Here is a 50,152-nt window from a genome sequence, read left to right as displayed (position 1 = left end):
TGTCAAGGATTCTGGGTCGCCCTTGACCTGCTTTTGTTTGTAGCCCTTGTATGCCTTCGGCGTCATAACGGTTGAGCCAATTGTATACGCTTTGAATGTTGGTGTCGGTTATTTGTGCGATGTCTTTGGCTATTCTGCCATCACTTTTTAGCAGTATAATGTGACAACGTTTTCGATAACTGGCTGTTTTTCCGTGTTTATACCCGTGGTCTAGTGCTTTACGCTCGGCATCGGTTAGTTCTATTTGTCTTATCTTCATGATGGCTTTTTATGTCTGTTATGAAAAACTGTTATCATAACATAATTTTGTTCGATTACTTATTGTTAAATATATATTAATTTCGCTATTGAAATGTTGAAATAACAGTTTCAAAGAAAGAATATTCCATCATCTGAATACTTTTTGAATAGCACTTAGTTTGGCTGTATTTGTACAGAATATTAAAAGTAGGGTAGTTGCCCTGTGTCATGCAAATACAGCCACTTTAATGGTTATTCATAATTTAGTCAGACTATTATAATGAGTATATTTTTGACTTTTTACTATATACTTAAAAAATGCCACAAGATAAATCGCTCAAAATACGATAAACTGCCTCGCTAAGATGACATAATATTTATTTATTGATACTAAGCACATTAAAGCAAAAGGCAGCTTGTTATGGAACTAACACCAACCCCAAAAGAACAAAAACCAGTATTTATGCCAAGAGTCGGCAGTGACAGTCTTGTAAAAACCGACATGGTTGAAATTGAGCATCATGTGGGGTTTGCCACTCGACAGAAGAAAAAGACCATCAACGATCTGCACCGAGTCATAAAAAAGAAATATGGCTTTAAGAATGTATTGGAGCTGTCTAGTAAGTCAGGCAATAAGTTGAGCTTTCCGCTTAGTTCAGATCGCCTAAAGATAACCAATGAAGAAGATGGCAAGAAGTACAGCGTTGAAAATGCCTATCAAGCCAGTAAAGTGTTTGAAAAGGGTGGTCCTTATATCGATCTATTAACTGTACCACCAAGACAAGCTAAAAAAGATTCAAGATTGCTTAATTCAGGTGATATCACAGGTTATGATTACTTTGGTATGATTTGGGGCTTAGAGCCGTTAACTGCTTTTTATGACTGGCTGTATGTCAATGCACTAAAACAAAATCCACAACTACATGAAGAAGTGCTTCAGTATCAAGCTTTTACAGACATCTCATTTAACCCAAAAAAGAACATTCATTGTCCTGCGTATTCGCTGGCTATGTTTGTCGCACTTCACAAGCGTGAGCTGCTTGATAAAGTCGAAGACCCTGGCACGTTTTATGATTTGGTCACAGGGTTTGATTTAAGTAATACAGAGCATCTTTTGGAGGAGGGATGGTTTTGATAGCTGATTATTCATAATAAAGTTAGAGTCTTTGAAAATGTCTGTACATGAATATAGCATACGATTATAAGTTTATACATCTTATTTAACATAATATACATTATACGAAAACAAACCAACCGCTTTTAGAATATTTAGATTCCTTGTTAAGGACCCTATGTTAACGACTCTATTAGTCATTTGCCAAATGTTTCTATAAACATTAATGTTACGGCCATCTCGATTATGATTAATGCTAACATGTGTCGGCTGTTTTAATTTCTTATTCTTTGTTTCTTATATTTATCACAATTGATTTGACACACCCGACACCATACAAAACATTATGCAAAATAATTATTCTAATCCGCAAAACCAAAACTCTGACAACAATGCTAACTCTGACAACTTTGATCACAATCATTTGTGGCATCCATACGCAAGTCTGCCGCCATCATATCCTAACTTAGTCATCGACAAAGCTGATGGCGTCTACTTATATACTGCCTCTGGCGATGCTCTCATAGATGGCATGTCATCTTGGTGGGCAGCCACTCATGGCTACAATCATCCCAAACTAAATGCTGCTATCACCAATCAGCTATCTAGTATGGCACATGTCATGTTTGGCGGTCTTACACATCAGCCTGCCATTGATCTGGGTCAAAAACTCCTCTCTATCGTGCCTAAAGGTTTAGATGCCATCTTCTATGCAGATAGCGGTAGTATTGCGGTTGAAGTTGCTTTAAAGATGGCCTTACAGTACCAATTATCCCAAAATAAGCCTGAACGTAAACAAATAGCGACCACTCGTTCTGGCTATTATGGTGATACCTGGCATGCAATGAGCATCTGTGATCCGGTCACTGGTATGCACAGTATCTATGGCAAGCAGTTACCAGTACAATTGTTCACTGATAAACCTGAAAATGGCTTTGATACGCCATTAAGTACGGATATTAAGCAGCGATTAATCGAGTTTTTTAAACAAAATCAGTATCTTATATCGGCTTTTATCATAGAACCTGTGGTTCAAGGTGCTGGTGGAATGCGGTTTTATAGTCCTGAGTATTTAACACTGCTACGTGAGCTTTGTGACAAATATGATGTCTTATTAATCGCTGATGAAATCGCTACTGGCTTTGGACGCACTGGAAAAATGTTTGCTTGTGAACATGCCAATATTTCGCCTGATATTATGACCGTGGGTAAAGCGCTGACAGGTGGTTATATGACATTTGCTGCGACAATATGTCAGCGTCATGTTGCTGAGCACATTGCTAATAGTGAGTATTCTGCTCTAATGCACGGCCCTACGTTTATGGGCAATCCCCTCGCCTGCTCTGTGGCTTTGTCATCTATTGAACTGATTATTGACGGTGATTATCCTAAACGTGCTCGCCATATCGAGTCACAATTAAAGCGTTATTTACAGCCGTTAGCAGAGTATGAACAAGTCACTGATGTGCGTGTATTGGGTGCAATTGGTGTTGTTGAATTGAGTGATGCGGTTGATATGCCAAGGTTTCAGCGTTTGTTAATTGAAAATAAGGTATGGATTAGACCCTTTGGCAAATTGGTCTATATTATGCCGCCAATTATAATGACGGATGATGAAATTCTAATTTTATGTGATAGGTTAAAGCAGGTTTTGGCGGATTATTTTAATCCATAGTTTTAATAATGGTTAATTTATTAACTAAAATGAATTTTGGATAAGAGTTTTTTAAGCCATTGTTTTTATTGGTTTTAAAAATCCATCCCCAACCCTTCCTTTGGAAAAGGAAGGGAGCTAACCTTTACAGATTTAAAATGAGATAAATGACCGTTTTTTAAAAGATAAAATGCATTGGTTTGCAATAGAGGGATGCCTGTAACCTTAAATTAGATGAGTTGATTATCACGAATTTAGGTTATGCGATTAAATATAATATTGGATCAATAAAATTATGAGTGTGTATTTTATAACTGGGATTGATACAGATATAGGTAAAACTATTGCTACTGGAAGCTTAGCGAGAGCTTTACATCAAAAAGGCTGTAAAGTCATCACTCAAAAGTTGGTGCAAACAGGATGTAATGGTATCGCTGAGGATATTATGACGCATAGAGAGATAATGGGCATAGGCTTACAGTCGTGCGATATCGATATGACGACTTGTCCCTATGTATTCCAAAAGCCCGCCTCGCCCCATTTAGCATCGAAACTTGAAAATACTATTATTGAACCAAGCCGTATTTCCGATGCAACCAATACGCTGAAACAAGATTATGACATTGTGCTCTTAGAAGGTGCTGGTGGGCTTATGGTGCCACTTTCCGATAAATTACTGACTATTGATTATATTGAAGCTCAAGGCTACCCCGTAGTATTGGTTACATCTGGTCGACTCGGCAGTATTAATCATACCTTATTAAGTATAGAGGCGTTAGCAAAGCGCAACCTGCCTTTGCATGCAATTATCTATAATGACTGGCAACCTGATAAGCGTTTAGCGTCAGAATATTCACCTGACGATGAGATTGTGGATAGCACCAAAGACTATTTACAGACTTATTTAGCTAACAATCATCCTGATTCTCACTGGATTGATTTGCCTAACAATTCAGCAATCAATACAGATGATTTATCAGATTCAGATTGCAGGTCATCTCTTAATAATTACGCTGAGCATTTGATTTAGGACTTACGAAGTAAATAAATACAGTTTAGCGTTAGATAAAAAGTATTAAGCATATTCGATAGGCTCAATACTATCTAAAACTTTCAATCAGCCTTAGTTCATAGGTCGATTGTAAACTTAACCAAAGCTGGGCACTACCGCCAAAATATTTAGCAAGTCGCAATGCTGTATCCGCTGTTATGCCCCGCTTTTCACGAACAATTTCATTGATACGAGCTGGCGTGACACCGAGATGATTAGCCAAAGCATTGGCACTCATCTTAACTGTTGATTATGATAATTTTACAAGTGATTTTGATAAAATATATAAATTTTTAGGAGAAAATCATGTTAAAGGCCATTGATTTTATTTTTGATAATAATATTGAATATAAAAAACCATCAATACTTCTTGTTTTAGGAACTGCACATAGTGTCGATTATTTTTCTGAAAAAATAGTTAAATATAATCAGATTTATAATTATAAAAAAATTATTATAAGTGGTTATAATGGTGAGGCAGAAAATATAGCTTTAAATCTTCGTAAAAGAGGGGTTTCTCCGAGCAAATTAATACTAGAGTCAGAAGCAAAGAATACTTTAGAAAATATAATATTTTCTACGCCACTTCTAGAAAACTATAAAGATGAAGAATGGCATGTGATGGGTAAGTTATATGCCTTGCCTAGAATAAAATTAACCGTATTAAAGCATTGCAATAATGATAAGGTAAGCTTTATACCAGTGGATCTGCACAACGTAAATAAAGACAATTGGATTGAAAATAAAAAATTTGTAGAAAAAATTGCTAATGAATTTAATAAAATAAGAATATATCAAAAGAAAGGTGATATTTCAGATTTTGAGAAATTTTTTGACTTAACTTCTTATAACACATTTATGAACTATGTTAAGAATATAGAACAACGTTCGTCCGCTTATAGTAATTAATCAAAATTCCTCAAACCAAATACCCCCTTGCTTAATGGCAGAGGGTATTTGGTTGTCATAATTAATGTCAATAGCCTTCAAATTAAATTGAATGCCCTTAATATTAGGAATATGATAGTTGTTATTGGCACAGTTCAATGACAACTATCTCTATTTATATAGAATATGAGATTAAATAGTATTGGTGAGGACATTATGCGAACAGCTAAGTTATTCGTCTCAGGACGCTGGCAAGAGGTGCGCTTGCCTAAAGCGTTTCGTTTTGAGGGTGAAGAAGTGACGGTCAAACGCATGGGCGTTGGGGTTTTATTATTACCTGTCGAGTCTCCGTGGCAAATCATGCGATCAGCATTAGATGATTTTGAACCCAATTTTAAAATGGAACGTGCGCCACAAGGTGACCAAGTACGGGGTGAGTTGTTTTAAAATAAGTAACTATAGATATAGGAGCAAATAACACCAAAGAGTTTGAGCGAGTGCCTGATTTGAAGCTAGAGAATTGGATTTGAGTTTGAGTCTGTATCTCTTTTTTCAGATTAAATGATTCGTAGATGCAATTTAAGGTTAACTCGAAGGAGCGGTTTAGCCCTGACAGTAGCGGATATACTTGCTTGACCACTGGTTGCGGTGACTTAGCTAGAAGTGGTATCGAGATAACAGGAACATTTCTAGCTATTAGACACCGCTCCAGTGGGCAAGCAAGATAGAAGCGGATGGCAGGATTAGCTTCAAATTATGTGTTCACTATTTTTTTGCATCAGAGATATAACCCTTCGTATCAGAGATATATCCCTCTAACCATGCCAAAAAACCATCACTGGTAGTCGCAACGTTTAAGCGCAAGTGTGTCGAATATTCTCCATTTGGGTTAAACAACTGCCCCGGTGCTATGAGCCAGCCGTCATTGTGCGCTTTAAGAGCAAGCTTGGCGGTATCACATCCGACATCAATCCAAACAAACATCCCCGCCTGCGTGTGTTCAGGATACTCAAGTTCCATAGCGATCAGTTTTTGACGTAGTTGTTGATGGGCGATATATAGATGTTGTTGCAGTTTTTTGAGTTGACGACGACTTTCGCCATGCGTCCAGAGCTTATGTATCACTCGTTCGCCAAATTCAGGGGTGGTCATATTGCTTAACGTTTTTATTCCGATGACATCATCTATGAACTTATCAGGGCATACCAGCATCCCGACCCGCCAACCTGATGCCATATATTTCGAAAAACCCGTGGCATAAAACACCCTTTCAAACTGATCTAGACTAGAATACCTTAGCGCATTGTCCTCTGGTAATAAGGAGGCATACAAGTCATCTTCAAAGATATAAGCATCGTATTTGTGAATAAGGTTGAGCACTTGGTGCACTCGTGCAGGATGCAGATTATAAGACGTTGGATTGTGAAGCACGCTGTTGGTTAAATACATCTTAGGACGATGACGTTCAAATACTTGCGACATTTGTTCAATATCAGGCCCTTGATGATCACGCCTTACGCTCACTACCTTTAAACCTTGTCGCTGTAAGCTACTCGATAGCCAAAACCACCCCGGTTCATCAACAAGGACGGTATCCCCTTCGTTCAACAACACTTGAGAAACCATTAAAACGGCTTGAGAAATACCTGCCGTGGTAATGACATGATCAGGAGTGGTTTGCATGCCTAGCTGCCCCAAATACTGAACAAGTTGTTGTCTTAAGGGCAGGAAACCCTGTATATCTCCATAGTCATAAATAAAGCCATCCGCTTGATTGGCAATTTGTCGTATTGCCCACTGCATTTTATCATTGCGCACCCACTCCACTGGCAAAACGCCTGAACCAGGGGCTCTCTCAAGTGGCGTTTTGCTGAACATTTGTCGCACTAACCACTTGGTATCAATCTCAGGATTTTTATCTACTTCTTTTATGCTTTCTTCGGTGAGGGTTTCCTCAATAATTGGGGTATTCACATAATAGCCCGAGCCTTGCTTGGCCGTTAATACATTAGTAGCAACTAATTGCTCATAAGCTTGCGACACGGTAAAGCTTGAAACCTCTAGTAACTTTGCTAATTTCCTGACCGAAGGCACACGCTGATTTGGCTTGTAAACTTGCCATTCAATGCGCTTATTGATCCATTCGATGATGGCTTCTGTTTTGGTCAAGCGTGGATTAAGGGTATAAGTTTCTGACATAACTTTGTCCATATTTATGGCTTTGGTTTTTTTATCTAATGTTGTTAAGACTACGGTTATTAAGCCTATGGTTTTTATGGTTGTGGTTCTTAAAAATATGGATATTTCAAACTCATTATTAGCTTTAAATAGTGTGAATTAAATAGATAGTTAAATTGAACTGTGTTGAACGTTAATCTTAACACTTTATAAGCACTTATAAAAACTGTATTGCTGCTGTATAGGTAATTTTATTTAATAAAAATTTCTAAATTTAATTCTTTTAAAAAATTGTCATGATTTATTTATCAGTACACTTTGTTAGCTGTTATTTATTCTGTATAGGTATTGTGTTGGTAATAGGCTATATAGTTAGTACAACTGCATTTGCAAATTAAATAATAGATGGACTTGTGTTTGGACTTGATATAACTCTTAAAGAAAAGATATTACTATTAATGGTCGTCCTCGTGTGGGGTGCTAACTTTATGGTGATCCGTTGGGGTCTTTTTGCAAGTTTGTTATTAGTGCTGTTAGCCTCAGTATTTATGACCTTAAGCAACGTGATTATTAAAATTGTGAAACCGCAAGATGTGGTGAGCTTTACGGTGTGGTCAAGTTTATTTATTCCCCTACCCGTTTTAGCATTAGCTATTGTGACTGCAAACTTAACCGAAGTTGATTTTTCGCTTTTTATACAATTTCCAAGCTTTAAAAGTTGGATGGTTGTATTTTTTGAATCCTTTATTATCACCATAATAGGGTACTCTATTATGGCAAGATTGATTACCAAACATGGACTTGCCGTTGTCACGCCCTATACCTTACTCATACCCATATTTGGTTTGTTTTTTGGCTGGCTGGTTTATAACGAGACTTTATCGAGAATTGAGATTATTGGATCGGTGTTTATTATGGTGGGATTGGCGTTGTTAACGATTCGGTTTTCAAGGAAGATTTAAAAGTTAAGTTTGTAACCCTAAAATTTAGATTAATTTTGTTAAAATATTTCTATAACTATTAACTGATAATACATAATATTTATTAATTTCCCAGCATACTTGGAGCGTTAATCACCGATGTTAACCAATATGATGACAGGATTAGAAGGCAGTATTTTTGCTTTAGCCGTATTTATACTTATCAACTCCATAACGCCTGGGCCAAATAATTTAATGCTATTACATGGCGGTATTAAAAAAGGGCTGTGGGGATGTCGAGGTCACCTATTAGGCATAACGTTTGGTGCTGGCGTGATGACGTGGTTAAGCTATTGGGGGATGGCCGCTATCGTCGTTGACCACCCTACCCTTATGTTGGGTATAAAAATACTGGGTACGTTATATCTATTATGGCTAACCTATCAAATGGCGATGAGTGACTTTAGCGCGATGGTCACTGAGGCTTTAAAACTTGAGTCTTCTGAGGATGCGGATGCAAAGATTAAAAAGAAATTTGGAGAACTGCCCCTTACCTTTTGGCAAGCCGCGTTGTTTCAATGGTTAAATCCAAAGACTTGGACAATGACGGTCATGCTACCCAGTATTGCACTAATTCATACTGCGGATATTGGCGCTAAATACGCAGGGCTAGCAAATTGGCCCTTAATTATTTTATGCATGCTCGTAAGTCTTTTATCCATAGCCGTATGGGCAGCTGGCGGGCAATGGTTACGTCGTTTAGTACACAATCCTAAGTTAATGAAACTGATTCATATCATCATAGTGGCAATGACTTTATATTGCGCGGTGGCTTTATGGGTTTAGGATAATAGATATCGTGTTAGGTTAATTGATTACTTTGAATGTTCAACAGACCCTAATGATAACGCCTTTAACTCTGAGAATAATTTAAAACAGGATGAAAATATGAGAACTCAAAAAACGTTAGGTATCATTGGGGGTATGAGTTGGGAGAGTACGCAAACGTATTATCAGCTGATTAATAAAGGGGTTAAAGATGAGCTTGGGGGTCTGCATTCCGCTGATATAATCATACACAGTTTAGATTTTGCCCCTATCGCTGCCCTGCAAGCTAAAGACGACTGGAACAAACTAGCCAAGCTGCTCATTGATAGCGGACTAGGCTTAAAGCGTGCTGGGGTGGAAGGATTACTCATTGCTAGCAATACAATGCACAAAGTTGCTGAGCAAGTGCAACTAGCAGTCGATTTACCGTTGATCCATATCGCTGATGCCACCGCAAATATTATTTTAAATCAAAAGCTAAAAACGGTGGCGCTATTGGGGACTAAATTTACGATGAATAATGAGTCGGCTGAGCCACACTTTTATCAACAACGCCTTATAGATGCAGGACTAACAGTGCTCGTTCCTGAATCAAAGGCACAAGATAAAATTCATGACATAATTTATAACGAGCTATGTCAAGGTCAATTATTAAGCGAATCTCGTGATTATTATATTGAGGTAATAAAAGAATTGGCGCAGCAAGGTGCACAAGGCGTCATTTTAGGCTGTACTGAAATTGGACTATTAATTAAGCCTGAGGATAGTCCAATTCCTGTTTTTGATACGACTCAGATTCATGCAGAGGCTGGGGTTAGATTTTTATTGCATACTTAGGTTAAGCATCTTGCGTATTTAACAACTTCTCAAAACTATCACAGTTAAAGTGGTCTTGCTCGGGGTACTGTACAATATGGTTTAAGGTGTTATAAACCACTGTTAACTCTTGAATCCTGCTACTTATCTCCTCTGCTTTTACTGATATAAACTGACGGTCAACTTGGTTTCTATCCGCCATCTCTTTTATTTCATGTAAGGTAAAGCAATTGTTTTTAAGCAAAATAATAAGTTTCAGTTTCTTGACGACACTCTCAGCAAATACCCTTCGTAATCCATTACGCCCAATGGAGTGAATGAGACCAAACTTTTCATAATATCTTAACGTCGCTGGCGTTAGCCCCGTTTCTTTAGCGACCTCTCCGATGTCCATATCTTAAACCTTCTATATAATAAAAAAAGAGCTTGACTTGAAGTTGACTTTAGGTTGTAGACTGCTAGAAGTCAAGTTTTTTATAGCGCCTGAACGCATATTGGGTCATTTTAAGGTGTTAAAATGGATATGGATTTAATTTTTTATTTAATGATGTATGTGTCATTAGGCGCAGTAGTGGGTTTTTTATCAGGCCTTTTAGGCGTCGGGGGCGGGGGTATTTTAGTGCCCCTACTTGTCTCAATTTTTACTTATCAAGGTATAGATAAAGATAATATTATGCAAATGGCTCTGGGTACTTCACTGGCTTGCTCATTGCCGATTACAGCCACGAGTGCTTATTCGCACCATAGAAAAGGCGCTGTGCTTTGGCAAATTGTTAAGTTGGTTAGCCCTGGTATCGCTTTAGGTTCTTTAATGGGCATAATAATCTCCGTTAATATAGACGGAAAATATCTTGCGTTATTTTTTGCTTTTTTTATGATGATGGTTGCGCTGAAAATGTTTTCAAACTGGCAACCTAAGTCAAAAGAGAAGCCTATGCTGGGATTTTCTTCAATAATTAGCGGGGTCTGTATTGGCATAATTTCAGCGCTTATTTCTGTTGGGGGCGCTTTTTTCACGATACTTTATCTTACTTATAACAATATAGATTTAAAAAAAGCCATCGGAACCTCTTCTGCAATAGGTTTTGTAGCCATTACTTTAGCAACTTTTGGTTATCTCTTTTCAAGTCCACAAAGTATCAACATAACTTACAGTTTAGGATATATATATTTACCTGCATTAGTTTTGGTCACCTTATCTAGCGTAATCATGGTACCCGTAGGTGCGAGCGTTTCGCACGACTTACCAAATAAAAGACTCAAACAAATTTTAGGGGTGATATGTGTGTTATTAAGTATTAAGTTACTGTATTCAATGTTTTGATTGGATCGTTAACCCCACTCGGTTTAAGATAAAGACTAAATGAATTTACAACGGATTCTGTTTAAAAAACTCAACCATCAACTGGTAAATATCAGGATAAGCATCTTGTAATACCTCAGGTCTTTCAAAAAACACTTCACTTAACACCGCAATAAGTTCGGCAGGATTAGTCGCCCCATAACTATTAATACCTGCTTTAGGATTGTGCTGAAAATCAGCAAACCCCTTCTCCATAATTTGTGTCCATTGCGCTGGATTCATCCCTTTTTGCATAGGAGGAAATCCGTTTGCCCGACCATTTAGCATATCTAGCTTATGCACAAATTCATGAATAACCACATTGTTACCATCACGGGCACCCGCATGCTTGACATCCCTCCATGACAGAATAACAGGACCACGTAGCCATGCCTCTCCACTGCGGTGCTGATGACCTTCATGCACTATCCCGAATTCATCTGTTCTTGAAGTTTTAGTAAAATACGAACCAGGATAAACAATAATAGAACTCCAACCTTTATACCACTCCAACCCTAAATTCAAGATAGGCAAGCAGGCTTGCAGGGCAATGGACTGTTTCATTCGTTGTGTTATCTCAAGACCTTGAGCACCTTGTATTTTCTTCTCATGTAGCAATAAAATTGCCAGCTCAATCAATTGCTCTAACTCTGATTGAGTTAATCGATTTAAAATGTCTATATCTTGAGCGACTTTATGCCAGCTTTCTAAGCTATACGGACTATTATCAATAATACGCTGCTGGTGCCAGTCTTTAATTTTGTCAAGCATGTAGATTATCCTAGTGTTAACCTAATGATAATATCGAGTAAATATATAACTTATATACCCCACTCTCAACTTATTACAATCTCATGTAGGCTGGTGCTTTTAGCCCAGCAAAACCTAATTTTTAGCCAAATATGCTGGGCTAAAGCCTCAGCCTACGCAAAGAGTTGAGATTGGGGTCTTATATATAAGCCTTAATCTTGTTATTTAATGACCAACCACAATACGCATGAGCTGAGTGCTAACATAACCACCAACTGTACCGACAGCATACCCTAAAATGCCTAAAAACACGCCAACAGGCGCTAATGACGGATGAAAAGCGGTTGCTACAATAGGCGCTGACGATGCGCCGCCAGTATTGGCATTAGAGCCGACTGCCAAGAAGAAAAATGGCGCTCGAATCAGTCTGGCAACCATAAAGATAATCATCACATGGATACTCATCCATAATAAGCCAATGAGCAGCAGTCGCCACTGCGATACTAAGCCATTCAGGTTAATTTGCATACCAATTGCGGCGATCAATACAAAGATAAACACAGTCCCTATCTTTGAGGCACCGACATGATCTAGGCGGCGAATTTTGGTAAATGAAAAACCAACCCCTATCAAGGTAATTATTACCACCATCCAAAAAAAGGAACTGGCAAAGCTATACTGTACCGCCCAAGTATAGGGAGAAAAATAATTGGCTATTTGTCCACCAAAAAAATGAGCCAGTCCCACCATCGCAAAGCACAGCCCAAACATTACCATTAAATCATTGAGCGATCCTGGGCGTGCATTGTCTTTTTCATAGCTTTCAACGGCAGCAACTACCCTATCAATACTGTTTGTATCTGCTCTCAAAAGTTTGTCTATTTTGTTACTATGTTTGGCCATAATAAGAATAGCTAGCAGCCATAATGAAGCATTAGTAGTATCAACCAATATCATCATGCCAAACAAATCATCACTTACTCCAAATAGCTCTTTCATTGCTGCTTGGTTGGCAGCGCCCCCTATCCAGCTACCTGCAACCGCTGAAAATCCACGCCATAATGTATCGTCCAAAAACATCTCTGGTGACAACCACTTTGCTATACCCAAACTGATTGGGCCACTTATAATAATGGCAATACTGGCCGTAAAAAACATCGCCACTGCTTTCCAGCCTAGACCCAAAATCTTTGGCACATCCATTGAAAGTGTCATCAATAATAAGCTGGCTGGTAATAGATAAGTGGCGGTAAAGCCGTAAATTTGGCTACCAACCCCCTCTGCAAACACGCCCAAACTATTCAAAATCGCTGGTATAAAACAACAGAGTACAATACCGGGTAGCACGGCATAAAAGCGACGCCAAAACTTACCAGGCAACCCTTGGGTATAAAAAACTAAGCCAATAATGGCCATAATAATACCAAAAGCTAAAGGCAAACTTTCGATAGCCAAAGAGTTCTTAGCAAAATTGGATATATCAGACATGAGCTGACTCCAGAAGGGATAAAAATATATATTATTAGTTAAAAACATCTGAGTATAATAGAGGCAAATTTTAACCACAACAGAGTTAGAATTTTAGCAGTCGATAAAATAGCATAAACTATTCAGCAGTATGCACAATTTAAGTTGTTTGAACTTGGCTATGCTGGTATTTTGGCTATGCTGGTATTAAACACATGGCTTAAAATGCATATTAAAAGTGCAAAGCTCTTTGTTTTTTAGGATAGCACTCATTAAAGGAAAGTAACATGAAAATAGCGGTCAGCGATGGCATCGAATATGCTCTTAACTGTAATTATCGGTTAACGGAAGTTGAAGCTACCGACTTTACCAATATAGCTGCCATAGTGGTAACTATGCAGGATTTACCTACTGCACATGCCGAAATTGAAGACTTAGGGTTTTCGATTCCTATCTTTGTGGCTATTAAATACGGGGACAGCGTTCCTGATGAGTGGCTACCTAAAGTGTATGGTGTTTTAGAACTTGCTGATGATCAAAAATATTATAATGGACAATTAGTAAACGCCGCTGCAGCTCATTACATTGATACTCTAGACCCTCCTTTCTTCCAAGCTCTTCGCGAATATACGGACTATGGAAATGCTGCTTTTGATTGCCCTGGGCATCAAGGGGGTCAGTTTTTTCGCCGTCATCCCTCAGGCAAACGTTTCTTCTTATATTTTGGAGAAACTTTATTTCGTTCCGATTCATGCAATGCCGATGTAGGCTTGGGTGATTTATTAATTCATGAAGGCCCTGCCTACCAAGCGCAGGCTCATGCAGCTAAAGTATTTAACGCTGATAAGACTTATTTTGTGCTTAACGGCACGTCCTCTTCGAACAAAATTGCTATTGGTGCCTTAGTGGCTCATGGTGATTTAGTGCTTTTTGATCGCAATAATCACAAATCAGTGTATCAGGGTGCATTGTCCATGAGTGGTGGTACAGCCGTTTATCTAGAAACCGAACGCAATGCTTATGGGTTAATTGGCGGTATCGCTGCTCATTGCTTTGATGAAGCTGAAATTCGAGATCGCATTCGAGAAGTAGCCCCTGATAAAGCCGATGCAAAACGTCCCTTTAGACTGGCAGTTATTCAATTAGGCACCTATGATGGAACTATTTATAATGCTCGTCAAGTGGTCGATAAAATAGGTCATTTATGTGATTACATCTTATTTGACAGTGCTTGGGTAGGTTATGAGCAATTCATACCTATGATGCGAGATTGCTCTCCGCTATTACTTGATCTCACCCCTGATGATCCTGGTATTTTGGTTACCCAATCCGTTCACAAGCAGCAAGCTGGTTTCTCACAAGCGTCTCAAATACACAAAAAAGATAATCACATCAGTGGGCAGTCTCGCTATGTAAATCACAAGCGTTTTAACAATGCATTTATGATGCACGTTTCAACCAGCCCTTTTTATCCGCTATTTGCTTCACTGGATGTCAATGCTAAGATGCATGAAGGCAAAGCTGGTCAGCGTATGTGGCATGAGTGCATTATCGGAGGGATTGAAGCGCGCAAGATGCTACTTGATACTTGTGATCTGATAAAGCCATTTGTACCACCGAAAATTGATGGTAAACCGTGGCAAGATTACGACACTGAACAAATTGCCAATGACATTCGTTTTTTTGAATTTAAAGCTGGCGAGCGCTGGCATGACTTTGAACAATATGCCGATAAGCAGTATTTTATCGATCCTTGTAAGCTACTATTGACCACGCCTGGGATTGATATGAATACAGGTGAATATGAAGCCACCGGCATCCCTGCACCTCTGCTTGCGCATTATCTACGAGAAAGCTCGGTAATTCCTGAGAAAGCGGATTTAAACTCTATCTTATTCTTGCTAACCCCTGCCGAGACTTTAGCCAAGTTTCAACATTTGGTTGCTCGTATTGTCAGATTTGAAGCCCATATCAAAGCCAATAGCCCTGTCAGTGAAGTACTGCCTTCGCTCGCAAAGTCTTACCCACAATATCGGGCACTGGGTATCAATGAGCTGTGCCAGAGATTGCATGATTTTTATGCCAAACATAAATTAAATCATCTTCAGCAGCAAATGTTCAAGCGTGAGCACCGTCCTAAGTTTGCGATGCGTGCGTTTGATGCGCATAATGCGTTTGTCCGTAATGACATTGAGCTGGTGCCTTTATCACATATTAAAGGTCGCATCGCTATGGAAGGGGCACTTCCTTATCCTCCTGGTGTTTACTGTATTGTCCCTGGGGAAGTTTGGGGTGGTGCTGTGCTCGATTACTTCTTAGCTTTAGAAGAAGGCGTCAACTCTTTACCAGGTTTTGAACCAGAAGTACAAGGCGTATACTGGGAGTATGCTGCCAATGGTCGCAAACAAGCTTGGGCGTATGTGTTGAAAGATGACAGCGGCAGCCAAAAGATTCCATCACCTGTCGATATAGATAATCCAGAGGAGCCAGAACCAGAGCACGATGCATTTTTAAACAAGCAAGACGCTTTGACTCCTTTTGGACATATTTAAGTTACTACTGACGCTTAGTTTAATCAAACAATCTGCAAACAAGGCGCTTAATATCAAGTTAAGCGCCTTGTTTTGTAGGTATAAATAGTTTTATAGGGCTAAGTCATGGCGTATATTGTTATTAATAGTTAGTTATTAGCCAACCAATCCTCGAATAAAAATGATTAAAAAATAAATAAAATGATGAAAAAAGGTAATCATTTAATGCCTACTATGACTCTTTCGTACTTAAAAACCTTCTTTTGAATCCTATATTTGAGGTTAAGTTACTGGTTTGTTTCAAAAAAGATAAAAAACATATTGCATTTGTATCCTATTGCAAGATATTCTAAATAAAAGGGAATATTGTTTTTGATCCAGTACGGATGGTCCAGATACGTTAATCGATGATTCGATACAGTGATCTTGAATGTAGCATAACCCAAAAGCACGACTCATAACGAGTCTTTAACCGCAAAAGGTACTATTTATTATGCAAACCGATCATCAGTTAACCGTCAAAGATACCAGCTCAAGGCTATGCAATGAAGATCTTATCCCCACCTTATCCGCTAAGCGCAACTGGGGCTGGTTTGAGATATTTAATGTCTGGTCCAACGATGTCCAGAGCTTATTTGGCTATACCCTAGCCGCTTCCTTATTTTTAAGTTACGGTCTAAGTGGCTGGTGGGTGATGGCTGCCATCATGCTGGCAGGTGCCATAGTCATGTGGATGGTCAACTTAACAGGTCGCCCAGGTGTCAAATACGGCATCCCCTTCCCAGTCGTCATTCGTGCCAGTATGGGCATCAATGGGGCGAACCTTCCTGCTATTTTACGTGCCATTATCGGCATCTTCTGGTATGGGGTGCAGACTTATTTTGCCTCAACCGCAGTTGTCATCTTATTGACCCTGTATATGGGCGAATCTAGCACCACCTTCCTAGAATTATCTGCGACCGCTTGGTTGGCTTTCGTTATCGTTTGGGTGTTCCAGATTATGCTATTTTGGGCAGGCATTGAGCCGATCAAGCACTTTTTAAACTGGGCAGGTCCTTTGGTCTATCTGGTGATGATTATTCTGATGGGCGTGGTTTGGTATAGTGCAGGGTCTGAGTTAATACCTGCGATTAGCACCATTTTTTCTGATAATAGCAGCTATACCGGCAGCAAGTTTGATGGCTTCACCGCAATTGTTGGTACCATGATCGCTTATTTTGCTGCTGTGGTGATCAACTTTGGTGACTTTGCTCGCTTTGTAAAAAGTGAAAAACAGATGCGCCTTGGCAATCTTATTGGCCTACCTTTTAATATGGTGTTTTTCTCATTCATTGCATTAATCATTACCGCCGGCACCTTGGTGTTATTTGGTGAGCCGTTAACCAATCCGTCTGATATTGTTAAGCGGGTAGATGCTGTGCCGCTGACCATTGTCTCTGCCTTGACCTTTTTTGCTGCCACGGTTGGTATCAATATGGTCGCTAACTTTATTCCACCGGCTTATGATTTGGCCAATTTATTTCCGAAACATATCAGCTTTCGCCGAGGCGGCTTAATTACTGCAGTAATAGCCTTTTTTGTTGGTGGCTTGTGGTTGTCAGTTATCAGTCAAGTGGGTGTGGTCGGCTTTGTAAATATCATTGGTGCCATTATTGCCCCGTTTTTTGGTATCTTAGTGGTTGATTATTATTTGATTAAAAAGCAGCAGCTTGATATTCAATCTTTATTTGATGCCTCACCTGCTGGCAAGTACTATTATCAAAATGGTTGGAACATACGAGGCGTCATAGCCTTTGCGGTGGCAGCAGTCGTATCGCTAATGGTTGCACTCACCCCATCTTCAGCAGCATTAGAAGGGTTTGGCTTTATATTGGGTTCCGCAGTGGGTGGCGCTGTTTACTGGGTATTAATGCGCAAACAAGCGACGCCCATCGCAGAGCTTGATGAGAGTAACCAACAAACCGTTGTCGAACTCAATCCAACCTCATAAGTCCCTATTCTTTTAACGTATTTTAAGGATATCAATATGAGTCAGCAAAACTCTGATACCAAATCTGATGCACGGTTAAAGCAAGCGCTACTATCAGGACCATTCAAGCACCTAACAGCTGATTTTGACACCAGCACAGCCACTAACTACCCAAGAGATATGGTGGGTTATGGCAGCAATCCACCAGACCCAAAATGGCCAGGTGGCGCTAAGATTGCGGTTCAATTTGTGCTTAATATTGAAGAAGGCGCAGAAAACAACGTCATTCACGGTGATGGACAATCGGAACGCTTTTTATCAGATATCTTAGGTACACCCTCTTTTGATAATCGTCATCAATCGATTGAATCTGCCTTTGAATATGGTAGCCGAGTCGGAGTTTGGCGTGTGCTTGATGCATTCAAGCAATACAACTTCCCGATAACCACCTTTGTCTGTGCATCAGCTGCGGTGCTCACCCCACATATCATAGACAGGGTGTTAAAAGATGGGCATGAGATTGCCAGTCACGGCTTACGCTGGATTACTTATCAAAATATGTACCGTGAAACGGAGCGTGAGCATATTCGCCAAGCCACCGAGATATTTCAAAAGATGCTTGGCTACCAACCAAGCGGTTGGTATACCGGACGTGACAGCCCGAACACTCGTGAATTGGTGGTTGAGCAAGGTGGCTATTTATACGATTCAGACTCATACGCTGATGAGCTGCCCTATTGGGTTAATGTCAAAACTCAGCAAGGCGATCAGATTGTGCGCAAACCGCACTTGGTCATTCCTTATTCGCTTGAGACCAATGACATGCGCTTTGCTTCAAGCCCTGGCTTTACTCATGCTGAGCCTTTTTATCAATATCTAAAAGACAGTTTTGATACTCTATATGCTGAGGCGAATGCAACTGACAACGCACCATCTTACCAAGTACCCAAAATGCTGTCTATTGGCCTACATTGCCGTATGATAGGACGTGCAGGTCGTATTAGTGCGCTACAACGATTTTTAAAATATATCAGTGATAAGCCAGACGTTTGGGTTTGTCGCCGTGATGAGATTGCCAAGCATTGGTATCAGCAGCATCCTGCCACAGCTGACAATACCGCCAATTGGCTGTAATGGCTAACCTAATGTCAATATCAATATCAATATCAATGCTAAGACTAACCTATTTATAATAATTACAACCAAGCAAGACAACAACTACCAATCCAAAAGCAGATAAGGAACCTTCGATGAGTCACTCAGCCGGACAACCTGGACAAGTTATTTTAGCCAACAATCTACCTGACATTCTTCCTGAGTTTGTCACTAAAACCAATGTTGCTGACAGCCGCTTGGGCGCAAAAGCCTTATTCGCCAGTGATGATTTTTTTGCCCCAAAAGAGCGTTTGCTTGAGCCTCAAGCCCCTGTATTTGTGGTTGCCAAGTTTGATGACAACGGCAAATGGATGGATGGGTGGGAAACACGCCGTAAGCGTCACCTTGGCCATGACTATGTGATTGTTCAGCTGGCTCGTGCTACTAAGGTGGCAGGTGTTGATATTGATACCAGTCACTTCACGGGCAACTTTCCACCATCTGCCAGTATTGATGCTATTTATGCGCCAGAGCTACTGCAAGATAACAATCAAGACTCATTGAGCGAAGCACAGTGGGATGCCTTAAGTTGGCAGCCACTGGTTGCAATGACTGACTTACAAGGCAACTCTCACCATTTCGTAGCAGTTGATAATGAGCAGGTAGTCACTCATTTGCGTTTGAACATCTATCCTGACGGTGGTGTCGCCAGATTGCGAGTGTATGGCGATATTCAGCTTGATAGCCAAAACATCAATGATGAGGTTATTGACTTGGTTGGTGCTCTAAATGGTGGTCGTGCCATTGCTAGCAATGATGCACACTTTGGCGCAGTTGCAAACTTACTGTTGCCCAGCAAAGCGCCTAATATGGGTGAAGGTTGGGAAACACGCCGCCGCCGTGAGCCGGGTAACGACTGGTGTATTATTGAATTGGGTCAGCCTGGTATTGCTGAGAGCATTGAGATTGATACCGCCTTCTTTAAGGGTAATTTTCCAGATGCCGTATCGATTCAGGCGGTCTATGCGCCCAACACACCTGAGGCCACTTTGATTACGCAAAGTATGTTTTGGGAGACCTTATTGCCTGCGCAAAAAACACAAGCTGACAGCGTACACCGTTTTGAAAGCGACGCTTTATTGACCCAGCAGCCAATTACCCATATCCGTGTCAATATTTTCCCAGATGGCGGTATCAGTCGTGTTCGTGTATTTGGTAAGGTTGTTAAATAACCGTTAATCAAAGCATGTTAATAACTCACTTGAGCCAGTTAATGCCCCACCATCACTCAATGAGGATCTACAATCAGTATGCGTACTTTAATTGCACAGCCTTTAACCCAGCAAAATTTTGCCCCTTTTGGTACTGTCATTGAGCCTTATGCCAAGGCGCAACAAACCGAGGCCAATTGCTTTGAGATCAATGAAGGCTTTGCGGTGCGTCATCATGCACTTTGTCAGGCACAGGTTGATGGCGGCGAGGTTGGCATGAGTATCTTTATGGCCAATCCACGTCAGTTACCTACTTTATTGACGGTAATGGAACATCATCCGCTTGGTACGCAGGCGTTCTTCTCAATGCAGCAGCAAGACTATATTGTGGTGGTCGCACCTAAAGGTCAACCACCTCAATCGCCTGAAGATTTGTCTGTATTCTATGCCAAGTCACATCAAGGCGTGCAATACGATGCTGGCGTGTGGCATCATCCGCTATTGGCATTAAGTACCAGCAGTCCTTTTTTGGTAGTAGATCGGATTTCTGGTGCGGGCAATAATTGTATTGAGGTTGATATTCGTGAGTGGCAGGTTCATGTAGATTTGCCAGCGCCCCAGCCTATTAAGTAGCCTCATTTAGCTCTTTATATTTCTTTATCTGCAAGATTTAAAGCACACTTTTATGTGCTTTTTTTCTGTTTTTATGAGCTGTTTTTTATTACCTACTAACTACTAACTACTAACTACTAACTACCATTAGTGCAAATCGTAAGACCTGATTACTACAAGTTTTGAATCGATAACTATCTGCTATTAATCAATGTAATGCTAAATAATAGTAATGCTAAATAAGAAATAATCGGAAATTATGCTTTACAGCAATGTTCTATTGTACTAGAATACTGAAACATCGTTTTTAATATAACCTTTATTTTATACATCACCACTAGAGCCAGACATGAATCCTACTGATCAAACTTATCATAGCTTACTGACCCATTTGGCACAGCTGACAGACCCAGAACAGATTGATACGGTGTTGTCGGCGTTATTGACTGACAAAGAACGTCAAGATATTGCTAATCGTATTCGCATTTTTGATTTGCTGGAGCAAGGCACGACCCAAAGACAGGTCTCGCAAGCCTTGGGCGTGGGTATTGCCACTGTATCACGTGGTGCAAAAGCGATACAAAACACTGATAACTTAGAAGCCATTCACGACTTATTGGCGACACATCGTCAATCAACCTATTAAATAAAAAAACTAATAACTAGCCTAGTTGGAAACAAAATTATGAGCAATGAGCCACAACCCATCCAAATCCCCAGTAAGCCAGTTCGTATTAAACTGACTGAAGATATAGATTTTTTTGAGTTATTCAAACGTATTGAAGTCAAATTTGACACCTGCTACTTGCTCGAATCACTCGGGGCGGAAGGTCATATGTCACGCCATCATGCCATTGGCTTTGCACCAGTCATGACCATTGCTGCGCCAGATAGACATACATTGCAAATTATCGACAATCATACCGGTCAGGTCAATAATTACCACACAGACAACCCTTATCAGCTGCTACGTAGCATCACACCGCAACATGTGATTGCGCGTGATCAAACTGGTGGCTTGGTTGGGTATCTAGGCTATGACAGCATCAACTTTTTTGAACCCAGTTTAAATGCCAAAGCCAGTGATTACTTTGAAGCCTTTAAATTTGGCGTATATCTAGACGGACTTACCTTAGACAAAATGACGGGGGAAATCTTTTATTTTTATTACCCCACTGAGCAGCAACAAAACCGTATTGCGCTGGTAAAGACATTATTACAAGCGCCTGTACCTGAATACCAAACGCCACAAGTTGAGTTCTTAGGCGATAGCATGAGCCGTGAACAGCACGCCAATACTGTGCTGCAAGTAAAAGAGGATATTGTTTCAGGGCGTATCTTCCAGTGCGAAGTCGGCTTTAAATCCAATTATAAAATCAGCGGCGATCAGATGCCAATTTATGAAAAATTGCGTCAAGTTAATCCGTCACCACACATGTATTTTATGAAGTTTGGTGAGCAGCGCATCATTGGTGCATCCCCTGAGCTTTTGTTCCGCTTACGTCAAGGCGAGATGGAGACCTATCCGCTGGCAGGCACTGCAAAACGTGGCAAAGATGATATTGAAGACAGACAGCTGGCTCGTGCGTTACTAAACGATGCCAAAGAGATTGCCGAGCACAATATGCTAGTGGACTTGCACCGCAATGACATTGGCCGTGTTGCCCGCTTTGGAACCGTAAAAGTGCGCAGCTTAATGGATATCAAACGTTACTCGCACGTACAACATATCTCTTCAGAAATAGTCGGGATTTTGCATCCAGATGAAGATATGTTTACCGCTTTGGCCAGCAACTTCCCAGCAGGCACGCTATCTGGTGCACCTAAGATTGAAGCCATTAAGATCATCAACAAGCTAGAGCCAGATGGACGCGGTGCTTATGGTGGTGCTTTGGGTTCATTTAACTTTAATGGCGATTGTATTTTTGCCATTCCCATCCGCAGTTTATTTATTAAAGGCGAGTCAGCCTACGCTCAGACTTGTGGCGGTAATGTCTATGACTCCAACCCAGAAGATGAGTATTTAGAGATTCAGCGCAAATTATCTGCCATGAAAGTGGTGTTAGAAAGCTTTGCCTAAGAGCATTATAAAATCGGAACATAAAAAAACAGCGCAAGGATTTGTTATGAAGGTGTTAATCATAGATAACTACGACTCGTTTACCTTTAATCTATATCAATATGTTGGCGAAATACTACAAACTCGGTTAAACCAAGATACTGACAATCAAGTTATCGTTAAACGTAATAATGAAATCAGCTTAGAGCAAATAAAGCAGCTCAATCCAGATCGCATTATCATCTCACCTGGTCCTGGGTCACCAGATGATCCTGCGTATTTTGGTGTCTGTGCGGAAGTGATTCGTGAGCTTGGAGCAAGCATACCTCTACTTGGCGTCTGCCTTGGCATGCAAGGTATTGCTCATGTGTTTGGTGGCGATGTGGTACGCGCTTCTGTGCCGATGCATGGCAAAACCTCACCGATATATCACGACCAGCAAGGCGTCTATCAAGGCCTGCCCCAAGAGATTGAGATTATGCGCTATCACTCATTGATGGTTCAGACTGACAGCTTACCTGAGTGCTTAACCATCACTGCTGTCGTTGAAAATCCAAAAAATTCAGGGTTAAGCTTAACAGACCGAGCGCTGGCAGGTGATGAAATTATGGGTGTGCGCCATAACAGTTATCCAATTCAAGGCGTACAGTTTCACCCAGAGTCATTTGCCACTGAAGGGGCGAAACGCTTATTGACCAACTTTTTGCAACAGGTCTAGTTTGATAATAGGATTTTAAGTGTAGTATATCACTCATTATTAGGGTTATTTCTCATTAATAGGTGATATATTACACATAAACTTATACTCTTTAATATAATGTGTGTCATATTGCACATAATATTCTTAACCAGTTTTATAAAAAAATGGCCATACAACCGCTCACCATTCAAGCTTATTTAGACAATCAATGGCTAGACATTGCTAAAATAACCTTTGATGACAGTAAGCATATAACAAGCTTTGCTTATTTGTCGGACTATGCGTTAGAGCATTTTTTGGCAGATAATTACTTCTCAACGTCTATAAACTATCCTATCGAACTGTTTGAATACACAGTGGATAATAATTGGCTTCCTTTTTTGGATGATATTGTCCCAGCGGGTGCCAGTCGCCGTTATTGGTTACAACGCCTTGATTTATCACGTTATTCTCTGGCGGAACAAAATTATAAGCTGTTAAAAACAGCCACCATTGTGTTTCTGAGCGCATCTTAAACTACCCTAGTATGAATTTTAGCAATTTAACTCAAAAGCTTACTCAATGGCGATTATTATAGCGTTGGCACAAGCTCAACCTAAGAGCATAATATGTATACAAATCAAAACAACTTAGTGTCTGAATTAGCGGTTAACTTACAGCACGGACGTCAAAGGGCTTCAAGAGCACCTGTTGCAATGCCAGCAAGTGCTCGAACGCAAGCCAGAGATATTGTTATTGAGCAATTGTTTGCGGGTAGGATCAGCCAAGGTGAAGCGCTTAAAGCACTCAGAGTACAAGTGCTTAATGTTAAACAAGATAAGTTTGCTCAAATGGTGAAAGTATCAAGAAAAACCTTATCTGATATCGAAAATGACAAAGGCAATTATAGTATGGATACTTTAAACCAAGTATTTAGACCTTTTGGTTTAAAGGTGGGCTTAGTTCCTATTTCACCACCGAAATAAGTAAGCTGCCTTCATCACGAAAGTAAGACGCCTAAAACCATTCATCACGCCTTAATTCGCTGCAAAAATGCCTGCGTACGAGGATGCTCAGAGCGCTCAAATAACTGCTCAGGCGGCCCAACTTCGACCACATGTCCATCTTCCATTAGCATCACCACATCGGCCACATTGCGCGCAAAGTTAATCTCATGGGTGACCACTACCATGGTCCAGCCTTCTGATGCCAACTGCTGCATGGTCTTTAGTACTTCATGCACCAGCTCTGGATCAAGCGCAGAAGTTGGCTCATCAAATAACAATAGCTCAGGCTCAATTGCCAACGCACGTGCAATACCCACCCGTTGCTGTTGTCCGCCAGATAGCTGAAATGGATATAAATCCGTTTTGTCAGACAAACCTACTTTTTCGAGTAGTGCTAGCGCTTTAGCTTGTGCTTGCTGCTTACTCATACCCTGCGCTACCATAGGACCTAGCATCAGGTTTTCTAGTGCGGTTTTGTGTGGAAACAGGTTATAGGATTGAAACACCATGCCTGATTTTTTTTGTAGTGCACGCAGCTGCTTTTTTGTCGGCTTGGCTGCAAAATCTATATTAAGGCTGCTATCATCAAAGGCTATCCCCCCTTGTTCTGGCGTTTCTAGCGAGTTTAAGCAGCGCAAAAAAGTGGTTTTTCCTGAGCCAGAAGGCCCAAGAATAACCACCACACTCCCCTTTTTAATATTTAAATCAATGCCTTTGAGCACCTCGTTATCACCAAAGGCTTTATGAATATTGCTGATTGTTATCATGCTTATTTAGTTGTCCCTTTATCGGTTTATTATCCCTTTGCCTTTCAATGTTAAGTTAAATATATGCCAATCTCAAATTAAAATACAGTCGGTGGCTTATGCGGGATTTGACTCCCTTCCTTTTCCAAAGGAAGGGCTGGGGATGGATTTGTAACAAGCATCGCAAAAATCCCCCTAAATCCCCCTTTGAGAAAGGAGGACCTGCCCTCCGTTTTAATATATTGCAATAAATAAGCTAAAGACACAGCTAAAAAATCAGTTATTAATGTTACTAGCCATTCATGTTGAGATTGGGGTTTAAATATTGAAAATGTTAAATAATGAGTATTCACTATTTTGCAACGTAACGATCTAAATGGGTTTCTAAGCGTCCTTGCGCACTACTTAACGCTAGACAAATTACCCAATAAATTAACGCAGCTTCCGTATAAACCAACATAAACTCATAGTTGCGTGCTGTGATGATCTGCGCCTGTTTAAACATCTCAGTGACTAAGATAAGCGAGGCCAATGAAGTGTCTTTGACTAGGCTAATAAAGGTATTGGATAAAGGCGGTACCGACACCCGTAGAGCTTGCGGCAAAATAACATGGCGAAAGGTCTGAAGGTAGCTTAGTCCCACAGTTGCACCCGCTTCCCACTGCCCCTTTGGAATAGAAAGAATAGATGCTCGTACCGTTTCTGAAGCATAAGCACCAATATTCAATGAAAAAGCAATAACAGCTGCTGGAAATGGGTCTAACATCACGCCGATACTGGGTAATCCATAAAAGATAATGAATAACTGTACCAACATGGGTGTGCCACGAATCGCTGACACGTAAATGCGTGCCAAACGATAAGCTACCTTATGCCACAATGCTTGGCGAGGGACGACACGAATAAGCGCCACCACTAAAGCGATGAGCATGCCGAAAATAAAAGAGGCAATGGCCAGAGGAATAGAATAGTAAATGGCGCCTTTTAACATCGGCCAAAACGACTCTATAACAATTTCTGCTCGCGCTGGTGACATAAATGGCAGCATAGCGAGCAGATTTTGTAAGACGGTTAACAGCGATGTTATCATCTTTTACTGACATCCTCACCGAAGAATTGTTCGCTTAGCTTGGTCAAAGTACCATCTGCTTGTAACTCGGTCATGGCTTCATTAATTTTCGCCAATACCTCATCATTACCTTTTACTAATACCAAGCCAGAGCCTCTTTTTTCTTCAGCAGGTGCGACCAATTTTACTTCTAAATCGCTGTCTGGGAACTTATTTAAGTAATCAAGAATGGCTAAGTGATCATTCAAAGTAACGTCTGCACGTCCTTGTTTCACCAGCTCAATAGCTTGCGCCATACCATCAACAGGCACAACCTCAGCTTCATATTTGATCGCCATTTCACCATAATTACTGCTTAGTGATTGTGCTGACTTTAGACCTTTTAGTGATTCCCAGGCATTAAAGCGGCTATCAGATTTTGGTGCAAGTACAGCGGCGCCCGACCAATTATATGGCTCAGCCACATCATATTTAGCACGGCGCTCAGGCGTGGTTAGCGATACTTGGTTGGCAACCATATCGAAGCGTCCTGCATCAAGACCAGCAAGCATGGCATCCCACTGGGTCTCTTTGAATTCTACGCTAACACCTAGTTTGTCAGCAACAGCACGAGTGACTTCCACATCATAGCCTGTCAGCTCATTTTGTTCATTATGATAGGTATAAGGAGGATACGTACCCTCTGTACCGACATTAATGACACCGCCATTATTAATGCGTTGTAGCAAATCACTATCTGCGCTGGTGCTGGCTTCATTATTCTCTGAATTGGCTGCGTCTGTATCAGTTGAAGGGCTTTGATTACAAGCAGCGATCAAGATAGCGCCTGTGGTGATGGCGGTTAATTGTACAAATCCACGGAAAATCATAATAAATCCTTTGATTTTTATCTATATTCGTTGTTAATTCGTTTTTTAGTTAGTTTTTAGTGAGTTAGTTTTTAATTGATTAATTTTTAGTTGATTAGTTGGTTTTTAGACGTATGCTACTAGTAGTGACAAAATTGACGGTATAAATGATTAGTGTAACAAATTTCAGCCCTGACCTGTTTATTCACTTACGACTTTTAAATTTCAATTTTCGACTTTGTAGTTTTTAAATTTTTAATTTTTAGTTTTTAAATTTGTGTTTTTTCAAAAGGAAACTCCATGATTAGCTTATTTGATATGTTTAAGATAGGCATCGGCCCATCCAGCTCACACACCATGGGACCTATGGTAGCGGCCGGCTTGTTCTTAGATGAAGTCCGCCAGCATCATCATTTGCAGCACATTAAACGAATTCAAGTTGACCTATATGGCTCATTGGCCTCAACTGGCAAAGGGCATGCGACAGATACTGCCTGTATTTTGGGGTTGTTGGGGTTTAAAGCCCATAGCATAGATACCAATCATGTGGATGACTATCTGGCGCCTGTATTAAACGATCAACAGCTGCTCTTAAATAACGAGCATCTTATCCGCTTTGAGTACGACCAAGACATCGTCTGGCATCCCCAAAATAGCTTACCATTTCACCCCAATGGCTTGAGCTTTACCACTTCTGATAATCAGGGTAATGAGTTTAGCCAAACCTATTACTCCATTGGCGGCGGCTTTGTGACCACCGAAGATGCCAGCGCAGAGGCCGATGATGTGGCCATTACCAGTGACAGCCATGTGCCTTATCCCTTTAAAAATGGCAACGAGCTGTTAGCCCTGTGTGAAGCGCATCAAATGAGTATCAGCGATATTATGCTGGCCAATGAGATGTCGATTCGTGACAAAGACACCATATACAATTATCTAGATGAAGTGTGGGAAGTGATGCAACAGTGCGTCAAAAATGGTTGTAAAGGCAAAGGTGTCTTACCAGGCGGCTTAAAGGTAAAACGCCGAGCAAAAGATATCTATCAGCAACTATTGGACGAGCTTGAAAGTCCACAAAAAGTCACAGATAAGCTGATGGCAATGGATTGGGTTGACCTCTACGCTCTGGCCGTCAATGAAGAAAATGCTAATGGTGGGCGTGTGGTCACTGCCCCGACTAACGGTGCGGCCGGTATTATTCCTGCAGTGTTGCATTATTATCGTGATTTTTTTCCAAATTATAGCCTGCAAGGGGTACGTGAGTTTTTGTTAACAGCGGCAGCAATCGGCACTATTATCAAACAAAACGCCTCTATTTCAGGCGCTGAAGTTGGCTGCCAAGGTGAAGTGGGCTCTGCCTGTTCGATGGCAGCTGCTGGTTTGGCGCATCTGCTGGGATTAAGCCCTTCTCAGTGTACTAATGCCGCTGAAATTGGTATTGAGCATAACCTGGGATTGACCTGTGACCCCATCGGCGGATTGGTACAAATCCCCTGTATCGAGCGCAATGCGATGGGCGCTGTCAAAGCCATTAATGCAGCACGGCTGGCAAGTCGTGGCGATGGTGAGCATCATGTGTCGCTTGATAAAGCCATTGCTACGATGAAGGCGACGGGTGCGGATATGATGGATAAATATAAAGAAACCGCAATGGGCGGGCTGGCGGTACATGCTTATAATCCGCAACAGGCAGGCACGGATGCATCTCGTATTGAGGTGGTTGAAGTGGGTGTCGGCTATCCGCAGTGTTAAGCCACTTGTGATACCGCACTTCTCAAGTCCTCATGAGCGGGTGATCAGTACACCTTCCTTCTTTGTTGGCTCATATTTTTATCCAAGCTGTTAATTGACTTTAAAAACTCTTATATCATGTTAATCATATATTTATAAATGCAAGGATGCTTCATGCCTTCAGCTTTTAACGTTCAGCCATTCCCATTGCTTCAAGCCATATTACTGAACGAGACCAGCGCCTACTCTAAGACGACAGCTTTCAGCTTAATGTCACTTATGTTGTCAACCCCTCTACCCCCGCACAGTCTATGCAAAGGGTTGAGAGTGAGGTTTAATAGCTATTAACCTTGTGGACTATAAAGTTAGGTATAGAAAATGGGACAAGATTAAGACTTGTCCCATTTTAATATACTGAATTTAGTTTTTAATATAAGACACTACTTATAGATATGAATGGTATGCACAGAAGTGTACTCATTCAACCCTTCTTCACCAAATTCAACCCCAAACCCTGAGTCTTTTACCCCGCCAAAAGGTGCAATGGGTAATACGGCAGCATGGCTATTAATCCATACCGTACCACACTGCATACGAGATGCGACACGCTGGGCTTTGATAAGATCTTGTGACCATACCGAGCCCCCAAGTCCAACCCCTAAACGGTTTGCACTGGCTATGGCATCTTCAACATCATGGAATTTGATGATAGGTAAGATGGGTCCAAACTGTTCAATGTCTACAAGTTTTGCACCATCTTCGATATTACTGACCAGTGTTGGCGGATAAAAATAACCTTTTTCATCAACGACTTCACCACCACATAGGAAGGTAGCGCCGCGTTGTTTAGCATCTTCTGCCAATTCTTTGACAATATTTAGTTGTTGTTCGTTTTGTAATGGGCCTAAGTCTGTGTCTTTATCCATGCCATTGCCATTTTTCATACTGGTAGCAATTTTAGTGAGTGCATTACACATCTCATCATAGACAGACTCATGGACATAAAGTCGTTTAAGGGCTGCACAGGTTTGTCCATTATTTATAAATGCTGATGCAAATATTTTTTCTGCAATATCATCCACATTAACATCGTCTAATACAATACCTGCATCATTACCGCCTAATTCTAGGGTCAGGCGTTTTAAGTTACCTGATGCACTTTTCATAATAGCTTTACCAGTAGGTGTAGAGCCAGTAAAGACAATCTTTTGTATGTCTTCGTGAGAAGATATTAAAGCTCCAAGCTCACCAGCACCAGTTACGATATTGAGTACGCCAGGAGGCAGTATTTCTTGAGCAACTTCACCAAAGCGCAACATGGTTAGTGGGGTCATCTCAGAAGGCTTCATGACTACTGTATTACCCGCTAATAAAGCAGGAATAATATGCCAAATACTAATTAATAGTGGATAGTTCCAAGGGGTTATGGAGCCGACAACCCCTAAAGGTTTACGGTGCAATTCAATTCTTACCGTATCGTTATCTTCAATAATTTTTGGCTTGATATCAAAATTTGCAGTTGTGCGTATCCAGTTCAGTGTACCTTCAAATTCAAATCCTGCACCTAGATTGGCAAATCCTTGTAAAGGCTTACCCTGCTCTTTTGTGAGTAAGGTTTTAAATTCTTCAGCTTTATCTTCAACTACATCAGCAAGCTTCAATAGCAACTCACGGCGTTCAGAAATATCTAATGCTGACCAGCTTTCAAAAGCGGTGTTTGCTGCTGCGACAGCATTATTTAAATCAGCTTCTGTCGCCTTTGGACAGCGTGCAACAACAGACTTATCAGCAGGGTTCAGTACATCAAAATACTCGGATGTTTCTACTAAACTTCCATTAATAACTAATTTAAAGGGTTTCATAGTCATGTATCCTTATTTAATATTCAGAATTTAACATTCAGTCTTTATTTAATTGTTATTTTGTTCGATAACATTTTATCTTTTTATTTTATATTTTTATGCGTCGTTCTGACTAAATTTAATTATCCAAACTCAATTAACTGAACTCAATTAAGTAGTTTATTTAAATATAACAGTCAGTAATGTAAGTATATGCCCACAAAAGGTAGTATGTATATTGAACTATTGCAAGCAAACGTTATTATTTTTATTGTTTTATTGGTTTTTTTTATTTGCTGTATAAAACATATAAAAAAAGACCAGATAATTAACTATCTGATCTTTTTTATCTTAAAGTTTTATTTAACAGGTTTTTTATTATATTTTAATATCGCAGCTAGCGGAACTGTCCACAAAGTTTCTATTATCAAGGTCGCTGACTTTTTACGACTATCCACCGCCCACCCTCTTGGTCATTATAACTCTTTTAATTGCACACAAAAAGCAGTATGTCCACTAGCAATATCCGCTTTTATCAAGTCTAAAGCAATTCGATTATTGTTTTGCGCATCTTCAGCCGTTTCAACTTTATCTATGCCTGCATAACTATTAACCCAGCCTTCACGAGGCTCATAGCGCATATCCCCATCTATCTCATGTAAGATACCTGCTTCATAGTGTTTAATATAAAAATTAAAGTCTGCTGCTATATAGCAAACCTCTAATGCAGCAGGGGCGGTCAAATAGTGAGGTCTAGTTTCTAGAAGCCTATTTTTGATATAAGCTTTACCGCTATCAAACCAGCAAGGCTGTTTGTTATTTTTGTTTTTGAATAAAGGAGCCATCGCTGTCCATAACCAATGATTGTTGTGAGATTGCTTAAAGTATTAACGGATACTCACCATCTAACTGCTCAATATTAAAGTTAAAACCCTATAAGCTGTGACTCATTGTCTGTTATTCTAACGGTTAAATACCTTTTTTTATTATAAACATAGTTTACAGTCAAAGAAATCTAAAATGGTTGCAAAGCAACCGAGCGCAAGTACTACAAAGGTTGGCTTAGCGAGGTTGACACCATAACCGTTTAGTATTTCACTGACTATATAGCCAAATACTGGATTTCCAATGCTAAAACTGATAGTCATCGGCTTGTTGGCAGGCGTTTTTTTTAGCTCAACCTTTGTACTCAATGAACTCATGAGTCATGCCAATGGCCATTGGTTTTGGTCGGCCAGCCTTAGATACTTATTTATGTTTGCTATCTTGACCCTAGTTATTGGCGCTCAACATGGCTTGCAGAGAATTATTGATCTATTTGCGATTTTTACCAAGCATTGGCGCTTTTGGTGTGTCACCGGTGGTATAGGTTCTGGGCTATTTTATGCCGGTATCTGCTATGCTGCAGATCATGCCAGTGGCTGGGTGGTGGCCTCTACCTTTATGTTTACTGTGGTTGCCAGCTTATTTGTGCTTGCCGCTTTTGGTCAGCGTTTTTCTAAGCAGGTGATTGTCTTTGCTTTGCTTATCTTTTTGGGCGTAGTACTGGTTAATCTTAGTGAAGTCAGTCAGGCTAGTCCAACAGAAGCAGTCAGCGGCAGTAGCAGTGGCTGGCAAGTGATAGTTTTTGGTGCATTGCCTGCGTTAGTTGCCGCGTTTAGTTATCCATTTGGCAATCAGTTGGTATGGCAAGCGTCACACAATGCCAGTAACCAGTCTAGCACCAGCAACACTACAAGCGATACTTTATTGCCCGTCAGTCTGCTACACAGATTCATTCCTACCATAGAGACTGACTTATTAAGCAATGCTTTTAATAAGATATGGCTAATGACCTTGGGCAGCTTTCCGCTTTGGGGGTTATTGGCAGTGGTGATACGACCGCCTTTACCAAATGCTGATCAGGTATTTAATACTTTTTTGGTCGCTTTGTTTTCAGGGATTATTGCCACTGCGCTGTTTTTGTATGCTCGGGGACAGGCACGTAGCTCACAGCAAGTTGCCGGTGTTGATGCCACTCAAGCAAGTGAGATTATTTTTGCGTTAATAGGCGGAATTATTTTACTGGGTACGCCCTTGCCTTCTGTTACTGGCATTATTGGTATTATGTTGATTATGAGCGGTTTGGTTTTGTTTGCCAAATATGCTTAGAGCTTAACAGCTGTTTTTAACATCAATGATCTTTAACACCAACAGCCTTTAACACTAACAACGATTTTAACCAGCCAATAAATAACCAAAAAAAAGACCATTCCCTATAAAGGAACGGTCTTTTTTGCTTATAAGTTGATTTCTTATCAGTTTGTTATTGATTAATTGATGACAGTATCACTAACGAATCAATAACTAACTAACAATTTACTAGCCATTGCTGCTGCGACGGGCTGGACGACCTTCGCCTGAGCGAGAAGCGGCACTGCGACGCTGTCCACCTGGCTTACCAGCACTTGAGCCGGCAGGTTTACCAAAGCGACGGCCTGCTGGCTTGCCACTTGGACGACCAGCGCCATTGCCACGTCTTTCGCCACCAGCATTGTCTGCTGATTTGCCACGATAGCCACCGCCACCGTTTGCGCCACGACGGTTGCCCGCACCTGGACCACCACGACGATTGCCACCACGGCCACGTTTTGCGCCTGTGCCAACTTTCATATCTTTGGTGTTTTTCTTAGGTGCCATACCATCAACTTCTTCAACTGACATGGTGCGCTTTAAATAACGGTTGATGGCGTCAAGTTGTGGACGATCATCGATGCTACAAATGTTAATAGCGATACCAGTACGGCCAGCACGACCACTACGACCGATGCGATGCACGTAATCTTCAGTTTGACGTGGTAAGTCATAGTTAAATACATGGGTAATACCGCTCACATCAATACCACGAGCGGCAACGTCGGTTGCTACTAGGATAGTGATTTTGCCCGCTTTTACATCATTAATAATGCGTGTGCGTTTGGCTTGTGGCAAGTCACCGTGTAGGAAGCTGGCTTTATGACCCTGTTCTTTCAAGCTTTTTGCTAAGGTTTCACAGCTGCGCTTAGTAGCAGCAAAGATAATCGCTTGATTCACATCTTTTTGCGTCAGTAAGCTGTCTAATAGACGGTTTTTATGATTAAAGTCATCTGCATAATATACAGACTCATCAATGTGCTTAGTTTCTGCTTTAATATCAATACGTTCTGGATTGTTAGTGAAGCTGGCAGCAATCTTGCCGACAGGACCATCCCAAGTTGCAGAACACATAATGGTTTGGCGAGTTTTTGGTGCCGCTTTCATTACTTTTTCGATATCTTCAGCAAAGCCCATGTCTAACATGCGATCCGCTTCATCAAGAATTAGAATATCTAGCTCTGATAAGTCGATACGACCTGAGTTCATGTGATCAATAAAACGACCTGGGGTAGCGATAATCACTTGCACACCTTTGTTTAAGGCACGAATCTGACCACCGTAAGGGGCGCCGCCTACTAAAGGCACACTAAAGATATTGCGAGTTTTTGAACTATATTGACGTACGCTGTCGCTAACTTGGTTGGCAAGTTCACGAGTTGGCGTTAAGATGACGGTATGCACAACTTTGTTGGTTGCTTTATCACGAATGATTTTATCAAGCATAGGTAGAACGAAAGCAGCTGTTTTACCACTACCCGTTTGGGCAGATAGCAATAAGTCACGACCGGCTAATGCAGGCGGAATTGACTGAGCTTGAATAGGCGTTGGGTGCTTGTAGCCACTTGAAGTTAAGGCAGCCAAAATTTCAGGTGCTAAGTCAAGGTCAACAAAGGTGACTTGATCTTCGGTTTCTACGTTTGTATTTGGGTGTGTTTTGTCGTTTAAATCTTGATTAGTAACAACGCCTTCGATTTCGTTAGCGGCATTGTTTAAAAGAGTTTCTAAGTTTGACATATTGTGTCCAGTATATATTACCGTCACTAGAATGTATTGCCGATGCTGAAGGCAATGAGTGAGCGGTTAAAAAATTATAGGCACAACACAGATAAGCGTGTATTAAGTAGTACATCCTATGTACAGGTTAATCACGTATTTTGGTGGTTGTTACCGTGAATATATTAGCAATCATGACAATGTGTCATGCATTGAACTAATAACAAAATCATCGGCAACAATCTTAAAAGGTGTCTTCTCCAGACGACAATTGCGGGCGATGTTATCAATCAGCAAGGCGCTAGTATAACACAACTATTTGTAATAGGTGGGTTATTTTCTAAATTATTTAAAAAAAGGGTCGTCTACTCTAAGCAGTCTATATGTTTATGACTCCAGCAATTCATCTAATGTGCTTTCGGTATAATCACCGCTTTCAAGCTCTGCTATGGCTTGTAGAGTGCTGGCGCTCGGTTGTTGTTTGTAATCAAAAGACAAAGGAACGGTATTGGTTTCAGCCACTTGATTAAGAAATAGTTTAATTGCTTGTGACGGCGTTAAACCATAACCATCAAATACTGAAAATGCTTTATCTTTTAACTCTTAGTATCAAGTTGAATATTATAATTAGTTGTCGTCATCATCTGACTTCTTATTGACATCCGTACTTATAATGTAAGGCTAATGTACATAAATATCAACACAACCAACCCATTTTTATGTCGTAAGGCAGTGACAAACTGCTAAGCAGAGTGTCACTGTAAAATATAAACTGAGTACAAATATAAACTAAGAGCAATTAATGCAGTGGCGTTAACTCCAGCTCAACAGCACGTTTGACCGCCGGACGCTGCGCAATTTGTTTTGCCCAGCGCTGCAAATGCGTGTACTGATCAACTTGCAAAAACTCCCCTGCTCGCTCATAAGACTCATCCAGTGCCAAACGCCCATACCAAGGCCAAATCAGCATATCAACAATACTATAATAGTCTTCACCATCACCAAGCATATACTCACGCTTGGCCAAATGCTGATCTAGCACATCCAACTGGCGCTTGGTCTCCATCGTAAATCTATCTATCGGATACTGCATCGGATACGGTGCATAGTTAAAGAAGTGTCCAAAGCCGCCACCGACATAAGGAGCACTTGCCATCTGCCACATTGACCAGCTTAAATAGTCTGCGTATTTTTGTTTGTCACTCGTATCTGGGGCAAATTTGTCAAACTTCTCTGCCAAATACATCAAGATAGCGCCTGATTCAAACAGTCTAACCGGATTTTGCTTATCACTATAATCAACCAGTGCTGGAATCTTTGAGTTCGGGTTAATGGCGACAAAATCAGAACCAAACTGATCCAACTCCATGATGTCAATTTTGTAAGCATCATAGCCTGCACCTTCGACACCAAGCTCAGCCAACTCTTCTAGCAATATATTTACTTTAATGCCATTGGGTGTATTCAGCGAATACAGCTGCAATGGTTGTTCGCCAACTGGCAACGTCTGCTCATGACGTGCCCCTGCCGTTGGGCGGTTAATAGAGGTGAATTTACCACCATTGTCTGCAACCGGCTCCCATACTTTTGGCGGTGTATAGTCGATGTTATTAATAGTGGTCTGATTGTTTAAATCATTGATATAAGTGGTATTCATAATTTTGTCCTAATTTTTATTAACGATATTTTAGTAATACTATTATAGGATATAGTCTATCAATACATCAAAAGCAGTACTGTTATTTAAATCAATCGTTTTAAATAACTAGTAAATTTATTAGTTTATTTTAATGGCAGCTTTATTAACTGATTTAAAAAAAGATAGCCACAGTGACGAGTAACTATACTAGATTTTATTGACAAGCATCCACACAAGGGATTGATAGTAATGGATAACTATATAAAAGAGCTATTCTCGCTTTTTTGCGCTTTATTTTTTATCCTATATTATTCTATGGATAATGGCGGTTAAGGTAGCTATGCTGGCTTGGAGATAGCCTTATTAACAAAAGTTAGTTCCTAGAAATAGTTCCTAAAAATAGAGACAAACCCCATTAATAAATTCCCCCACGAGTTTTTATTAACAAAATTTTAATGCTATGATTACTTCCAAATAGGATTAAGGATAATCTATCGTGACAAGTTTTCAATTTAAAACCACTAATGGTGCCTACCCAGTTAATGTCAATATTAACCCCTCTTCTACTGAACACCGCCCAAACCAAGCATTAATCGATAAAGCATCAAAAACAACCATCATATTTCTAAATGCACTAGGCGTTCCCTTACGAAAATATAGCAAGTTTATAAACGGCTTGACTGAAAAAGGGTTTACTGTTATCAGTACCGATTATCCAAATTGTGGTGAAAATACGCCACATATAAAACGGGGCATTGATTACGGCTACGATGAGCTGGTGAATCATTTTGTGCATAATTTAGTTCAAATAGCCAAAGACCATACGCCTGACAATGATATCGTTTTAATAGGTCATAGTCTGGGTGGGCATCTCGGTACAATTTATTCTGCGATTCACAATGTACCTGTTATAGGTATCGCTTGTGGTAGTACCCATTACAAAAGTTGGAAAGGTCGTGGACGTATTAGGATATTGCTGGCGGTTGCCGTGATTCAGGCTTTGATAAGAGTTTATGGGTTTCTGCCTGGTTATAAGATAGGTTTGGGTGAACGAGAAGCCAAAACCATGATGCAAGAATGGTGTGAAACTGCTTTGACAGGAAAATTTGATTATATCACGCAGCCACTTGACACAGATAAGGGGCATGGTTTATATATTAATATAGAAGGTGATAAATTTGCACCTATGCTGTCTACTTGGAAGTTGGCTCAGATGTGTTCTAGGTCAAAAGTTATTCAAGTAACTCTTGATGATGATCTAATAGGAAATCCTCATGGGGTGTGGATTAAAAGACCAGAGATAGTTATAAATGCTGTTTGTGATAATTTAGACTTTTAACCTTTAAACGGTTTTTAAAGACGAAAAGAAATAGATACACTAACATTAACACTAAATAAGGCAGGTTATCTTCGTGATAGAATGCTTCGTTTACTCTGATAAACTTTAGGGGCTATCAATCCCGTGAATGAGTTCTATACAGCCCCTAATATTACCTAAATATTTAGCTTGCCTTATGTCCAATGACTCGAATAATTCTATTAAAACAACTCTTTTATCAGAAGATACAGAACCAAAAGTTAAACTAACAGCCGCACAAATAAAGTTTCTGCCGTATGTAATGGCAGTTGCTCTATTCATGCAAATTTTAGATGCTAGTATCTTAAATACCGCTTTACCACGTATGGCTATTGCGCTTGGTGAGTCACCGCTAAAAATGCAATGGGCAGTTATTAGTTACGCATTAACCTTGGCTATCTTTATACCGATTAGCGGTTATTTAGCAGATAAGTTTGGTACTCGCAGAGTGTTTTTTTCTTCGTTAATTATATTTAGTATTGGTTCCTTATTTTGTGCCTTATCTCCAACTCTTAATGTGTTAGTGGCTTCTAGAGTATTGCAAGGCATTGGCGGTGCAATGATGACACCTGTTGCACGCCTGATATTATTTAAATCGTTTCCGCGCAATCAGTTGCTTACTGTCATGAATTATGCAGTGATACCAGCATTGATTGCGCCACTGATTGGACCTTTAATCGGTGGTTATATTGTTGAATATGCCAGTTGGGAATGGATTTTTTTGATAAATATTCCTATGGGTGCTTTGGGACTGGCAATTGCCATGAAGTTTGTGCCCGACTTATCAGAAAACGTTGCTAAGTTTGACTGGGCTGGGTTTGCCTTGTTTGCAGCAGCAGCAGCGTTATTGACCCTTGCCGTTGAAATGGTTTCAAGACCCGAAAGCACTATCGTAGGAGTTGTCTTTATCGGACTGGGTATAGCATTATTGTTTGGTTATTTTGCTCATGCCAAGCATAAATTAGCACCTCTATTCCCACTTTCATTATTTTCGGTGCGTACTTTTAGAGTGGGTATTGTTGGCAACCTATTTACCCGATTGGGTATTAGTGGTGTTCCCTATTTAATGCCCCTGTTATTACAAGTTGCTTTTCATTATACGCCTTCCCAAGCTGGCTGGTTGCTGATGCCTATTGCCGCTGGGTCTATGTTAGTAAAACCTTGGGTAAGCCCTATTATTCGAAAGTTCAGCTACCGTAAAGTCTTGCTTTTCAATACAACACTACTTGGTATTTTAATCATCATGTTAGGACAGTTAGATGCTAAGATGCCATGGTACTTTATTGCGCCTGTACTCTTTCTCATGGGTGGTTGTAATTCATTACAATTCAGTGCTATGAATACCATCACTATCGGAGACTTAAAAGGCACACAAACCAGCAGTGGTAATAGTTTAATGGCAGTTAATCAACAGCTTGCTATGAGCTTTGGCTTAGCATTTGGTGCGACCGTCTTGGTGATATTTAGTGAACGCTTTAATTTTGAAGTTGCCACAGCTTTTACAAGTACTTTTTGGGTGATGGGTGTTTTAACTATTTTATCTGGATTTTACTTTTTACGTCTGAATACTGATGATGGTCGTGGTATGTATTGAGCTCCAACGGACATTAAAACAAGCAACTAACTTTTGAATATTCCGCACCTACACTTTGTTAATTTATATAAATAAAAAAACTTTATTTTGTTTAAATACATATGAATTAGTAATGAGTTCATCTTGTGTCATAAAAATATGTTGAATTTATGACAAAATTACTGTAATTTTTTCAATCGCGGTAATACAACTCCAATTTGATTTTGATAAGGACAGGGCCTATGAGTATGCAAGACGTCATCAATAGCATTGAACAACGCTATCCCCATCAACCTGAGTTCATTCAAGCGGTCAAAGAGGTCGCGAGCACCATTCAAGTTGTTTATGACCGAGACCCAAATTTTGCAAAATACAAAGTATTTGAACGTCTCACAGAACCAGATCGTATCATAAGCTTTCGAATCAATTGGGAAGATGATGAAGGCAACATCCAAATTAACCGTGGCTGGCGTGTCCAATTTAGCAATGCCATCGGTCCTTACAAAGGCGGCATCCGCTTCCACCCCACAGTTAACGAGTCTATCTTAAAGTTCTTAGGCTTCGAACAAATCTTCAAAAACGCACTTACCGGCCTACCTATGGGCGGCGCTAAAGGCGGCTCTGACTTCAATCCTGAAGACAAATCTGATAATGAAATTCGCCGTTTTTGTTATGCCTTTATCCGCGAGCTATATCACTACATTGGTCAAGATATGGATGTGCCGGCCGGTGATATTGGCGTCAGTGGCAAAGAGGTTAGCTATATGTTTGCCATGTACAAAAACTTAAGCCATGAATACACAGGCGTATTAACTGGTAAAGGTGTTGGTTTTGGTGGCAGTTTGTGTCGCTCTGAAGCCACAGGTTATGGCGCAGTTTACTTCTTACAAAATATGCTAAAAGCCCGCAATGACAACATCGAGGGCAAAACGGTCTTAGTATCAGGTGCAGGGAACGTTGCCGTACATGCGGCCGAAAAAGCATTGGCCTTGGGCGCAAAAGTAATCACTCTATCCGACTCAAAAGGTACTTTGTACGATGAGCTGGGCTTTACTCAAGAAAAGATTGATTGGGTAAAACAACAAAAAGCAGCCCGTCGTCCTTTATTTGAGTATCATCGTGAATTTGGTGGTTTATGGATACCCGGTGCAAAACCTTGGCAGTTTGATGGGGATATCGCCATCCCTTGTGCCACTCAAAACGAAGTGACCGAAGAAGATGCAAGAAGCATGTTCGAGCATGGTATTCGCTATGTGGTCGAAGGCGCGAATATGCCGCTAGATGCTGATGCCATTGACTATGTACGTGCCAAAAAGATGCACTATGCCCCAGGTAAAGCTGCTAACGCAGGTGGTGTTGCAGTATCAGGTCTAGAAATGTCCCAAAACTCTGTGCGTCAATATCGAACATTTGAAGACGTTGACCAACAGCTTCAGATCATCATGCGCAATATTCATGATGATGCCGCTGCTGCTGCCGCTGAGTATGGCTTTAACTGTGATGAGTGCATTGACTATATGTCAGGTGCTAATATTGCAGGTTATAATCGTGTCGCTAATGCCTTGATTGCTTATGGTATTTTAAACTAATTCAAACTGATTTAACTTAAATCCAAGAGCTATAAAATAAGCAATAAAGCAATAAAACAAAAGGTAAGTCTATCAATATGATGGACTTACCTTTTTTATAACTAATTATTTTTATGGATAATCAGCTTACAAGCCTTCAAACGCCTTGCCAATTAGTAAAATCTGTAATGGTAAGGTTATGGCATCCACAACCACAGATATCGGAATAACCCCAATTTCTGTTTGATTTTTCGACCGCTTAGCTTGTAGATAATCTATCTGTACTGGCAGGCCTTGTTGTAAATGATAACTACTGCAATTAAGGCTGGTACAAGTAATATCTTGTTGTGAGACAGCCTGATACATCCCTCCTTGCAAATCAAGATGACAGTTGCCATAAGGCTCAGTGGTTGACGGCTTACACAGCTGCGACAACAAGTTTTGTTGCTGTACATTTAAACCAGATGCACTACCTTGCTGACTAGACTGCTGATTAGGTGTAAGCTGATAACTAAAATCAAGACGAATAATCACCGTATTATCAGAATAAGCCTGGATATAAACGGGATGCTTAATGTGCAAATTATTCTGATCTAAGCTAGTCAACTGCTCAAGCAAGTCATCCCCTCTTGATATCAGATAGGAATGTTGATCTGCCAAAAGCACCATGCCTTTTTGACGTATTCCTTGATAGCTAGGATAGCCAATATTACGAATGACATCTGATTTTCTGTGGTTAATTTTGCTTGTGGCAGACAGCCCATCAGACACCTTGTCAGGTAACATGGTATTCATCCTAGATATACAACCTGTCATTTGCGTTGTCACCAACGCCACGCTTAATAAAGCCAGCTTTAGCTTAAAAAGTGAAAAACCCCTGATGCTATTCATGCATCACCGCCAAAGTAGCCCCCACCCCTATCAACTGAAAAGGCAAAGTAACCACATCAATAACAGCAGTTATCGGCAAGGCTAATAAATTAGCTTGATGCTTATATTGTCTCGTGGCGACTTGTTGAATGACAATGGGTTGTCCTTGTCTAAAAGGTGTCTTAGCTATAAATTGTTGACTGGCTTGATACAGTTTGCCATCAAGATAAATTTGACAGCGATAGTATTCGCTTTTTATTTTATAGTCATTGATATGCGATAATTCAGAGTGAGGATGGCTCTGTATTTTCTCAGCCTCTACGGTACTATTCATGAGATGACAAAACTGATCCAATATTGTAACCTCATGTTTCTGATAGTTAGCATCAGGCTTATCGTAGTTGAACTTTAAAAAAGTGCGCAACTCGTTATTGTTGCCACGATTAACATAAATGGGATTTTCAAATTGCAAGTACTGTGAATCAAGCTTGGCAGTCAATTGAACTTTATCCGCTCCTTGCTCAATTAAGTAAGTATATTTATCACCAAAAAACACGAGCTTTTCTTTTTTTTCATCGGTTGTAACCTTCCCCATTTGGCGAATAATATCGCTATCCACTGTTGTATATGTCTCTTGGAATCTGGTTTTGTTAGCTTTGCTAACGGTCGCCACTGATAGACAGCCATTTATTGTTAGTAACATAAATGATAGTGTGAGTATGGTAATGGTTTTGGTTGATTTAGATAAGGGACGCATAGTTATATCTATTTTTGTTGATATGTGTTATTTGGATTTTATCAATTAATGGCTGTAAATACTTTACCTAAAAAAATAACTTATCTTTCTATCTTTTTATCTCTGTTAAGCTTGCTAGATTATGACGTACGTATGAGTAACTATTTTTTAGGATTTTTTGCTTAGGCTATTTTATATATTAATAAAGATTTATTTATCCACCAAATTCAATAAAGCTGGCTTGCGCTCGGATTCAGGCAATTTTGCTACTTGTATTAGCTGTTCTACCCTATGCTCAATAGCAGCGATAGCTTGTTCAAAGTTATTTTTAGTTTGAAGATTATTATGGGTATTTTTTGATGGATCTGCCAAACCCCAATGTAACTTAATTAAGGTAGGCAACTCACCTAGCCAAATTGGACAACTTTCACCAGCTGCATTATCACAGACTGTAATAAGTACATCGGGTTCAAAACCAGCCATATACTCTTTATCATCCCAGCTATTACTAGACAAACCTTGTGTCGAATAGCCTGCTTTAGTTAAATATAATAGAGTTAAAGGATGCACCTCACCTGCTGGTGCGCTTCCTGCGCTTTTGGTCTCAACTAAGGCTGAGCCATTCCCAGCGTCTATGTTGGCTTTATACTGATTGGTAATGGCTTCTGATAAAATGCTACGACAGCGATTGTGTGTACAGATGTAAAGTATTTTTAAAGGGTTCAAATTTTTTCCTTAATTTAATAGGTGTTATTTGTTTTATATCATTATTAATTGCTTAGGCTATTTTATTTATTAACTAATAATAGGCAACCACATGGCTAAAGCTACCAAAGTAGCTAATAAGACGGGGACGGTAAGCACTATACCTACCTTAAAATAATACCCCCAGCTAATTACCACCTCTTTAGTTGCTAGTACGTGTAGCCATAATAAAGTCGCTAAAGACCCAATAGGTGTAATTTTAGGTCCCAAATCACAGCCAATGACATTGGCATACACCATGGCTTGGGTAATGGTATTTGTTTGCGTAGTATCTGTTATCGCTAACGATTGTATTAAAACCGTAGGCATATTATTCATAACCGAGGATAGCCCTGCTGACATAAAGCCTGTGCCTATGGTAGCCACCCATATTCCCTGTTGACCTAAGCTATTTAGTGCTATGGTTAAATAATCAGTTAAACCTTCATTTTTAAGACCATATACCACCAAATACATTCCCAAAGAAAATACCACCACTTGCCAAGGTGCTTCTTTAAGAACAGTCGGTACAGATAGCTTTTTATTGATCAATGCAGTTGCCACTAATGTCAGTGCCCCTACTCCAGCGATAAAGCTAATAGGGATACCCATGGGTTCTAGAACGAAGAAACCGACTAATAAAGACACCAAGACCAGCCAGCCCATATAAAAGGTTGCAGTGTCTTTTATAGCTGTCTTAGGCAGAGGCAAGCTTTCAACATCATAGCTATCGGGTATGTCACGACGATAGAAAAAATAAAGCACGAATAGTGAACTAAAAACTGATACCAAGTTAACAGGTAACATTACCTGAGCATAACGGTCAAAGGATATATTAAAAAAGTCTGCTGACACGATGTTCACTAAGTTTGAAACAACTAAGGGTAAACTAGCAGTATCTGCTATAAAGCCAGCTGCCATTATAAAGGCCAACGTAGTGGCTGCTGACACCCTCATTTTAAGTAGCATGGCTATGACAATAGGCGTCAAAATAAGGGCCGCCCCATCATTAGCAAATAACGCCGCTACCACAGCACCCAACAACACTATAAGCGCAAATAGTTTTTTGGCATTGCCACCACCAAGCCGAGCCATGTGCAAGGCAATCCATTCAAAAAACCCAGCTTGATCTAACAATAAGCTGATAATAATAATGGCAATAAACGCAAAAGTAGCATTCCAAACTATATCCCAAACCACAGGAATATCTTGTATAGATATAACGCCAGCGATAAGAGCCACGATCGCACCTATGCTTGCACTAATACCGATTCCTAGTCCTTTTGGTTGCCAGATAACAAATACTAAGGTGATGATAAATATGAATACAGCGACAAGCATAGAACCTCTCAAGTGTCGAGTTAATGTGCTAATATGAATAAAAACCTGCTTTAAAATTATTATAATATATTCGGATAAGCGAATATATAGCCTACTACACAGCTTTGGACTTATTTGAAAACTATCGAGATAAAACATGCAACCCGTTACTTTCTTTAAGGCTTTATCTGATCCAACGCGACTCAAATTAATGGTAGAAATAAGTAATCATGACGCTATTTGCGTTTGTGATTTGATAGAAAGGTTAGAACAACCACAACCTACTATATCGCGTCACTTGTCTCATCTTCGCAACGCAGGATTAGTAACCTGTGAGCGCAAAGGGACATGGATGTGGTATGCTTTAGCCCCAGAGCTACCACAATGGTGCAATGAGACTATTAGCTATATAGATCTGCAAGATATCTAGCAACAACTAAACAAAAGAATAAGTAATACAGACAATAGGGAAGTTAATATGCCAAACTCAGATTACACTGGCACAAACAGTCCAAACAACCTATCAAAAGCCAATCAAAGCATATTAGCCTGTATTGATGGCTCAAATGTGACACAATCAGTTTGTGACTATGCAGCTTGGTATGCCAGCCAACTAAATTTATCTATCTCACTGTTACATGTCATTGAAGTGCCCAAATCGAAGCGCCATGATTTAAGCGGCACTATTGGTATGGGTGGCCATAAATCATTAATGCAAGAGATAGCCTTGCTTGATGAAAAAAAGGCAAGGATTGCAAATAAACATGGTGACACATTACTTAAAAATGCAAAATCTTATATCACACAGTCTAAGGCGAATACTCAGGCTAACGTTGCAATACAGGCTCACTTACGCCATAGCAAGCTACTACCAGCAATAGAACACTTACTCAAAAATACACACGCTATCATATTAGGACGGCGCGGCAAAGACCATCAACAAGGTCGCATTAATATCGGTAGTCAAATCGAAACTGTGGTAAGAGCAGCAGATCGCCCTATTATATTATGTTCAGAGCCGTTTCATACACCAGATTCTTTTTTGATGGCTTTTGATGGCAGTGCAACAGCAAAAAAAGCAGTTGACCTACTTTGTCATAATCAAGTTGCAAAAACGCTAAAAGGCCATCTTGTATTGGTAGGTAGTAAAGACAGTGATCGTGAAACAGCCTTATATAAAGCACAACTACAAATGCGGCAGGTAGGCATGGATATCACTGCCCATGTTATCAATAGCCAGGGCTCTGGCAATAAAGGAATAGTTAATGCACTCATTAACTTTCGTCAGACGCATGATATTAGTGTATTTGTCATCGGTGCTTATGGACACTCAAAGTTTCGCCAATTTTTTGTTGGTAGCACAACGACCAAGCTGTTGGCTCAATCTACTGTACCCGTTATATTATTAAGATAATATTGTTTAAGTTGTTACACGACAATCTAGAGGTCTAAACCTCTAGATATTGTTTAATTGTGTTGGGAAAATAAAGCCACAGCCATCTCTATATATCAAAAGCTGCGTTTGTGATACGAGTACAGCTAACCAAGTTACAAACAAAAATAGCAAACAGCTCTTATCTCTTACTTCTTATCCCTTATACTAAGTCTAAAAAGTCAGCCACAAACTCACTAGCAGGATTGCTAATTAACGCTTCAGGAGAGCCAATCTGTTCTATCGAACCATGATTCATCACCACAATCTCATCAGAAACATCCCGCGCTTCCTCTTGGTCATGAGTTACCATAATACTGGTTACTCCAAGCTCATGGTGAATGTTCTTAAGCCAAGTGCGTAGCTCTTTGCGTACTTTGGCATCTAGCGCACCAAATGGCTCATCTAATAACAATAGCTTAGGCTCAACCGCTAATGCTCGTGCCAAAGCAATCCGCTGACGCTGACCACCTGATAGCTGGTGTGGATAGGCATTGGCCAAGCTTGGCAGCTGTACCAATTGCAGTAAATAATCTACCCGCTTTTTAATCTCAGCATTTGTAGGACGCTTATCTTTGGGCAACAACTTTAAACCAAAGCCAATATTTTCACGAATAGTCTTATGCCGAAACAACGCATAATGCTGAAACATAAAGCCAATATGACGCTTTTGTACTGGGGTATCAGTTACATCCAACCCATCAAATAAGATACGCCCACGATCAGCGAACTCTAGACCTGCAATGATCCGTAGCAAAGTAGTCTTGCCACAGCCTGATGGACCTAACAAAGTGGTTAGCTTACCAGTGGGCACTGTCAAAGAAATGTCTTCTAGGGCCACGAAGTTACCAAAGCTTTTATGGATATTTTGAATATCTATGCTCATGTTATCACTCTTTTTTTATTGAAATTTACAGCACTTAGCTTATTGTCGTTGTCACTGTGACCGTTTTGGTATCGCCTTTAGGACTATTTGATTGCACACTATTTGATTCAAAGCTACTTAACTGTTGCTCAACTTGACTGCCGTTTTGACTATTTTGACTATTTTGGCTATTTTGACTATTGCTACTATTGTGACTATGACTACCCTGGTTAGAAATCACTAAAGTGGGGGCAACAATAGGATCTCTATCATCTGATTTAGCGTATTTTCGAGCTTGAAGCTTAGTCATAATTTGTTGCACTAATAAAGTAACTAACGCCAATGCAGCTAACAAGCTTGATAACGCAAAAGCTGCGGTAAAGTTATATTCGTTATAGGCAATCTCTACCAACAGTGGCATGGTGTTAGTTTCACCACGGATATGACCAGACACCACACTTACAGCCCCAAACTCACCCATAGCACGAGCATTGGTTAGGATAATGCCATATAACAACGCCCATTTAATATTCGGTAAGGTAATGTGCCAAAATACCTGCCAGCCAGAGGCGCCCAAAGTTAACGCTGCTTGTTCCTCACTGTCACCTTGCGACTGCATGACTGGAATCAACTCACGCGCAATAAACGGGAAAGTGACAAACAAAGTTGCTAACACAATACCAGGAACTGCGTATATGACCTGAAAACCCATCGACTCAAGCCAGCCACCCATAGTTGAATTAAGACCAAATAGCATTACAAACATCAAGCCTGCCACGACCGGAGATACCGAAAAAGGTAAATCTAACAAGGTAGTCACAAACTGTTTACCTTTAAACTGATAACGAGTTACTAACCAGGCAATTGCCACACCCATCACAATATTAATTGGCAAGACAATGGCTGCTGTAATCAAGGTCAGCTTAATCGCCGCTAACGCTTCAGGCTCAATCAAGGCCGCCAAATAAAGCTCCCAACCGCCTTTAAAAGCCTCATAAAACACTGCAAATAGTGGGATTACCAACATCACAAACATAAATAAAGAGGCAATACCTATAAATAAGGCACGCACCCAAGGCGCATCACGTGTGGCCGCATTATCTTGATAGTTATAACTATTCGATACTTGCATATCATTGTCCTAATTCACTGATTTACAAATGGTGTAAATATTTTACTAGTTATTTTTGCTACCTATTTAGCACCAACACGGCGTGATAAACGCCACTGTAACAAGTTAATTGCTAATAAGATGACAAATGAAATCAACAACATAAATAATGCCACCGCAGAAGCACCTTGAATATCGTACTGCTCAAGCTTACTGATAATAATCAGCGGCAAAATCTCAGACTGCATCGGAATATTACCTGCAATAAATATAACAGAGCCATACTCACCAGTAGCACGCGCAAACATCATGCCTGCCCCCATAAGTAATGCTGGAAATAACTCTGGTAAGATTACAGTACGGAATGTGGTAAGACGATTAGCACCCAATACAGCAGCAGCTTCCTCATACTCCACTGATAGCTCCTCTAATACTGGCTGTACCGCACGTACAATAAAAGGGAAGCTAACCACTACCAAAGCGAGCCAAATGCCTATCGGCGTAAATGCAACTTGGATGTCAACTTTATCAAAAAACTGACCAATCAATCCATTAGGTGCATATAAGGTTGCCAATGAGATGCCAGTCACCGCAGTTGGTAGCGCAAAAGGTAAGTCCACAAGTGCATTAATGATAGACTTACCTTTAAACTGATAACGCACCAATACCCAGGCTACCAAGGTACCAAATATCATATTGGTCAACATCGCATAAAACGACATCTTTAATGATAAGATAATCGCTGCCTGTACTTGCGGCTGAGTGATGGCGTCAACAAAACCTGTCCAGCCCATCTGAGTCGTGGTATATGCCATCATCGCAAATGGCAAAATTACCAACAAAGATAGGCTTAATACCGTAATGCCCATAGACAAGCCAAATCCTGGCAAAACATTACGCTGACGCAATCTTGTTATCCAAGAGCGTTTGCGTACTGGATGTACGGTAACTGGCGCTGTCTGCTTCATGGTACTCTCACTACTTATTAGAAAAATTTAGCATTTAAATTGATGTGCTAAATTGGGTAAAAAACTTATATATTTTTTTAGGTATTCAATCAGTGCTAATTTGTTGCTGTGAATTTGTATAGACCAAACGCTTATGCTTAAATGACCAAATAAAATGGCAAGCTAAAGTACAGGCAAAACCGAGCGCAATGACTCCTCATCTAGACTTAGCAAGACACTATGTTGAGTGGGTTGAGTGGTTCTCTGACTATTCGCTGTTCACTCACTGCTTATAAGACAACTGGTAATGCTGCTCATGCTAACAGGGCTTGCTTATTAAGTTTAATGATGATTAAAGCTATCTTAGTGAATAAAAGGAATATGCGCTGTCGCAATCATATATTTGGGGTACAAGGCAACCGAGCGTAAATACTACAAATGTGGGTTAAGCGAGGTTAACGCCGTACCTCTTTTATATGACTATATCTTTGTCAAACTCGCTAAACCTACTACTTGTAGCGTTTGCACTTGTTTTCCTCGATATCTTAATTTTCAGATTTGGTATAATAAAAAAAATGGGTTTTGTTATAAAAAAAGTAGCTAAGTACAATCACTTAACTACTTTTTTGAAGATTGAAATACAACTTACAACTAGCAAGCTTAGCTGGCGTCATTAACCGCCAACTGATCAAACACGCCACCTTCACTAAAGAAGGTATCCATAATCTCATCCCAACTGCCAAACACATCATTTGGACGGAAAGTATCAACAGGTGGTAATTTATCACTATTGGCATCTAGCACTGTTTGTACGCTAGGACGTAAATATAAGTCCGCTGCCAATTGCTGAGCAGGCTCGCTCCATAGATATTTTAAGTACTCTGTTGCAGCCTCTGTCGTACCTTTTTTATCAGTAACAGCCTTGACCACAGCGACAGGGCTTTCTGATTTAATAGAGTACTCAGGAAACACAATATCTACCTGACCCTTACCAAACTTAGTCGCTGCTAGATTAGCTTCATTTTCAAAAGTAACCAACACATCACCAATATTGCGCTGCACAAAGGTAGTGGTTGCGGCACGACCACCATTTTCATAGACTTTGACATTCTTTAACAGGTCACGGACATAAGCTTTAGTCTGATCTTCATCTTGATTAAAGGCATGTAAGCCATAGCCATAAGCACCTAAGAAGGCATAACGGCCATTTCCAGTAACTTTTGGATTAGCCAATACAATCTCTAATCCTGGTTGGGTCAGATCCTGCCAGCCCTGAATGTTCTTTGGATTGTCCTTACGCACTAAAAACACAATAGTACTAGTAAAAGGTACTGAATGATCTGGTAGCACCTCTTCCCAGTTGCTATCAACCAAGCCTTTTTCTTCAAGTAGCTCAATATCTGAGCCTTGGTTCATGGTAGCGACATCGGCTTGTAATCCATTAGCCACAGACAAA

48 protein-coding genes (1 of these 48 running past the window's edge) are annotated in these 50,152 nt (G+C 40.3%); 26 read left to right on the top strand and 22 right to left on the bottom strand.

Annotated features, from left to right (window positions below; translation table 11 throughout):
- Window positions 1-259: helix-turn-helix domain-containing protein (locus H140_RS0104775; protein WP_019672524.1), on the bottom strand; the 259-nt coding region annotated here is incomplete at its 3' end.
- Window positions 260-661: 402 nt separating this feature from the next.
- On the opposite strand from H140_RS0104775, the gene H140_RS0104770 reads away from it, so the two are divergent.
- From H140_RS0104770 to bioD, 3 genes are all read left to right on the top strand, one after another.
- Complete coding sequence (locus tag H140_RS0104770; RefSeq protein WP_019672523.1) at window positions 662-1,375, top strand: DarT1-associated NADAR antitoxin family protein; 714 nt, start codon at window positions 662-664, stop codon at window positions 1,373-1,375.
- A gap of 325 nt (window positions 1,376-1,700) precedes the next feature.
- Window positions 1,701-3,029, top strand: coding sequence for an adenosylmethionine--8-amino-7-oxononanoate transaminase (gene bioA, locus H140_RS0104765; protein ID WP_019672522.1), 1,329 nt, complete (start codon window positions 1,701-1,703; stop codon window positions 3,027-3,029).
- A 274-nt stretch (window positions 3,030-3,303) separates the two neighbouring features.
- Entirely contained in the window at window positions 3,304-4,038 is a 735-nt protein-coding gene (gene bioD, locus H140_RS0104760; protein WP_019672521.1) for a dethiobiotin synthase, read from the top strand.
- Window positions 4,039-4,108: 70 nt separating this feature from the next.
- On the opposite strand, the gene H140_RS13930 is transcribed toward bioD, so the two are convergent.
- Window positions 4,109-4,297, bottom strand: coding sequence for a HigA family addiction module antitoxin (locus H140_RS13930; protein ID WP_019672520.1), 189 nt, complete (start codon window positions 4,295-4,297; stop codon window positions 4,109-4,111).
- Between the two features lie 68 nt (window positions 4,298-4,365).
- Between H140_RS13930 and H140_RS0104750 the strand changes: the two genes are divergently transcribed.
- Both H140_RS0104750 and H140_RS0104745 read left to right on the top strand, forming a co-directional pair.
- The gene (locus H140_RS0104750) at window positions 4,366-4,968 is read left to right on the top strand and encodes a YdcF family protein (RefSeq protein WP_019672519.1); all 603 of its coding nucleotides are present in this window, start codon (window positions 4,366-4,368) and stop codon (window positions 4,966-4,968) included.
- Between the two features lie 195 nt (window positions 4,969-5,163).
- Window positions 5,164-5,394 carry an antitoxin gene (locus H140_RS0104745; RefSeq protein ID WP_019672518.1) on the top strand — a complete coding sequence of 77 codons (231 nt, stop codon included), beginning with the start codon at window positions 5,164-5,166 and terminating at the stop codon, window positions 5,392-5,394.
- A gap of 318 nt (window positions 5,395-5,712) precedes the next feature.
- Here the strand turns inward: H140_RS0104745 and H140_RS0104740 are convergent, their stop codons facing one another.
- Window positions 5,713-7,146 (bottom strand): aminotransferase-like domain-containing protein, encoded by a 1,434-nt coding sequence (locus tag H140_RS0104740; RefSeq protein ID WP_033426842.1) that lies wholly within the window; start codon window positions 7,144-7,146, stop codon window positions 5,713-5,715.
- Between the two features lie 437 nt (window positions 7,147-7,583).
- On the opposite strand from H140_RS0104740, the gene H140_RS0104730 reads away from it, so the two are divergent.
- The 3 genes from H140_RS0104730 (at window position 7,584) to H140_RS0104720 (ending at window position 9,710) form a co-directional block, all read left to right on the top strand.
- Window positions 7,584-8,087, top strand: a complete 504-nt coding sequence (locus H140_RS0104730) for an EamA family transporter (protein WP_019672515.1) — start codon at window positions 7,584-7,586, stop codon at window positions 8,085-8,087.
- A gap of 117 nt (window positions 8,088-8,204) precedes the next feature.
- The gene (locus H140_RS0104725; RefSeq protein WP_019672514.1) at window positions 8,205-8,891 is read left to right on the top strand and encodes a LysE family translocator; all 687 of its coding nucleotides are present in this window, start codon (window positions 8,205-8,207) and stop codon (window positions 8,889-8,891) included.
- A 102-nt stretch (window positions 8,892-8,993) separates the two neighbouring features.
- A complete protein-coding gene (locus tag H140_RS0104720; protein WP_019672513.1) occupies window positions 8,994-9,710 on the top strand; it encodes an aspartate/glutamate racemase family protein in 717 nt (238 codons plus the stop codon).
- A 1-nt stretch (window position 9,711) separates the two neighbouring features.
- On the opposite strand, the gene H140_RS0104715 is transcribed toward H140_RS0104720, so the two are convergent.
- Window positions 9,712-10,083: a MerR family transcriptional regulator gene (locus tag H140_RS0104715; RefSeq protein WP_019672512.1), complete on the bottom strand. Its 372-nt coding sequence runs from the start codon at window positions 10,081-10,083 to the stop codon at window positions 9,712-9,714.
- Between the two features lie 123 nt (window positions 10,084-10,206).
- Here H140_RS0104715 and H140_RS0104710 point away from each other — a divergent pair, with 123 nt between their 5' ends.
- On the top strand, window positions 10,207-11,013 hold the full coding sequence (locus tag H140_RS0104710; RefSeq protein WP_019672511.1) for a sulfite exporter TauE/SafE family protein: 807 nt from the start codon (window positions 10,207-10,209) through the stop codon (window positions 11,011-11,013).
- Between the two features lie 45 nt (window positions 11,014-11,058).
- Here H140_RS0104710 and H140_RS0104705 read toward each other — a convergent pair whose 3' ends face one another.
- Window positions 11,059-11,802 (bottom strand): M90 family metallopeptidase, encoded by a 744-nt coding sequence (locus tag H140_RS0104705; protein ID WP_019672510.1) that lies wholly within the window; start codon window positions 11,800-11,802, stop codon window positions 11,059-11,061.
- A 204-nt stretch (window positions 11,803-12,006) separates the two neighbouring features.
- Entirely contained in the window at window positions 12,007-13,269 is a 1,263-nt protein-coding gene (locus tag H140_RS0104700; protein WP_019672509.1) for a DUF819 family protein, read from the bottom strand.
- Window positions 13,270-13,535: 266 nt separating this feature from the next.
- Between H140_RS0104700 and H140_RS0104695 the strand changes: the two genes are divergently transcribed.
- The 10 genes from H140_RS0104695 (at window position 13,536) to H140_RS13925 (ending at window position 24,390) form a co-directional block, all read left to right on the top strand.
- Window positions 13,536-15,800, top strand: coding sequence for an ornithine decarboxylase (locus H140_RS0104695; RefSeq protein WP_019672508.1), 2,265 nt, complete (start codon window positions 13,536-13,538; stop codon window positions 15,798-15,800).
- Between the two features lie 472 nt (window positions 15,801-16,272).
- The gene (locus H140_RS0104690) at window positions 16,273-17,769 is read left to right on the top strand and encodes an NCS1 family nucleobase:cation symporter-1 (RefSeq protein WP_019672507.1); all 1,497 of its coding nucleotides are present in this window, start codon (window positions 16,273-16,275) and stop codon (window positions 17,767-17,769) included.
- A gap of 159 nt (window positions 17,770-17,928) precedes the next feature.
- Window positions 17,929-18,882 (top strand): polysaccharide deacetylase family protein, encoded by a 954-nt coding sequence (locus H140_RS0104685; protein WP_026348834.1) that lies wholly within the window; start codon window positions 17,929-17,931, stop codon window positions 18,880-18,882.
- A gap of 116 nt (window positions 18,883-18,998) precedes the next feature.
- A complete protein-coding gene (gene alc, locus H140_RS0104680) occupies window positions 18,999-20,075 on the top strand; it encodes an allantoicase (RefSeq protein WP_019672505.1) in 1,077 nt (358 codons plus the stop codon).
- Window positions 20,076-20,153: 78 nt separating this feature from the next.
- On the top strand, window positions 20,154-20,687 hold the full coding sequence (locus H140_RS0104675; RefSeq protein ID WP_019672504.1) for an ureidoglycolate lyase: 534 nt from the start codon (window positions 20,154-20,156) through the stop codon (window positions 20,685-20,687).
- Between the two features lie 328 nt (window positions 20,688-21,015).
- Window positions 21,016-21,312 (top strand): Trp family transcriptional regulator, encoded by a 297-nt coding sequence (locus tag H140_RS0104670; protein WP_019672503.1) that lies wholly within the window; start codon window positions 21,016-21,018, stop codon window positions 21,310-21,312.
- Window positions 21,313-21,351: 39 nt separating this feature from the next.
- Window positions 21,352-22,746, top strand: coding sequence for an anthranilate synthase component I family protein (locus tag H140_RS0104665; RefSeq protein ID WP_019672502.1), 1,395 nt, complete (start codon window positions 21,352-21,354; stop codon window positions 22,744-22,746).
- Window positions 22,747-22,792: 46 nt separating this feature from the next.
- Entirely contained in the window at window positions 22,793-23,443 is a 651-nt protein-coding gene (locus H140_RS0104660; protein ID WP_019672501.1) for an anthranilate synthase component II, read from the top strand.
- A 146-nt stretch (window positions 23,444-23,589) separates the two neighbouring features.
- Entirely contained in the window at window positions 23,590-23,940 is a 351-nt protein-coding gene (locus H140_RS0104655; protein ID WP_019672500.1) for a hypothetical protein, read from the top strand.
- 93 nt (window positions 23,941-24,033) lie between these two features.
- A complete protein-coding gene (locus tag H140_RS13925) occupies window positions 24,034-24,390 on the top strand; it encodes a helix-turn-helix transcriptional regulator (protein ID WP_019672499.1) in 357 nt (118 codons plus the stop codon).
- A 44-nt stretch (window positions 24,391-24,434) separates the two neighbouring features.
- Here the strand turns inward: H140_RS13925 and H140_RS0104645 are convergent, their stop codons facing one another.
- From H140_RS0104645 to H140_RS0104635, 3 genes are all read right to left on the bottom strand, one after another.
- Window positions 24,435-25,178 (bottom strand): amino acid ABC transporter ATP-binding protein, encoded by a 744-nt coding sequence (locus tag H140_RS0104645; protein ID WP_019672498.1) that lies wholly within the window; start codon window positions 25,176-25,178, stop codon window positions 24,435-24,437.
- 331 nt (window positions 25,179-25,509) lie between these two features.
- Window positions 25,510-26,247: an amino acid ABC transporter permease gene (locus tag H140_RS0104640; RefSeq protein ID WP_019672497.1), complete on the bottom strand. Its 738-nt coding sequence runs from the start codon at window positions 26,245-26,247 to the stop codon at window positions 25,510-25,512.
- Window positions 26,244-27,095: an amino acid ABC transporter substrate-binding protein gene (locus H140_RS0104635; RefSeq protein WP_019672496.1), complete on the bottom strand. Its 852-nt coding sequence runs from the start codon at window positions 27,093-27,095 to the stop codon at window positions 26,244-26,246. The genes H140_RS0104640 and H140_RS0104635 overlap by 4 nt, the downstream gene beginning before the upstream one ends.
- Window positions 27,096-27,374: 279 nt before the next feature.
- On the opposite strand from H140_RS0104635, the gene H140_RS0104630 reads away from it, so the two are divergent.
- On the top strand, window positions 27,375-28,826 hold the full coding sequence (locus H140_RS0104630; protein ID WP_019672495.1) for an L-serine ammonia-lyase: 1,452 nt from the start codon (window positions 27,375-27,377) through the stop codon (window positions 28,824-28,826).
- 419 nt (window positions 28,827-29,245) lie between these two features.
- On the opposite strand, the gene H140_RS0104625 is transcribed toward H140_RS0104630, so the two are convergent.
- A complete protein-coding gene (locus tag H140_RS0104625) occupies window positions 29,246-30,667 on the bottom strand; it encodes an aldehyde dehydrogenase family protein (protein WP_019672494.1) in 1,422 nt (473 codons plus the stop codon).
- Window positions 30,668-31,122: 455 nt separating this feature from the next.
- A complete protein-coding gene (locus tag H140_RS0104620) occupies window positions 31,123-31,491 on the bottom strand; it encodes a hypothetical protein (RefSeq protein ID WP_019672493.1) in 369 nt (122 codons plus the stop codon).
- Between the two features lie 283 nt (window positions 31,492-31,774).
- Here H140_RS0104620 and H140_RS0104615 point away from each other — a divergent pair, with 283 nt between their 5' ends.
- Entirely contained in the window at window positions 31,775-32,797 is a 1,023-nt protein-coding gene (locus H140_RS0104615; RefSeq protein WP_026348830.1) for a multidrug resistance efflux transporter family protein, read from the top strand.
- 210 nt (window positions 32,798-33,007) lie between these two features.
- Here the strand turns inward: H140_RS0104615 and H140_RS0104610 are convergent, their stop codons facing one another.
- From H140_RS0104610 to yghU, 3 genes are all read right to left on the bottom strand, one after another.
- Window positions 33,008-34,555: a DEAD/DEAH box helicase gene (locus H140_RS0104610; protein WP_019672490.1), complete on the bottom strand. Its 1,548-nt coding sequence runs from the start codon at window positions 34,553-34,555 to the stop codon at window positions 33,008-33,010.
- 366 nt (window positions 34,556-34,921) lie between these two features.
- Window positions 34,922-35,077, bottom strand: coding sequence for a type II toxin-antitoxin system RelB/DinJ family antitoxin (locus H140_RS16195; protein ID WP_227672956.1), 156 nt, complete (start codon window positions 35,075-35,077; stop codon window positions 34,922-34,924).
- A gap of 256 nt (window positions 35,078-35,333) precedes the next feature.
- A complete protein-coding gene (gene yghU, locus H140_RS0104600; RefSeq protein ID WP_019672488.1) occupies window positions 35,334-36,191 on the bottom strand; it encodes a glutathione-dependent disulfide-bond oxidoreductase in 858 nt (285 codons plus the stop codon).
- 478 nt (window positions 36,192-36,669) lie between these two features.
- Between yghU and H140_RS0104595 the strand changes: the two genes are divergently transcribed.
- The 3 genes from H140_RS0104595 (at window position 36,670) to gdhA (ending at window position 40,692) form a co-directional block, all read left to right on the top strand.
- Window positions 36,670-37,512, top strand: coding sequence for an alpha/beta fold hydrolase (locus tag H140_RS0104595; RefSeq protein WP_019672487.1), 843 nt, complete (start codon window positions 36,670-36,672; stop codon window positions 37,510-37,512).
- A 175-nt stretch (window positions 37,513-37,687) separates the two neighbouring features.
- Window positions 37,688-39,124: a DHA2 family efflux MFS transporter permease subunit gene (locus tag H140_RS0104590; protein ID WP_019672486.1), complete on the top strand. Its 1,437-nt coding sequence runs from the start codon at window positions 37,688-37,690 to the stop codon at window positions 39,122-39,124.
- 221 nt (window positions 39,125-39,345) lie between these two features.
- A complete protein-coding gene (gene gdhA, locus H140_RS0104585; RefSeq protein WP_019672485.1) occupies window positions 39,346-40,692 on the top strand; it encodes an NADP-specific glutamate dehydrogenase in 1,347 nt (448 codons plus the stop codon).
- 126 nt (window positions 40,693-40,818) lie between these two features.
- Here the strand turns inward: gdhA and H140_RS0104580 are convergent, their stop codons facing one another.
- The 4 genes from H140_RS0104580 to H140_RS0104565 all read right to left on the bottom strand — a co-directional run bounded on the left by H140_RS0104580 (window position 40,819) and on the right by H140_RS0104565 (window position 44,362).
- Entirely contained in the window at window positions 40,819-41,562 is a 744-nt protein-coding gene (locus tag H140_RS0104580; RefSeq protein WP_019672484.1) for a hypothetical protein, read from the bottom strand.
- Entirely contained in the window at window positions 41,555-42,298 is a 744-nt protein-coding gene (locus H140_RS0104575) for a YidX family protein (protein WP_019672483.1), read from the bottom strand. The genes H140_RS0104580 and H140_RS0104575 overlap by 8 nt, the downstream gene beginning before the upstream one ends.
- Before the next feature lie 189 nt (window positions 42,299-42,487).
- A complete protein-coding gene (locus H140_RS0104570; RefSeq protein ID WP_019672482.1) occupies window positions 42,488-43,003 on the bottom strand; it encodes an arsenate reductase ArsC in 516 nt (171 codons plus the stop codon).
- Window positions 43,004-43,072: 69 nt separating this feature from the next.
- Window positions 43,073-44,362, bottom strand: coding sequence for an arsenic transporter (locus H140_RS0104565; RefSeq protein ID WP_019672481.1), 1,290 nt, complete (start codon window positions 44,360-44,362; stop codon window positions 43,073-43,075).
- A 136-nt stretch (window positions 44,363-44,498) separates the two neighbouring features.
- Here H140_RS0104565 and H140_RS15435 point away from each other — a divergent pair, with 136 nt between their 5' ends.
- Window positions 44,499-44,771, top strand: coding sequence for an ArsR/SmtB family transcription factor (locus H140_RS15435; protein ID WP_083932682.1), 273 nt, complete (start codon window positions 44,499-44,501; stop codon window positions 44,769-44,771).
- 48 nt (window positions 44,772-44,819) lie between these two features.
- Window positions 44,820-45,755: a universal stress protein gene (locus H140_RS0104560; RefSeq protein ID WP_019672480.1), complete on the top strand. Its 936-nt coding sequence runs from the start codon at window positions 44,820-44,822 to the stop codon at window positions 45,753-45,755.
- A 181-nt stretch (window positions 45,756-45,936) separates the two neighbouring features.
- On the opposite strand, the gene H140_RS13920 is transcribed toward H140_RS0104560, so the two are convergent.
- The 4 genes from H140_RS13920 to H140_RS0104540 all read right to left on the bottom strand — a co-directional run.
- A complete protein-coding gene (locus tag H140_RS13920) occupies window positions 45,937-46,659 on the bottom strand; it encodes a sulfate/molybdate ABC transporter ATP-binding protein (RefSeq protein WP_019672479.1) in 723 nt (240 codons plus the stop codon).
- A gap of 34 nt (window positions 46,660-46,693) precedes the next feature.
- Window positions 46,694-47,770, bottom strand: coding sequence for a sulfate ABC transporter permease subunit CysW (gene cysW / locus H140_RS13915; RefSeq protein WP_019672478.1), 1,077 nt, complete (start codon window positions 47,768-47,770; stop codon window positions 46,694-46,696).
- Window positions 47,771-47,832: 62 nt separating this feature from the next.
- Window positions 47,833-48,717 (bottom strand): sulfate ABC transporter permease subunit CysT, encoded by an 885-nt coding sequence (cysT, locus tag H140_RS0104545; protein WP_019672477.1) that lies wholly within the window; start codon window positions 48,715-48,717, stop codon window positions 47,833-47,835.
- A gap of 639 nt (window positions 48,718-49,356) precedes the next feature.
- Window positions 49,357-50,152, bottom strand: the 3' portion of a protein-coding gene (locus H140_RS0104540) for a sulfate ABC transporter substrate-binding protein (RefSeq protein ID WP_019672476.1). 311 nt of this gene lie beyond the right edge of the window; the window shows 796 of its 1,107 coding nt (coding positions 312-1,107); its start codon lies beyond the right edge, outside the window — the gene reads right to left on this strand; its stop codon occupies window positions 49,357-49,359.

The organism is Psychrobacter lutiphocae DSM 21542, assembly GCF_000382145.1.
Classification (GTDB): Bacteria; Pseudomonadota; Gammaproteobacteria; order Pseudomonadales; family Moraxellaceae; genus Psychrobacter; species Psychrobacter lutiphocae.
The sequence above is the reverse complement of the archived record's forward strand: the minus strand, read 5'-3'. Positions and strand labels throughout refer to the sequence as shown.

Bases quoted from the DNA above. Each gene is read 5' to 3' on its own strand.
- H140_RS0104770 (WP_019672523.1), top strand. From the start codon at position 662: ATGGAACTAACACCAACCCCAAAAGAACAAAAACCAGTATTTATGCCA.
- bioA (WP_019672522.1), top strand. From the start codon at position 1,701: ATGCAAAATAATTATTCTAATCCGCAAAACCAAAACTCTGACAACAAT.
- bioD (WP_019672521.1), top strand. From the start codon at position 3,304: ATGAGTGTGTATTTTATAACTGGGATTGATACAGATATAGGTAAAACT.
- H140_RS13930 (WP_019672520.1), bottom strand. From the start codon at position 4,297: ATGAGTGCCAATGCTTTGGCTAATCATCTCGGTGTCACGCCAGCTCGT.
- H140_RS0104750 (WP_019672519.1), top strand. From the start codon at position 4,366: ATGTTAAAGGCCATTGATTTTATTTTTGATAATAATATTGAATATAAA.
- H140_RS0104745 (WP_019672518.1), top strand. From the start codon at position 5,164: ATGCGAACAGCTAAGTTATTCGTCTCAGGACGCTGGCAAGAGGTGCGC.
- H140_RS0104740 (WP_033426842.1), bottom strand. From the start codon at position 7,146: ATGTCAGAAACTTATACCCTTAATCCACGCTTGACCAAAACAGAAGCC.
- H140_RS0104730 (WP_019672515.1), top strand. From the start codon at position 7,584: ATGGTCGTCCTCGTGTGGGGTGCTAACTTTATGGTGATCCGTTGGGGT.
- H140_RS0104725 (WP_019672514.1), top strand. From the start codon at position 8,205: ATGTTAACCAATATGATGACAGGATTAGAAGGCAGTATTTTTGCTTTA.
- H140_RS0104720 (WP_019672513.1), top strand. From the start codon at position 8,994: ATGAGAACTCAAAAAACGTTAGGTATCATTGGGGGTATGAGTTGGGAG.
- H140_RS0104715 (WP_019672512.1), bottom strand. From the start codon at position 10,083: ATGGACATCGGAGAGGTCGCTAAAGAAACGGGGCTAACGCCAGCGACG.
- H140_RS0104710 (WP_019672511.1), top strand. From the start codon at position 10,207: ATGGATATGGATTTAATTTTTTATTTAATGATGTATGTGTCATTAGGC.
- H140_RS0104705 (WP_019672510.1), bottom strand. From the start codon at position 11,802: ATGCTTGACAAAATTAAAGACTGGCACCAGCAGCGTATTATTGATAAT.
- H140_RS0104700 (WP_019672509.1), bottom strand. From the start codon at position 13,269: ATGTCTGATATATCCAATTTTGCTAAGAACTCTTTGGCTATCGAAAGT.
- H140_RS0104695 (WP_019672508.1), top strand. From the start codon at position 13,536: ATGAAAATAGCGGTCAGCGATGGCATCGAATATGCTCTTAACTGTAAT.
- H140_RS0104690 (WP_019672507.1), top strand. From the start codon at position 16,273: ATGCAAACCGATCATCAGTTAACCGTCAAAGATACCAGCTCAAGGCTA.
- H140_RS0104685 (WP_026348834.1), top strand. From the start codon at position 17,929: ATGGTGGGTTATGGCAGCAATCCACCAGACCCAAAATGGCCAGGTGGC.
- alc (WP_019672505.1), top strand. From the start codon at position 18,999: ATGAGTCACTCAGCCGGACAACCTGGACAAGTTATTTTAGCCAACAAT.
- H140_RS0104675 (WP_019672504.1), top strand. From the start codon at position 20,154: ATGCGTACTTTAATTGCACAGCCTTTAACCCAGCAAAATTTTGCCCCT.
- H140_RS0104670 (WP_019672503.1), top strand. From the start codon at position 21,016: ATGAATCCTACTGATCAAACTTATCATAGCTTACTGACCCATTTGGCA.
- H140_RS0104665 (WP_019672502.1), top strand. From the start codon at position 21,352: ATGAGCAATGAGCCACAACCCATCCAAATCCCCAGTAAGCCAGTTCGT.
- H140_RS0104660 (WP_019672501.1), top strand. From the start codon at position 22,793: ATGAAGGTGTTAATCATAGATAACTACGACTCGTTTACCTTTAATCTA.
- H140_RS0104655 (WP_019672500.1), top strand. From the start codon at position 23,590: ATGGCCATACAACCGCTCACCATTCAAGCTTATTTAGACAATCAATGG.
- H140_RS13925 (WP_019672499.1), top strand. From the start codon at position 24,034: ATGTATACAAATCAAAACAACTTAGTGTCTGAATTAGCGGTTAACTTA.
- H140_RS0104645 (WP_019672498.1), bottom strand. From the start codon at position 25,178: ATGATAACAATCAGCAATATTCATAAAGCCTTTGGTGATAACGAGGTG.
- H140_RS0104640 (WP_019672497.1), bottom strand. From the start codon at position 26,247: ATGATAACATCGCTGTTAACCGTCTTACAAAATCTGCTCGCTATGCTG.
- H140_RS0104635 (WP_019672496.1), bottom strand. From the start codon at position 27,095: ATGATTTTCCGTGGATTTGTACAATTAACCGCCATCACCACAGGCGCT.
- H140_RS0104630 (WP_019672495.1), top strand. From the start codon at position 27,375: ATGATTAGCTTATTTGATATGTTTAAGATAGGCATCGGCCCATCCAGC.
- H140_RS0104625 (WP_019672494.1), bottom strand. From the start codon at position 30,667: ATGAAACCCTTTAAATTAGTTATTAATGGAAGTTTAGTAGAAACATCC.
- H140_RS0104620 (WP_019672493.1), bottom strand. From the start codon at position 31,491: ATGGCTCCTTTATTCAAAAACAAAAATAACAAACAGCCTTGCTGGTTT.
- H140_RS0104615 (WP_026348830.1), top strand. From the start codon at position 31,775: ATGCTAAAACTGATAGTCATCGGCTTGTTGGCAGGCGTTTTTTTTAGC.
- H140_RS0104610 (WP_019672490.1), bottom strand. From the start codon at position 34,555: ATGTCAAACTTAGAAACTCTTTTAAACAATGCCGCTAACGAAATCGAA.
- yghU (WP_019672488.1), bottom strand. From the start codon at position 36,191: ATGAATACCACTTATATCAATGATTTAAACAATCAGACCACTATTAAT.
- H140_RS0104590 (WP_019672486.1), top strand. From the start codon at position 37,688: ATGTCCAATGACTCGAATAATTCTATTAAAACAACTCTTTTATCAGAA.
- gdhA (WP_019672485.1), top strand. From the start codon at position 39,346: ATGAGTATGCAAGACGTCATCAATAGCATTGAACAACGCTATCCCCAT.
- H140_RS0104580 (WP_019672484.1), bottom strand. From the start codon at position 41,562: ATGAATAGCATCAGGGGTTTTTCACTTTTTAAGCTAAAGCTGGCTTTA.
- H140_RS0104575 (WP_019672483.1), bottom strand. From the start codon at position 42,298: ATGCGTCCCTTATCTAAATCAACCAAAACCATTACCATACTCACACTA.
- H140_RS0104565 (WP_019672481.1), bottom strand. From the start codon at position 44,362: ATGCTTGTCGCTGTATTCATATTTATCATCACCTTAGTATTTGTTATC.
- H140_RS15435 (WP_083932682.1), top strand. From the start codon at position 44,499: ATGCAACCCGTTACTTTCTTTAAGGCTTTATCTGATCCAACGCGACTC.
- H140_RS0104560 (WP_019672480.1), top strand. From the start codon at position 44,820: ATGCCAAACTCAGATTACACTGGCACAAACAGTCCAAACAACCTATCA.
- H140_RS13920 (WP_019672479.1), bottom strand. From the start codon at position 46,659: ATGAGCATAGATATTCAAAATATCCATAAAAGCTTTGGTAACTTCGTG.
- cysW (WP_019672478.1), bottom strand. From the start codon at position 47,770: ATGCAAGTATCGAATAGTTATAACTATCAAGATAATGCGGCCACACGT.
- cysT (WP_019672477.1), bottom strand. From the start codon at position 48,717: ATGAAGCAGACAGCGCCAGTTACCGTACATCCAGTACGCAAACGCTCT.